The sequence below is a fragment of the Nonomuraea sp. NPDC051298 genome (assembly GCF_055586305.1).
Map to the genome: position 1 here is coordinate 1 of NZ_JBVJIM010000032.1, position 56,337 is coordinate 56,337.

Below are 56,337 nucleotides of genomic sequence, written 5' to 3' on the forward strand. Positions count from 1 at the left end.
CTACTGAGACGCCGTGCTCCTCGGGCGTCTCAGTAGAACTGTCACAACCGAGGTGGATGAGCCTCTCTGTGTCGCATCAATTGAGACGGGACAACCGTCCACCCGGCCGCGACCTTGCGCCACCGCTGCCGCTCGCCAGGCACTCTTCAAATCGTCTTGCGACCATTCTCCTCCACTGCCGGCCGTCATGATCTCGGGGATTTGTCGGCAATTCGGTGGGGCCAGAACCACGGCTGCGCCCGCCGCGTCCAAGATCTCATGGGGCATACCAGACGGCGAGGGATGGGCATCGTCATGGCAGCGGTCCTGCTGCTGGTCGTCTATGGCTGTTGCGTGCCGTGGGTGGCCCCGCTGCCTGCGCCCGCCAAGGCGGTCATGTCGGTCGAGGAGATCGCCGACCGGCTGAGAGGGCACCTGGATGCGGACAGCACTGTGGACTGGTACCGCGCCGGGTCGCTTCAGGGATCCTTTTTGTCGCAGTGCCGGCAGGAGGGAGGTGTGCGGAAACGGTCGTCGCTGCAGGGCGTGCCCGCCTACAGCGCGGAGTTGAAAGTGGCGGAACTGCCGGTGTCGCTGTCGGTGAGGTTCTGGCTCACTTCGCCCGGACAGGCGAACGGCCTGTTGGCGGCCGCTCGTCACGCGGCCGAGGTGTGCTCGCGCGACTCCGCCGACAGTAGCGTCGGCGCGTATGCCCGTGGCGGCTGGCGCGGCACCCTGCTGGCGACCGCCGGGCCGCACAGCTCCGACAGCGGCGACTGGGCCGTCGACGGTGTCGTCGTGGCCGCCCGCGGCTCCCTTCTGGCCGAGGTCTCGTGGTACTGGCCCACCGAGTACGGCGAAGGCCCGGACGCGGTCAGGGTGTCGCAAGGCGCCGCCGCCGTGGCGTCCGTGTTGGCCGCCGTTGGCGGCGGTCCGGAGGGGCAGGGCCCTGGGTCGACGGGGAGGACGGCCGCTCTGGCCGCCGCGCTGCCTCCGCCTTCGGCGTATGGGAAGAGCGTGACACTCTGGGACGGTGTGGGAGATCCCGACCTTACGTGCACGATCTCGCTGGATCGCAAGCACATGCCCTCTGCCGTGCCGGTACTCGCACGTACGCTCACGGGCCGGGTCACCGTGCGTGAAGTGGTGGCCGTCCTGCCGGACGAGGAGACGGCCGAGAGGGCGCGTCGTCTGCTGGTCACGCCGGAAGACGAGCTGAAGAGCTATGACGGGAGCATCTTCGTCGTACCGTGCAACAAGCAGGAGGACGGCCAGTACGTCAGGGTCCCGTACACGATCGAGCCTTTTACCCGCGGCCCTTGGACCGGAGAGCTGGCCAGCCTCGCCGTGCGTCGCTCCGGCCTGCCACCCGGCCCCACCTCCCGCGACTCTGTCGCGCACGTCGAGGTGGTCGTGCGGCGTGGGACCACGGTCGCTCACCTGACTTGGCAGGGCCCTGCGGGCAAGGATCTGGCGGCGGCAGTGCGCGAAGGTCGCGAGGCCGTCGCTCGCACCCTCGACCTCCTGTCCTGACCCTGTGACGAAGCGCGGGGATCCGCTTGTCGAGTACGTCGGCGCTGGAGCCCAGCGTCTCGTCTGCCGGATCGGCGCGCTCGATCTCGCGGGGCGGAGCAGTTGCGTCGGATCGCGGATCTCGTTCCGCTTGTCCGCAGACCGTGAGGGTGACGGCGAAGGCGAATCTGAGTACGTGTACTCAGGTTTCGTTCTGGTGGTCTTCGTAGGCTTCGATCATGTTGATGGGGCTGGTGACAGCGGTGATGGTGGCGGTGGTGGCCGGTGTGTGGCTGTGGCGGGCTGCTCCCCGGGTGCGCGGCAACGATCGCTGGGAGCTGGTGGCCGCTGAGCGGTCGGTCACGTACGGCAAGGTCGTCGCGACCGGTGAGCGTGAGGCGTGGGCCTTCGGCTGGGACATCCTCGGTGTTGCCGCCTGGGTCCCGGTGGCTGACGGGCCGCACCGGCCCACGGCCTTCCACTGGGACGGTGATCGCTGGAGGAAGAGTGACTTCCCTGTTGAGCTGGGGGATGTCGGCTCGGTGGCCGCGTCGGGTCCGTCCGATGTGTGGGTTCTGGCGGGCGGCTCCGTCGTGCGCTGGGACGGGCGTTCCTGGACGGTCGTGCGGAAGACGCCCGCGTCGGCGCTCGCCGTCGTCGCCGACGACGTGTGGGTGTTCGGTGACCGTAAGGCGTGGCGTTTCGACGGTGTCACCTGGTCGGAGCAGGAGGTGCCCTTCAGCGCTTTCCGGGTCGGCGCGCGTTCGGGTTCCGACATCTGGGTGCTCGACGGGGCCGGGCCTGGGGTGTTCCACTTCGACGGGGTGGGGTGGGCTCGCGTTGATCTGGCTGGGGTGTTGCCGAAGGCCCCGCCTCCGTCCGATGATTCGCCGCCCGATCCGGGGGGTCTGCGGCTGACCGCGGTCACCGCCGATCCGTCCGGGGTGTGGATCACTGGGGAGATCGGGGTGTCGTCGTTCCTGGTCTTCCAGACGGGTTCGGGCTGGCGGGCTGAGGACACCTCTGTGAAGGCCGGTCGTATGCTCCGTGGGCTGGCGCCGGTGCCTGATGGTGCGGGCGGTCACTGGTTCGCCGGTTCGTCCGACGCTTATGGCGATGATTCGGCTCTCGCGCACCGGGATTCCTCGGGCCGCTGGTCGAAGGTTCCGTCCGGTGGCGAACTGACCTCGTTGTCGGCTGTTGCCGGTGGCCCGCTGCTGGCCACGGGGCTGTTCGGCAAGGCTGGGGGTGTCTTCCGCGGTCTTGTGTGAGTGCCTGGTTCCGGGGTTCGCGGGTTGACGGATGGTTTGACGTTCTGTGGATTCGCTGTCCTTGGTGTGGTGCGTGGTTTTAGGGTGGGAGTTCTGCTATCGCGCCGCGAGAGGAGCAGCACGTGGGGAATCAGTCGGTGTTATGTCCGGTGTGTCAGGGGGTTCTGCCCGCTTCGGGTAAGGAGTCGTACACGCCGCTTCGGGGGCGGCTGATCGTGACGAACGGGTACTGCGAGGGCGGGTGCGCCGAGGCGGCCGAGCAGCAGGCCCGGCGTCAGGCGCAGGTGCAGGAGCAGCGGCGGATGGCTCGGTCGCAGGCCCCCTCCCCTGCTCCCGTTCCGATGCCGGGGCCCGCGACGGGGCCGGTGCCGGTGGTGGGTGCGGGGCGTGCGCCGTTGCGGGTGGCGCGCTGACGTCCTGGTGATGTTGACGGGGGTGGCCCGCGCAGGGGTGCGGGTCAGTGGTGGCCGTCGGTGGTGTGCCAGTAGTCGCGGGTCTGTACGGCGAGCCCGTCGGGGTCGAAGCGGGCGAAGACGCAGCCGGCGAGGGTGACGGCGCGGCCGTTGTCGTGGGCGTGGACCCGGAACTCGATGGCCGCCTGGTCGCCGTCGACGATGGGGGCGGCGAAGGTGACCTGGGGGTTGGTCTCGCCGGTGAAGGACCAGGTGATGTAGTCGGCGATGGCCTGCCTGCCCTGGTGTGAGGGGCGGAAGGGCATGCTGGTGTGGACGGCGTCGTCGCGGTAGAGGGCGGTGATGGCGGTGGTGTCGTGTCGGGTCCAGCCGTGCTGCCAGGTGTCGGCGAAGCGCTGGGCGGCTGCTCGGGTGTCCATGGGGTCCATTGTGGGGCCGGCTTCTGCCCGTCGGGGGGTGAACGGGCGCGGGCCTGCCCCTGGTGGGCTTATCGGGTGGTGGTGTAGGGGTGGGTGGCGGTGACGGCGGTGAGGGGCAGGGGGCCGTACAGGTGGGGGAAGCCGTTCTCGACGCGGATGTCGAGGCCGGTGGGGTCGATGTCGAGGATGAGCAGGGGCTGGGTGAGGTGGTGGTAGAAGGCGGTGTGGACGCCGTGGAGCTGGGCGAGGTCGCGGCTGCAGTGGATGAAGCCCTCTTGTTCGAGGGTGCGGCCGAGGGTGGAGACGCGGTACTCCCCCGCTTGCTGCGCGGCTTCCCAGTCGGTGCGCAGGGCGAGGTGGTGGATGGGGGCGGGGGCGGTCACGGGGTCCACTCGGTTTCGAGGATGGCGTAGATGGTTTCGCTGGTCCATTCGCCCTTGACGTACTCGTTGTCGACGAGGGTGGCCTCGCGGCGCATGCCGAGTTTCTCCAGGACGCGGGCGGAGGCGGTGTTGCGGTTGTCGAGGCGGCCGGTGATGCGGTGGAGGCCGAGCCCGGTGAAGCCGAGGGCGAGCATGGCGCGGGCGGCCTCGGTGGCGTAGCCGTGGCCGTGGTGGTCGGGGTGGAGGATGTAGCCGATCTCGCCTTGGCGGTTGTCGCGGTTGGTCCAGATGAGCAGGCAGTTGCCGATGAGCCGGCCGGTGGTGGCGAGGGTGACGGCCAGGTCGATGGCGTCGCCTTCTTCGGCGATGGCGGTGCGGGTGGTCTTCTTGTCGAGGAAGGTGCGGCTGGCGTCGCGGTCGCGGGTGCCCCAGTAGAGGTAGCGGGTGACGTCGGGGAGGGATTCGTAGGCGTTGACGGCGTCGAGGTCGTCGTGGGTGTAGGGGCGGAGGTGGAGGCGGGGGGTGATGATCGGGTAGCTGGGTTTGAGCACGGGGGCAGTGTAGGGAGTGGTCAGGTGGGTGGCAACGCGTTTTGCAGCGCGAGGGTGAGCAGGGCGCGGGCCTCGTCGAGGGGGCGTCGTTCGACGAGGTGCTCGAGCCAGAGGGCGCAGACGGTGGTGTAGAGCAGGCGCAGGCGGGGGTCGGTCTGCGGGAGGTGGAGGGTGTCGGCGAGGATGCGCAGGCAGCCGTCGCTCCAGCGGCGGGCGATGTGCTGGAGTACGGGGTCGCGGCCGGCGTGGACGTACAGCTCCCAGAGGCCGAGCTGGCGGGTGTGGTCGGCGGCGGCCACCTGGTCGATGAGGGCGGCGGGGCCGTGGCGGGTGATCCAGGCGCGGATGGTGGCGAGTTCGGTTTCGACGAGCTGGGCAAAGGCTTCGGCGAGGAGCTGGTCGCGTGAGGTGAAGTAGTAGGTGGTGGCGGCCAGGGGCAGGCGGGCGCGGTGGGCGACGGCTCGGTGGGTGACGGCGGCGAATCCGCCCTGGGTGAGCAGGTCGACGGCGGCGTTGAGGAGGGTGGCGCGGCGGTGCCTGCTGCGGGCCTGGGCGGGGGCGGCGCGGGGGTGTGCGGGGGGCTCGTGGTGTGGGTTCAGGTGTGGGTTCAATGGCCACCTGCGAGGTTGAGGACGACGACGCCGCCGATGATGAGCAGGATACCGCCGATCTTGAGGGGGGTGAGGGTCTCTCCCATGAAGGCGGCGCCGATGAGGGCGATGGCGGCGGTGCCCGCGCCTGACCAGACGGCGTAGGCGGTGCCCACGTCGAGCTGGAGTTTGAGTACCTGGGCGAGCAGGGCGAAGGAGGTGATGTAGCCGGCGGCGACGACGATGCTCCAGCCGAGGTGGGTGAAGCCGTTGCTGAGTTTGAGCGCGGAGGTGGCGAGGACTTCTGAGGCGATGGCGAGGGCGAGCAGGAGCCAGGCCATGGGGGTTCTCCCTGACTGGAAGTGGTACGGTCGTCCGGATTTTAGGGGGTTCTTCTCCCCGGCCGGATGGGCGGGGTGGCGGGAACTGCTTGAAAACCCAGTCGAATACGTGTTCCACTGGGGGGTGTGGGTTGGGACGCGCTTCCGCTTGTTGACGCCGCCGACGACCGCCCGCTGATCGAGCGGCGCGCGGTGGTGCGCGGCGATTTCTTCGAGCTGCAGGGCCCGCACGGTGATCGAGCGGGTGCCGCAGGCCGCGGGCGTCGCCCAGCAGTGGGCCGTCTCCCCCTACCGTGGCTGCGCCCATGCCTGCCGCGGCTGCGGCGCCCGGGCCGGGCATCGGCGTCTGGGGCTGGACGCGGGGCGTGATTTCGACACGCGGGTCGTGGTGCGCCCGAACGTGGTGGAGCGGCTGCGGGCCGAGCTGTCCCGCTGGGACGGCCAGGAGCTGGCGGTGGGCGTCGGCGGCGACTGCTACCAGCGGGCCGAGGAGACCTATCGGCTGATGCCCGGGGTGATCGGCGCGCTGGCCGACGCGGGCACGCCGTTCACGGTGTACACCAAGAGCGCGCTGGTGTTGCGGGACGCGCCGCTGCTGGCGCGGCCGGGGGCGCGGGTGGCGGTGTCGATCGCGTTCGTCGACGAGCGGATCCGGCGGGCGGTGGAGCCGGGGGCGCCGTCGGCGCAGGCGCGGCTGGAGCTGGTGTCGGCGCTGGTGGAGGCGGGTGTGGAGTGCCGGGTGCTGATGGCGCCGGTGCTGCCGTTGCTCAGTGACGCCGCCGATCAACTCGCGGCGACGGTGCGGCGGATCGCTTCCGCGGGGGTGGGGGCGGTGGAGCCGGTGGTGCTGCGGCTGCCGCCGGGGACGCGGGAGTGGTACGTGGAGTGGCTGGAGCGGGCGCATCCGCAGCTCGTGGGCCGCTACGAGGAGCTGTACGACCGGGCGGGGCTGCCGTCGCCCGGGTATGAGGGGCGCATCACGGGGCAGATCGAGCAGTTGTGCCGGGTGTACGGGATGGAGTGCGGGGCGCCGGCGGCCGGGCGGGGTGAGCCGCGGGCGGCGCAGCTCGCGCTGGTGTGACGGGTACGTCCCACCCGCTGTAGGTACCGGTATGGGGATATCCCCGGTTGTCGTGGGTGGCGTGGTGTGCGCAGGCTGAAAGTACACCGTCAACCTTGGGGGGAGGACCGACGTGGGAACCACCAGCCGGCCGGGGCACCGCGGGCCGTTCCGGCGTGCGCTGCGGCTGCCGTCGTGGAACACGTTCCTGGCCCTGGCCAGTCACCTTGCCGCCCGTGCCGGATGGACCGGCCGCGATCGGGCCGTGTCGTGGGTGCTGACGCGGCACCCGTCCGCGGTGCTGAGCGCCCGCGGGCTGATCGCGTCCCGGCTGTCGCACTGGGGGCTGAACGAGCACGCCGACACCGCCGCGCTGCTCGCGGCCGAACTCGTCGGAGACGCCGTACGCCGCGGCGCGGGCACCGTCCGGCTCACGATCGGGCTGGAGGACGGGCTGCTGCGCGGCGAGGTCGAGGGCGGCAATATCGACCGCAGTGTCGTCCACAGCGCCGACCACACTGCCGTTCAGGGGGCCGTCCAGAGGGCCGGCCGGGGCGGCGGCCCCGGGCGTGGCGCCGATCGCGGGATCGACAACAACCTCGGCTCCGACCTCGACAGTGATTCCAGCAGTGACTTCTTCAGTGACTTCGGCGGCGGCCCGGGCAGGGGCAAGGCCCGGGAGGGTGGCCGTCGGACGCAGGCGCGGCCGTGCCCGCCGCTGCTGGAGAGCCTGGCCTGCTGCTGGGGTGTGGCCGGTCAGGTGACCTGGTTCGAGTTGCCCACCGGTGGCCACGCGGACGTCCATCGCGAGCGCACGCGAGGCGCCGCCGGATGACTTGACCGGCCTGAGCCGTCTCAGCCGCCGGGTGAGTGCGCGGGAGGCGGCGGGGTCAGCGCCGCTCTCCTCTCGTCACCCGCCCGTCGGCGCACCCGTCGGCGTCGCACCCGTCCGCGCCGCGGGCGGCCGGTCGGCGTGCCCCGTTCACGTGCCCGCCGTCACCGCCCGGAGCGCTGCCCGGAGAGCCGCCCAAGGAGCTGTCCGCAGGGACGTCCGCAGGGACGTCGGTGGCCCGCTCGTCGCGGGCGTGGTCCCCCACCCACACCGCGATCTGCGCCCGCGAGTTGAACCCCAGCTTGGCCAGGATGTGCTCGATGTGTCCCTCGGCCGTCCGCCGCGCGATCACCAGGGCCGCCGCGATCTCCTTGTTCGTCAGCCCGCGCGCCACGAGCCCGGCGATCTCGTGTTCGCGCCGGGTCAGCACCGCGGCGCCGTCCCCGTCGCCGGGGCGCGTGCGCGAAGCCCGTACGCCGCCGGGGTCCTCCCCCAGCGCGTACGCCAGCGCCTCCCGCGGGCCGAGCGCGGCCCCGCGCCGCAGCGCCGTCTCGTAGGCCGCCTCCCCCAGCGCCTCCCGCGTACGTTCCCGGCACTCCTCGTGGTATCCGGCCAGATGCCCGAACCCCGACAGGGGCGCCCCCACCGCGCCCCACACCCCGCGCAGCACCCCCAGCAGGCGCGCGGCCCGCTGGAAGTCGCCGCGGGTGGCGGCGATCCACGCCAGTACCTCGATGGTGACGCCCGCCCCCAGCAGGTCGTCCAGCGACCGGTCGAAGGACAGGCTGCCGCGTTCCAGCTCGGTGGCGCGCGCCAGGTCTCCCTGCCGCCACATCTCCACCCCGAGCGCCGTCATCATGTAGGCCCGGTGCCAGCCCTCCCCGTGGGCGTCGCACAGCTCCAGGCACTCCTGTCCCGCCCGCACCGCCTCGTGCGAGCGGCCCAGGAACGAGTACGCCATCGACAGCCGGATCAGCGTCAGAGCGGCCGCCGCGGGGTCGCCGGTGCCGCGGTGGCGCTCCAGCGCCTGCCGGTACAGGTCGATCGCCTCCGGCGCCCGTCCCGCGCACATGGCGGCCATGCCGCGAAACAGCGCCACGTACCCGAGGATCGACGCGTCGCCCAGCCGCCGCCCGATCCGCTCGCTCTCCCGCAGCAGGCGGGTGGCGGCGGGCAGGTCGGCCTGGATGATCGCCAGCCAGGCCGCCGCCCACAGCGCCCGGCCGCGCAGCGGGGCCGGGTCGCGGGCGGGGCCGGGCACAGGGCCGGACACAGGGCTGGGCACGGTGGCCAGGGCTCGCTCCAGCCAGCCGCGCCCCTCACCCGGGTAATAACCGGTGATCCAGTGATACAGCAGATCCGTGGCCATGCTCAGGCTCTCCGCGGACGTCTCCCGCGACGCCAGCCCCGACTCCAGGGCGGTGCGCAGGTTGGCGTGCTCGGCCTGCAGGCGCCGCAGCCACCGAACCTGATCCGGACCGAACAGTTCCGCCCGAGCCCGGGCGGCCAGGTCGCGGTAATAACCTCGATGCCGCTCGCGCAGCGCAGCCCGCTCCCCCGGACCGGCCAGGCGCTCGGCCCCGTAGGCGCGCAGGGTCTCCAGCATCTGGTAGCGGACGCCGTCCGGATGGTCCTCGCGTATCAGCACGCACTTGTCCACCAGGGCGATCACCAGGTCCACGACGTCCTGGCGGGCGATCCCGTCGCCGGAGCAGACCGCCTCGGCCGCCTCCAGGTCCATCCCCCCGGCGAACACCGACGCGCGCTGCCACAGCAGCCTTTCCTCGTGTGAGCATAGGGCGTAACTCCAGTCGATCAGCGCCCGCAGCGTCTGGTGGCGGGGCAGCACGGCCCGCCTCCCGGCGCTGAGCAGGCGGAAACGGTCATCGAGGCGGTCCAGCAGTTGGTGGGCCGACAGTGCGCGCAGCCGTACCGCGGCCAGTTCGATCGCCAGGGGCAGGCCGTCGAGGCGGCGTACGATGTGGCACACCACCTCGCGGTTGTCGTCGGTGACGGCGAAGCCCGGGTGGGCGGCGCGGCCGCGTTCGGCGAACAGGCGCACCGACTCGCTCTGCAGGAAGCCGTCCAGTGAGGACGTGCGCGCGGTGCGGCAGTCGGGCAGGTTCAGCGGCGGCACCGGCAGTGACTGCTCTCCGGCGATGCCCAGCGCCTGCCTGCTGGTGGCCAGGATGCGCAGTTCGGGGGCCCGGCGCAGCAGGGTGTCGGCCAGGACGGCGCAGGCGTCCAGCAGGTGCTCGCAGTTGTCGAGGATGATCAGGACCTGTTTGTCGCGCAGGTGGCCGGTCAGCGCGGTCAGCGGCGGCCCGGCGCCGTCGCGGATCTCCAGCGCCTCGGCCACGGCGTCGGCCAGCACGTCGGGGCAGTCGAGGGCGCCGAGTTCGACCAGCCAGACGCCGTCGCGGAAGGCGCGGCGCACCTCCTGGCCGACGCGTACGGCCAGGCGGGTCTTGCCCACGCCGCCGGTGCCGGTCAGCGTCACCGCCCTGGACGCGCCCAGCAGTCGCCGGACCTCGGTCACCTCGTGCCGACGTCCGACGAAACTCGTCACCTCCGCCGGGAGGCCGCCCAGGCGGCCGCGGGAGGTGTGGGTCGTCACCGCTGTCATGGTGCCTCTTGGACGAGGTGCGCCGCCGTGCCACCGTGGCATGCCGGGCACCCGTCGTGCACCCAGGTTATGTCGCGTCCGGCCGGTGAGGATGCCCTGGTCAAGAAGCCACAGGAAGTTTTGACCATGCCATGGGGCGGGGGCGGGCCCGGCTTGGCACAGGCGGCTCGTCACCCCGGGGTTTGTCACCCGCGGCCCGGCGCACGGGACTCGTCACACGGGCTTTGTCACACAGGGCTCGTCACACAGGGCCGCGTGCCGAGGGTGGCCGGTCATGCGGGGAGCCCGGCACGGCGGGCGGGCCGTGCCGGGCTCGGGGAGGGGGAGCTCGGGGCGCACGACCGGGTCAGTCCGGGGGCGGGTCGTGCGCACCCCTTCAGCGTGCCCTCTCCCCCGCCCCGGGCAGGAGGGCGAAAATCCCCGCAGGGGTACCTGCTTTTCCCCCGGGTCAGGCCGGGAGGCCGCCGGCGGGGCGGACGGGCTGGCGCAGCACGGTGCGCGGGGACGGGTCGTCCAGCGGGGTCAGGTACACCTCGTGGTGCGGCCCGTTGGGCACCAGCGCCCGCTCGGCCATGAACGCCTCCATCAGCGCCAGCGACCGGTGCTCCTCGCTGAACGGCCCCTCGTGCAGCACCTCCACGCACTCCCCCTCGGTGAAGGACGTCACGCGTACCCGGTCGACGGCGGCCCCGGACGGCCGCGCCGCCTCGCGGGCGCGTTCCACCGCTCCGGGCGCGGGCGGCTGGGCGAGCGGCAGCAGGACGTGCCAGCGCCACCGCTCGCGCGGGACCTCCAGCGGGGGCCCGTCGTCCTCCACCCACCACAGCCCCTCCAGCGGCGCCGGGGGGCCGCCCATCGCCGAGGCCACCGTGTACAGGGCCCGGATCGCGCCGGTGTGCTCGTCGCCGCCCGGCGCGCCCGCCCCCGTCACGCTCAGGCACGTCACCGGCCCGTACGTGGCCAGCACAGGACTCATGTTCGCTCCTCCAAACCGATCATCACGTGTGTCACCAGTTCCTCCGGGCAGGTCACGGCCGGGTCGGACACGTACACCTCCCGGATCGGTCCCCGTGCCGTCTGCCGCCGCTCCGCGCACCAGGCCAGCACGGCGTGCACGGTCAGCGCCATCTGGTCGTAGGGGCCCACGTGGGTGGCGCGGGCGAACCGCCCGCCGGGCAGCACGTCCACCTCGCCCACCGCCTGCCGCGCCGTCTCCCCACCCGTCCGCGGCGGTTCAAGGGCGACCGCGACGTCGACCACCTCCTCCAGGTCGATCGGGAACAGCCCGACCAGCCGCACCGGGCCGGGGTCCGGGCCGGGGCCGGTGCGGGCGGCTGTGAGCCGCGCCACCGCGGCCGAGGTGGCCCTGGCGATGTCCTCGGTGCCCGCGGCGCACTCGCGCACCAGCACGACCCGCCGCGCCGGCTCCCGCACCACGCGTACGGGCGGAGCGGGCAGCCCGTGGGCCATCACCCGCTCCAGGACGCCGAGCGTGCGCCGCCTGCGGGCCAGCTCCTCCTCCAGCCCGTCGCGCACCCCCGCCAGCGCCGCCGCCGAACCGGCCAGCACCTGCCCGACCACGTCCAGCGGCACGTCCAGCGAGCGCAGCAGCCCGATCGACAGGGCCTGCCGCGCCTGCGAGGGCCGGTAGTAGCGGTAGCCGCTCTCCTCGTCCACGTACGCCGGCCGCAGCAGCCCCAGCTCGTCGTAGCGCCGCAACTGCTTCACGCTCAGGCGGCCCAGCCGGGCGAAGCGGCCGATCGGCAGCAGTTCCTCCTGCAGGGGCTCCTCGTCCATGGGCACCAGCATGGGCCCTCCCCCCGGGGGAGAGTCCACCCGGTTTGCCCCTCACCCCGCGGGACAGGGCAAGGTGGAGGCCATGAGCTTCTCCGTGGGCCAGGTCGCCCGGCTGGCGGGCGTCACCGTGCGCGCCCTGCACCACTACGACGAGATCGGGCTGCTCACCCCCGGTGAGCGCAGCCACGCGGGCTACCGCCGTTACACCGACGCCGACCTGCTGCGCCTGCAGCAGATCCTGCTCTACCGGGAGCTGGGCTTCCCCCTGGACGAGATCGCGGTCATCCTCGACGAGCCCTCCTGCGACGAACTCGCCCATCTGCGCCGCCAGCACGAGCTGCTCAGCCGCAAGGCCGAGCGCCTGGGCGAGGTCATCGCCGCCGTCGAGCGCGCGATGCGGGCCCGCGCCGCCGGCGTCACGCTGACCCCCGCCGAGCGGTTCGAGGTCTTCGGGGGCTTCCGTCCCGAGGACCACGACGCCGAGGTCGAACGCCGCTGGGGCCACGGTCCGGCCCACGCCGAGAGCCGCCGCCGGGTCGCCGCCCACACCAAGGCCGACTGGCTGCGGCTCAAGGCGGAGGTGGGCGCGCTCGACGAGGAGCTGGTGGCCGCGTTCAGGTCCGGGCTGCCCGCCGAGAGCCCGCACGCGATGGATCTGGCCGAGCGTCACCGCGGCCACATCACCCGCTGGTTCTACGACTGCGGCCACGACCTGCACGCGTGCCTGGGCGACCTGTACGTCGAAGACTTCCGTTTCACGGCCGTCTTCGACGCGCTCGCCCCCGGCCTGGCCGGTTACCTGCGGGCCGCGATCCACGCCAACGCCCGCCGCGCGGCGTCCTGACCCGCGCACATTCCCTTGCAGGCATATAGCCCGCGCGGTATATTCGCGGGCATGACGCCCTTCGACGTCCTCGCCGAGCCCGCGCGGCGCCACATCCTCGACCTCCTCCTGCAACGCCCCCACCAGGTCAACGAGCTCACCCACCACCTCGGCCTCACCCAGCCCGCCACCAGCAAGCACCTGCGCACCCTGCGCCAGGCCGGCCTCGTCACCGTCCGCAAGGACGCCCAGCGCCGCTGGTACGAGCTGCGCCCCCAGCCGCTGGCCGAGGTCGACGCCTGGCTCACCCCCTACCGCAGGCTCTGGAACACCGCCCTCGACCGCCTCGAACACCACCTCGACGCCATGGAGGACCACACCCCATGAACGAAGCCCTCACCCTGCACCCCGACGGCCGCACCACGCTGCGCCTGCAACGCCGCCTGCCCCATCCGCCGGAGAAGGTCTGGGCCGCCATCACCCGGCCCGAGCACCTGGCGGCCTGGTTCCCCGCCGAGGTCACCATCGACGGCGACCGCATCGGCTACGGCTTCGGCCCCGACGGCCGCGTCACCGCCAGCGACCCGCCCCGCACCTTCACCCACACCTGGGGGGAGGACGTGCTGAGCTGGCAGCTCACCCCCGACGGCGAGGGCACCCTGCTCACCTTTTCCCACACCTTCGCCGACCGGCACGGCGCGGCCAGCTTCGCCGCCGGCTGGCACACCTGCATCCAGGAGCTGCTCGCCCACCTCGACGGCCGCGCCCCCGCCCGGCCCGCCGAGCCCGGCCCGGCCTCGTCCGCCCGCCTGCACGAGGACTACATCGCGATCCTCGGCCTGCCGTCGGCCACCGTCCACGACGGCGGCGTCCGCGTCGAACGCCAGCTCGTCCGCCCCGCCGACGACGTCTGGAACCTCCTCGGCGGGCCGGGCGCCACCCTCGGGGCCCCGCCGCCGGCCGCCTTCACCGTCCCCGGCGTGCCGGCCGGGCCCGTCGTCCGCGCCGAGACCGCCAAGCTCCTGGAGTACGACACGCCGTCCGGGACCGTCCGCTGGGAGCTGGCCCAGGGCACCGGGCAGGGCGCGCGGCTCACCGTCACCCACACGGGAGACCCCGCCGCCCTGCACGCCTGGCGGGTCCGCATCGAGGACCTGGCGGCCTCCCTCCTCGACTGAGGGTGTCGGGGTGAAGGGCGAGACCGATGTGTCCGAATTCTCGCCCTTTACACCGTAGATCACAAAGGAGGGATTTCAGGCGGTGAGGCTCAGGGCCGCCGCCGTCACCGCCCGCGCCCGGCCCGGCGTCACCAGCAGGTCCGTCGAGTCCGAGAGCTGATCCACGCACCCCACCGGCGGCAGCCCCCTGATCGCCGGGTCCCCCACCGACGACATCAGCGCCTGGGCGAACCGGTCCCCGCCGATCACCCGGAACGGCCGGTCGTGGAAGCCCCGCACGCCCTCGTCCAGGCGTTCGGCCAGCCCCATCCGGTTCTGCAGCGCCGCCAGCCGCCCGTAGGCCGCCGCCAGCCCCTCCTCCCGCTCCCGCCACGACCGCGCCGCCACCGCCGAGCCCAGCGACTCGGCCAGCTCCGCCGACCCCGGCATCCGCGCCAGCGCGCTGCCCAGCCATTTCGCGTACGGCGGATAGCGCCGCCGCAGCAGCAGCGCCAGCCGCATCACCTCCCGCGCCAGCCGCGCCCCCACCACGGCCGAGCCCAGTTCGTCGCCCACCTCGCCGCACCGGCCGGGGAACGGCTCCTCCTGCGCGATCCGCCGCCACTGGCAGGCCAGCACGTAACGCCACACGTCCTGCGGATACCAGCGCAACGCCGCCCGGGCCGCCTCCAGCCCCGCCTCCCCCAGCCCGTCGTGGAACACCTCGCCGCCGGTCACCTCGGCCAGGCTCTGCCACGGCGCCGCCAGCCAGTCCAGCAGCGACACCCCGGCCCGCGGATCGAAGCCCAGCCGCGCCACCAGCCACTCGCCCAGCTCCGCCACCTCCACCCCGGGCCGCACCCGCCCGTGGTAGCCGAACACCGTCGGCAGCCCGCCGAAGCGGTCCGGCAGCCCCGCCACCACCTTCGCCTCCACCTCGGCCACCCGCCCGGCCGCCACGAACAGCAGCACCCGCGGCCCCCAGTCATGGTCGGCCGAACGCGCCGTGTCGAACTCCAGCACCTCCGACCCCGGCCCGATCAGCGCCGCACCGTGCGCCACCCCTGACACCAGCGGCGCCACCACCTCGCCATAGAACGCGCGGGACAACTCAATACCAGGTACAAAATCGGACATCACCCCATCAACTCTGCACCAGGCCCTCCCGAACCTCACCCGAATTTCCCCCGCCCCGGACGGTCCGGCCGTTCTGTCACCGTGACGGGGCGATCAGGGGTTCATGCGGGGCCGGAGGGTGCGCCGGACGGCGACGCCGCCCAGTGCGAGGGCGGGGAGGAGCAGGATTCCCGCCTCGGTCCACTGGAACCGCCAGAACCTGTTCGCGGGGTGGAACTCGGTGACCTGCCGGTAGCCGTGGCCGAAGGAGCACCTGGCGTACTCCTCGGTCGTCTCGTCTGTCCCGCAGGGGCCGGCGAGCGCGAGTGCTCTCTCCTGAGAGGTGAACTTCGCGCCGCTCGCGTCGATCCAGTAGCCGTTCACGTACAGGGAGTCCTCCTGTACGGGGTCGTCCATGGCCTCGGCCTGCACGACGCGTTCCGGCGTCGCGTAGAGGGGCGGCGCCTTGAGGAGTCCGAAGAACGCCAGCGCGCACACCGCCATGGTCACCGCCATCGCCGGCAGAGTCCGCCGCAACAGCGCGCCGGCGGCCATGCCGAGCACGAACGCGGCCAGCCACCACGCCGCGGGAACGATGCCGACGAGCCGGAACCATCTCAGGTCGAAGCGGTCGACGTCGAAGGGCGCGACGTCGAAGGCGGCCAGCCACGGGCCCACGACGCCGGCCAGCGCCAGCCCGCCGAGCGTGACCGCGCCGCCGAGCCCGGCGATCTTGGCGGCCAGCCAGCGCCGCCGGGTCACCGACTGGGTCCAGGCCAGTTGGTGCGTGCCCTGCTCGAACTCCCTGGCCAGGAGCGGAGCGCCCCAGAAGGCGCCGATCATCGCCGGGGCCAGCAGCGTGAGCCAGCCGAGGAGTTCGCCCACCGCCCGTATGCGGTCGTTCATCTCCACGCGGTAGGCGCTGCACGCGGGCGTGTCCGCCACGCAGTCGGCCGCCGGAGCGTTCCGGGCGGCGAAGTCGGCCGCGCCCAGGCCGTTGACGAGCAGGACCGCGCCGAGGACGGCCAGCAGCGCCGCGGTGACGAGCACCTGCGTGCGGTGCTGCCGCCAGGTAAGCCACAACACTTCCAGGTCTCCTCAGCGGTCAGAGATGGTCAGGGTCGGACGGGGCAGTGAGGTGGTGTCGGGGCGGCGCAGGTAGGCCAGCACCAGCTCCTCCAGGCTCACTCCGGACGCGCTCCATCGCGGGTCGTGCGACGGAGTTCCGTGGCCGGCGCGGACCAGCAGGTCGGCCTGCCGTTCGCTGCGGCTGTCGCTGATCACCGGCATCCGGGCCGCCAGCCCGTCGGCGAGTGCGGCCGGGCCGGACAGCATCCGGTGGGTGGCGAGCAGTTCGTCGACCTCGCCGCTGATCTGGACCTGGCCGCCGTTGAGCACCACCAGCCAGTCGCAGGCATTGGTCAGGTCGGCCACCACGTGGGAGGACAGCACGACGGTGAGCTGGGTCTCGGCCACCGCCGCCATCAGGGAGCGCATGACGTCGTGCCGGGCCACGGGGTCGAGGTTGGCCAGCGGCTCGTCCATGACCAGCAGGTCCGGCCGCTTGGCCACGGCGACGGTCAGCGCGACCTGTGCCTGCTGGCCTCCGGAGAGGCTGCCCGCCTTGCGGTTCAGCGGGATGTCCAGCTCCGCGAGCCGTTGCCGGGCGAGGGCGTCGTCCCATCCCGGGTTGAGACGGTGCCCGAAGCGGAGCATCTCGGCGACGGTGAAGCCGTGGTAGAGGGGTTTGTCCTGGGCCAGGAACGCCACCCGGGCGAGGGCCGCCGCCCGCTGCCCGACCGGCTCGCCGAAGACCCGTACGCCGCCCCGGGTGGGGGCGATCAGCCCGGCGACCAGGCGCAGGAACGTGGACTTGCCCGCGCCGTTCGGTCCGACGAGCGCGACCACCCGGCCGGCGGGGACGGACAGCGTGCAGTCGTGCAACGCCCACGTGCCCCGATACCGCTTGGCGAGCCTCACGGCCTCCAGCGCCGCCGGGCCCTGCGCGGGGGCGGTGAGCCCGCCGAACATCTCCGCCGTCATCCCTGCCGTGCGATCCCCCGTCATGCGATCCCCTCCTGAGGGGAGTCGGCGAGCACCGAGGCGAACAGCGCCTCCATGTCCCCTTGGTCGAGCCCCGCTTCACGGCAGCCGCGCACCCACCGGGCGAGGTCGCGGCGGAACCGGGTGTGATCGGCCGTGGACCCGCCGCCCAGCGACTGCCGCACGAACGTGCCCAGCCCGGGCCGGCCGACGACGAGGCCCTCGTGTTCCAGTTCGCGGTAGGCCTTGGCCACCGTGTTCGGGTTGATCGCGAGGTCGCTGACGACCTCTTTGATCGTCGGCAGCCGATCGCCCGGCATGAGCGCGCCGAGCCGCAAGGCGTGTTTGACCTGATGCACCAGTTGCAGGTACGTCGCCACACCAGAGGTCGGGTCGAGGCGAAGCCTGATCACCATAAATACCCTTTTCCTATTAGATTAGTAAAAGGGTATTAACGCCGGCGATCTTCGTCAATCTGACGGATATCTCCAGCCGAGGCCGCCGCACTGAAGGAATCCTGAGCAGAATGAGCAGAACTCTGGACCTCCCGGATGCCGAGGGCGAGAATCCGATCAACCGAGGATCCGGAGACGCCCGGGCGTTCGCTGTCCGCGCGTAGTCCCTGCTCAGAACGGGCGGAGGTGCGCATGCGCGACGCCACAGGGCCGGCCAGGGCGGCGTCACCCCACCGCCCGGACCGCGCCCAGCCATCCGTCTCCGCCGCCGAACACCTGGACGACGCCCGCGCGTACGGCGAGGCGCCGAGCACAGAGCAGAACGCCCAGAACACCGCCCAGAACAGCGCGCAGCACACAGCGCGGCACACCGCGTGACACAGCCCCCTGCCCCATAGATCCCCCGCAACGTACGCCCCGATTCGCCGCACCCCCACCACCTGGGAGAGGTTCTCATGGACCTACCGGACGAGTTAGACCTGCCCGAATCCCGCTGGAATCGATTTCCGACCGCTGCGGAGACCGCCGCGGAGCCCGATCTGCCCGACCCCTCCTGGAACCGGTTCCAGGAACCCAAGCCCCCCTCCCCCTGGCCGCGCAGGCTCGCCGCCGCGCTGTCGGTCGCCCTGGTCGTGCCGCTGACCTACGCCATGCCCGCCCAGGCCGCCTCCCGCCCCGCGCCCTCCACCCAGCAGGAGACCCCGGTCCCCGGCGCCAGGGTGCCCGTCCAGCCGGCCGCGGCCGACCCCGCGCAGAAGCAGGCGTGGCAGGCTCCGCCCCAGGTCACCTGGCCCCGGCCGCAGAAGGCCGAGCTGGGCGGCGCCACCGCCAGGACCCTCGCGGCCGGCTTCCCCGTCCGCCTGGCCCCGCAACAGGCCAAGACTGCGGCTGCCGCCGAGCCGGAGCCGGTCACGGTGGAGTTGCTCGACACCGACCGGCTCGGCCTGGCCATGCGCGTCTCACCCGGCCAGGGCGTCGCCGCGGCCGCGGCCAAGACCGAGCGCAAGACCCGCCTGGAGATCGATTACTCCGGCTTCAGGCACGCCTACGGCGGCGACTACGGCGCCCGCCTGCGCCTGGTCAAACTGGCCGAATGTGGCCTGAAGGCGGCCACCGCCACCGCGGCCTGCCCGCAACCCGAGCCGGTCACCAGCCGCAACGACCCCAAGAACGGCACGCTGACCGCCGAGGTCACCACCGGCGCCGTCTACGCGGTCACCGCCGCCGCCTCCGGCCAGTCCGGCGACCACTCCGCCACCTCGCTGGCCCCCTCCTCCGACTGGAGCGTGGGCGCCCAGACCGGCGACTTCACCTGGAGCTACGAGCTGCGCAGCCCGCCGGCGCTGGGCGGCGACGAGCCCGAGCTGTCACTCGGCTACTCCTCCCAGAGCGTGGACGGCCGCACCGCCTCCACCAACAACCAGGCGTCCTGGGCCGGTGAGGGCTTCGAGCTGAACCCCAGCGGCTACGTCGAGCGCAAGTACAAATCGTGCATGATCGACGGCAAGAAGACCGGCGACCTGTGCTGGGACCAGGACAACGCGACCCTGTCCCTCGGCAACTCGGCCGTCGAACTCGTCAAGGACGCCACCACCAAGCAGTGGCGGCCCAAGCGCGACGACGGCACCCGCATCGAGGCGCTGACCGGCGCGACGAACGGCGACAACAACGGCGAGTACTGGCGGGTCACCACCCCCGACGGCAGCCAGTACACCTTCGGCCTGAACCGGCTGCCCGGCTGGGCCACAGGCAAGGCGGAGACCAAGTCCGTGCAGGCCGTGCCGGTGTTCGGCAACAACAGCGGTGAACCCTGCTACAACAGCACCCCGGCCAACGCCTGGTGCCAGCAGGCGTACCGGTGGAACCTGGACCTGGCCGTCGACACCCACGGCAACGCCACCACCTACTGGTACACCCAGGAGACCAACTACTACGGCCGCAACATGAAGCCCGAACTGGGCACCGTGTACGACCGCGGCGCCTACCTGACCCGCATCGACTACGGCTACCTCAGCGGCGAACTGTTCACCAAGGCCCCCGCCACCCGGGTGGTGTTCGACGTCGCCGAGCGATGCCTGCCCAGCGGCACCGTCACCTGCGCGGCCGCCGAGCTGAAGAAGGAGACCGCCAGCCACTGGCCGGACGTGCCGTTCGACCAGATCTGCGACTCGGGCGTCAAATGCACCGACCGCCTGGCGCCGACCTTCTTCACCCGCAAGCGCCTGACCAAGGTCACCACCCAGCTCGGCAACGGCGCCGGCCAGTACACCCCCGTCGACTCCTGGACCCTGACCCACCAGTTCCCCGCCACCGGCGACGGCATGAGCCCCGCCCTGTGGCTCGCCTCGATCCAGCAGACCGGCCACGTCGGCGGCACCCTCACCCTGCCGAAGACCACCTTCAAGGGAGTGCAGCTCCCCAACCGGGTCGACGCCACCGAAGGCCGCGCACCGCTGGTCAAGTGGCGCGTCCAGGCCGTCGACAACGGCACCGGCGGCGAACTGCGCGTCAACTACAAGGCGGCCGACTGCCAGCCCGGGGCCCTGCCCGCGGCCGACAAGAACACCAGGCTGTGCTTCCCGCAGCGCTGGTCACCCCCCGACGAGGCCGAGGTCACCGACTGGTTCCACAAGTACGTCGTCGCCCAGACCGTCGAGGTCGACCGCGTCGCGGCCTCCCCCAACGTGGTCACCGACTACGAGTACCTCGGCGGCGCCGCCTGGCGCTACGCCGACAACATCCTGGTCAAGCCCGAGCACCGCACCTGGTCCGACTTCCGCGGCTTCGGCCGGGTACGCGTGCGCGAGGGCGACGGCCAGGACACCAAGCGGACCCTCACCGAGACCCGCTACTTCCGCGGCATGCACGGCGACAAGCTGGCCGACGGCTCCAAGCGCAGCGCCCAGGTCGAGGACACCGAGGGCGTCAAGCTCGACGACCTCGACCAGTACTCCGGCTTCGAACGCGAGGAGATCACCTACGACGGCGACGGCGGAGCCCTCCTCACCGCGACCACCGAACAGCCCTGGTCGCTGAAGACCGCCGAGTCCACCCAGGGCGGCGTCACCAAGACCGCGCACATGGTCGACGCGAAGTCCATGGTCACCCGCACCGCCCTGAGCGGCGGCACGTGGCGGCGCACCGGCGAGGAGCGCACGTACGACGCCAAGGGCCTGCTCACCCAGATCGAGGAGCGAGGCGACCTGGCGAGCACCGGCGACGACCAGTGCACCCGCTACACTTACGCCCGCAACGACACGAGCTGGATGCTCGACTACACCAGCCGCATCCAGAAGGTCGCCGCGCCCTGCGGCACGGCGGTGTCCACGCTGGCCGCCGAGGAGATCATCTCCGACGAGAAGGTCGGCTACGACGGCAAGGCGTTCGGCCAGGCGCCGACCAAGGGTGACGTCACCTCCGTCCACCACCTCGTCTCCGCCGACGGCGCCACGATCACCGACAGCACCCACACCTACGACGCCTACGGCCGCGAGACCAGCGAGACCGACGCGGTCGGCACCCGATCCACCACCGCCTACAGCCCGGCGGCGGGCGCCCCGGCCACCGAGATCGTCCAGACCAACCAGCTCGGCCACACCGAGCGGACCCTGCTCAGCCCGGCCTGGGGCGAGCCGATCGCCGAGGTCGACGCCGCCGGCCGCCGCATCGACCTGGACTACGACGCGCTCGGCCGGGTGACCAAGGTCTGGCAGCCCGACCGCAGCAAGGCGGCGGGCCAGTCGCCCAGCACCGAGTACTCCTACCTCATGCGGGCCGACGGCCCCAGCGCCGTCACCACCAAGACGCTCAACGCCGACGGCACCTACACCAGCAGCCACGAACTGTACGACGGCCTGATGCGCGAACGCCAGACCCAGGAACCCGCGCCCAAGGACGCGCAGGCGACGGACCCGGCACTGCGCGACGGCCGCACCGTCACCGACACGATCTACAACTCCCAGGGCCAGCAGAGCAAGTCGAACACCGGCTACTTCGCCACCGGCACGCCCGCGACCGACCTGCTCGGCGTGGCCGACGCCGACGTGCCCACCCAGGTCGTGTCCGCGTTCGACGGCTCGGGAGACGTCAACGCCCAGGTGCTCAAGGCCAAGGGCGTGGAGAAGTACCGGGTCAGCACCACGCAGGAGGGCGACCGGGTCCACGTGACACCGCCGCCCGGCGGCACCGCCACCACCCGCATCGGCGACGCCGAGGACCGGCTCATCGAACTGCGCCAGTACAAGGGCGCCACCCCGACCGGCGCGTACGAGTCCACCAAATACACCTACGACCACGCCGGACGCCTGTCCACCGTGACCGACCCCGCCGGGAACGTGTGGCGGCACCACTACGACCTGCGCGGCCGGGAGATCAAGACCGAGGACCCGGACAAGGGCGTCACCACCATGACGTACAACGACGCCGACGAGCTGGTCTCCACGACCGACGCCCGCGGCAAGACGTTGTCCTACGGTTACGACCAGCTCGGCCGCAAGACCGAACTGCGCGAAGGCTCGGCCACCGGGCCGCTGCTGGCCGAGTGGAAGTACGACGCCCTGGCCAAGGGCCACATGAACGCCAGCATCCGCTACGTGGACGGACAGGCGTACAAGGCCGAGATCAACGCCATCGACGCCGACTACCGCACCCTGCGCCAGACCGTCACCATCCCCGAGCGGGAGGGCAAACTCGCCGGCTCCTACCAGCTCAACACCCGCTACACCCTCGACGACCAGGTCCAGTCCGTCAGCTTCCCCGCCGCCGGCGGGCTGGCCGAGGAACAGGTCGTCTACACCTACGACGAGCTGAGCCAACCGGCGAAGGTCACCGGCCTGTCGACGTACGTGACCGCCACCCGCTACTCCAAGCTCGGCGAGACCCTCCAGTACGAGCTGGGCACCGGCAGCAGGAAGACCTGGCTCACCTACACCCACGACGAGTCCACCCGCAGGCTGACCGGCATGCGGCTGGACCGGGAGAACGCCGGCGCCGCCGACCTGGACGTCAGCTACTCCTACGACGCCGTCGGCAACATCACCAAGATCGCCGACCAGGCGAGCCAGGACACGCAGTGCTTCACCTACGACCACCTGCGCCGCATGACCTCCGCCTGGACCGCGACCGACGACTGCGCCACCGGCACCCCGCAGCCGGGCAAGATCGGCGGCGTGGCCCCGTACGCGGTCAGCTACGCCTACGACCCCACCGGCAACCGGACCAAGGAGACCAAGCACGCCTTCGGCAGCGCGGGCGAACAGGTCCGTGACTACACCTACCCCGCCCCCGGCAGCAAGCAGCCGCACGCCCTGCAGGCCGTCGGCGCCGACCTGTTCGAGTACGACGCCGCCGGCAACACCACCAGGCGCAAGGTCGGCGCCTCCGACCAGAGCCTCGTCTGGGACGCCGAAGGCAACCTGGAGTCGGTCACCGAGGCAGGAAAGACCACCTCGTTCGTCTACAGCGCGGACGGCGACCGCCTCATCCGCAAGACCACGGCCGACACCACCCTCTACATCGACGACCTGGAACTGCGCCTCGACCACGCCAAGGACGTCGTCGAGCAGACCCGCTACTACACCGTCAACGAGCAGCCCATCGCCGTACGCACCCCCGACAACCAGGTCTACTTCCTGGCCAACGACCACCAGGGCACAGCACAGGCCGCGGTGAACGCCGCCACCGGCGACGTGGCGATGCGCAGGCTCACCCCGTTCGGCGAGAACCGGGGCTCGCCACCGGCGTTCTGGCCCGGACAGCGCGCCTTCGTCGGCGGCACCGAGGATCCGACCACCGGGCTCGTCCACCTCGGCGCCCGCGAGTACGACCCCAAGCTCGGCCGCTTCCTCTCCGTCGACCCCGTCATCGAGGAGACCGAGCCGCAGCAGCTCAACGCCTACGCCTACGCCAACAACAGCCCCGTCACCATGACCGACCCCGACGGGCAGCTCTTCTGGTTCGCCGCGGCCATCGCGGCGCGCATCGCGGCCCAGATCATCGCCAGGAGGCTCGCCATGGCGGCCGCCCGGCGGGCCGCCATCGCGGCGGCGCGGGCCGCGGCCAGGCGGGCGGCCATCGCGGCGGCCCGGCGGCGGGCCGCGGCCGAGGCCAGAAGGCGCGCGGCGGAGGCGGCCAGGAAGAAGGCGGCGGCAGAGGCGCGCAAGCGGGCCGCCGCCGCGGCCAGGAAACGCCTCCAGGCCGAGGCCAGGCGCAAGGCGCAGGAAAGGGCCAGGAAGGCGGCCACGGCCAGGGCCCAGCGGCGGGCCGCCGCCGCGGCCAGACGAGAGGCCAAACGCAAGGCCGCCGACGCGCGGGCGGCCAGGCGGGCCGCACAGGCCGCCAGGGCGCGCAACAAGCGGGCCGGCCGGCTCCCCAGCGGGATCCAGCGGGCACGGCAGCGCCCGGCGGCCCGGCCGACCAGCCACCGCGCCACACAGCGGCAGACCCCGCCCCGGGACAGCCGGCAGCCGACGCAGCCACGGCCCGGACAGGTCTACCGCAACGACGGCAGCATCCAGCCGACCCAGTCCTACACCGTCTGGCGCGACGGCAGGCTGTACCCGGACGGGCCACCGCCCCAGATCCGGGCCAGCGGTTCCGGGCAGGGCGAGAAGCAGCTCTTCAGGCCGGAGAAGATCGAACCGGAGAGCACCCGGGCGGGCACGGTCGCCGAGGCCGGGGCCAGGGTCACCCGGTGGATCGACAAGAGCGGCCTGGACGACTTCTTCGGCCTGCTCTTCTGACCCCCGCCCCCTGAACCCGGTCCCCTGAACCCCTCCGGCCCCGGCCCCCACCTCCTGGGGGGCCGGGCGCCGGAGGGCCCGACCCGGCCCCCTTCACCCCGAGGGCCCCAACCCCGCCCGCTTTCACCGGCCCCCGCGCCGGATGGACGAGAACCACCCCGGCTCTTTCCTGGGCCGGGAGCCTCGAAGATTCACTGCCCCAGAAGACCGGTCCCGGGCCTTCTGGGGCACATCGCCGTCTCCACCGACCCGCCGCCTCCACCGGCAGGCCCGCCGCCGGACGGCGGCTACGGCCAGGAACCCACCTCCGCCGCGCCGCCGAGGAAGACGATGCCGTCGATCAGGCCGAGCTGGGACGGGTCCAGCGGGAAGTAGGCGTGGTCGGACGAGACGCGCGGGCTCGCCCCGGCGACGGCCGCGGCCAGGTGGCGGGCGTCGACGAGACAGCGGTCGAAGGGCAGCGCGGACAGGATGCCCTCCACGGTGTCCGGGGACGGGACGTCGCCGCCGACCGTGCCGAACGCCGAGGCCAGGTGGGCGTACCGGTCGCCCAGGTGCGCCGCGGCGAGCGCCCCCGCGCCCCACCACCGCAACGTCAGCTCGCCGAACGACATCGTGCTCGGCTGCCGCTGCAGGTGCAGGTTGTGCGCGAAGACCAGGGCCGGGCCGTGCCCGGCGACCGCACGCAGGTTCGCGGCCATCATCGCGTCCCGCAGGGCCGACAGCCGGCCCCACCGGTCCGGGGACGCGTCGGCCATCCCGTGGTGGTAGCGGAGCAGGCCGACCGCGGTGCGCGCGTACAGGTCCGCGCGTTCCCTGTCGCGCGGGCTCAGCCGCGGCGTCTGCGTGCCGAGCAGCGCCACCAGGTCGTCGGCGACCAGCCGCAGCCGCTCGGCGTCGGCGGACCGGCCGATCGACTGTGACGGGTCCATGGCGGTGGCCTCGTTCGACCACCGCTCGTCCGGGCCCAGCAACGCGTCGAGGGCCTGCGAGGTGCAGGGGAGCGGGCCGTCGAGAAGGGCGTGCAGGGCGGTGAGCGCCTGGCGCGGGCTGGCCGCCCAATACTCCATGGGGCCGTCGAACCCGAAGAACCGCAGCTTCTCGTCATGCTCGGCGTTGTACGCGCGCATCCAGCGCACGAGGTCGCGGTTGGCCGCGAACGCGCCGAAGCCGTGGCTGAAACCGCGTTCCATGACGTCGTCGAGCGTGCCCGCGCCCGTCGTGACGTAGTCGTCCACGACCAGGCCCATGAGACAGTCGCTCTCGATCGCGAACGACCGGAAGCCCTCGTGCTCGACCAGATGCCGGAAGATCTCGTTGCGCGCCTCGCCCAGCTCCCCCACGAAGTGCCTGGCCTCGCCCAGGCCGAGCAGCAGGGGCCTGGCGGGCAGCGACCGCAGGAACGCCGATACGGCCGCGCCGTCGAGCGGACGGGCTGTGTCCTTGATGTCCATGCCTTCAACGGTATCGTTGAACTTTCGGTGGAAACTTGGGCCAGGAAATCCCGGGTGATGCCAGGATGAACCTTCAATCGGCGTGGCAGCGGCCCGAGTCTCGGCACCACTCAAGCTCAAATGCCGTCTCCTCACACGGTAAATTGAACGTCCAGCGGAAGGAGAGCAGGAGATGAGCGGTTCGCCCGAGGACGGGAAGGAAGGAGCGGGCAAGGTCCCCGCGGTGGGGCGGGCGGTGGCGGTGCTCGCCGACCTCGCCGCCCACGGCCCCGCACCCCTGGCCGCGCTCTCCCGCCGGGTCGGCGTCCCCAAGAGCACCCTGCTCGGCATCTGCCAGGCCCTCGTCGAAGAACGCCTCCTCCAGCAGGACCAGCACGGCCGCTACACGCTGGGCCTGGCACTCGCCGAACTGGCCTCCGCCCAGATGCGCAACCCGCCCGGCATCCGCCTGCTCGGCGTGGCCGTACCCGACACCGCCAACCCCTTCTACGCCGTCGAACTGCGCACACTCCGCCACCAGTGCGACCTGACCGGCATCGGCATGATCGCCATGGACGCCGGACAGGACGCCCGCACCCAGGCCGGGCAGATCGGCGAACTGGTCAGGGCGGGCGTCGACGCGATCATCCTGGACGCCGTCCACTCCACCCACGTGCGAGGCGCGGTACGCGCCGCCCGCGACGCGGGCATCCCGGTCGTCGCCGTCAACGCCGGGGCCGAAGGCGCCGACGCCTGCGTCACCACCGACAACGTCCAGGCCGGGCAGTTGGCCGGGCAATACCTGGCCACCCTCCTCCACGGCCCGGCGGAGATCGCCATCATCGACGGCCGGCCCGTGACGGCCACCGCCGACCGGGTGGCGGGATTCATGTCCGTGCTGCGCGAACACCCCGCGATCCGCGTCGTCGCACGCGAGCGCGGCGACCACACCCCGCGCACCGGCGCCCTCATCGCCGCGAAACTCCTCGACGGCCACCCCCGGCTGGCCGGCTTCTTCGGCATCAACGACCCCACCTCGCAAGGCATCCTCGCCGCCCAGGCCGCCCGCGGCCGATCCCTGCCCGTGGTGAGCGTGGACGGCTCCGCCGCCGCCACCACGGCCATCGCCACCGGCGGCCCCCTCAAGGCCACCGCCGCCCAGGACCCCGCCCGCCTGGCCGACCTCGCACTCCGGCTGGCCGGCCGCATACGCGCGGGCGAGCCCCTCACCACCCGCGTACGACTCCTGCCCACCACACTCATCACCGCCGCGAACGCCGGCGACTACGATCCATGGGGATGAAGGCGACCACCGGCACCCCGCAACCGGGCGGCTCACCCGCCGTGCACAAGGCGGCCAGGATCCTGTTCGAGCTGGCCGCCCACCCCGAGCCGACCAGCCCGGCCGAGCTCAGCCGGCGCCTGGCGATACCCAAGAGCTCACTCGCCGACCTCTGCGCCACCCTGGTGGAGACCGGGATGCTCGTACGCGACGTCGAAGGCAGGATGCGGCTCGGGCCGAGACTCCCCCTGATCGCCAGAGGGCTGACGGGCGGCACCGCACTGCTGGAGGCGTTCCACCGCGCGGTCCCCGCGGCCACCGCCCTGGCCGGGCGCACGGTGGTGCTGGCCGTGCTGTCCGGGCTCGACGCCGCCTATCTCGCGGTCCGCCCCGGCGACACCCCCCTGCCCCTCACCCTCAAGGAGGGCATCCGCCTGCCCGCCTGGTCCACCGGCACCGGGCAGGCACTGCTCGCCACCCTGCCGGACGCCATGATCGAGGACCTGCACCGCGGCGAGGTCCCGGCCGCACCCGGCGACCAGCGCTTCGACCTCGCCCGCCTCATGACGGCCATCGCCACGGCGCGCGCCCACGGCTACGCCACCGCCACCGACATCAACACCGGCACCGGCACCGGCACCGGGCAACCGCACCTGGCCGACACCGCCGCCATCGTGCACGGCCCGCACGGGCCACTGGCGGCGGTCGGCTCCGTGACGCGCCCGCCCTCACCCGGCGAGAGCGCCCCGGCCGACGCCGACGCCGTACAGGCACTGGCGTACCGCATGTCGGAAGCCGTCCGCCGCACTCCCGGACAGCGGCACACCCCCCACGACCCCGCCTGACGCCGGGCCCCTGCCAAGGCGCGGATGGTTTGACACCCCAAGAACCAGCGCCCTACCGTGTTCACATATCCGGAGCCTACTCCGATATTCAGAACAGCCCCTGCCCATGCCGAAAGGAACACCCTCATGCGCATCTTCCTGACCGGGGCGACCGGATACCTCGGCGGCTCCCTCGCCATCCGCCTCGCCCAAGCCGGCCACCACGTACGCGGCCTCACCCGCACCCCCGAAACCATCGAACCCCTCCGAGCACTCGGCCTCGACCCCGTCCTCGGCACACTCGACACCGGCCACCTCCTCGCCACAGAGGCCGCAACCGCCGACGCCGTCATCAACGCCGCCGACAGCGACCACGCCGCAGCGGTCGCCGCCATGCTCCCCGCCCTGGCCGGCACCGGAAAACCCTTCCTGCACACCAGCGGCTCCAGCATCGTCGGCCAACCCTCGGCCGGCCGACGCCAAGACCACACCTACACCGAAGCCGACATCCTGCCCGACAGCCCCTGGACCCCCGCCCCAGACAAAGCCGCCCGAGTCGCGATCGACCGCCACGTACTCGCCGCCGCCCACACCGGCGTCCGCTCAGCAGTGGTGTGCAACACGATGGTCTACGGCACCGGCACCGGCCTCAACCCCGACAGCGTCCAGATCCCCCGCCTCATCCAGCAGGCCCGAACCCGCGGCGCCGCCGTCCACATCGGCCCAGGAGACAACATCTGGTCCACCGTCCACCTCGACGACACCTGCGACCTCTACCTGGCCGCCCTCGACGCCGCCACACCCGGCTCGTTCTACTTCGCCGAGAACGGCGAATCCTCCTTCAAAGACCTCACCACCGCCATCGCCGACACCCTGCACCTCCCCGGACCCACCCCCCTCGACATCGACACCGCCATCGACCTCTGGGGACACGAAGTCGCCATCTACGCCCTCGGCTCCAACAGCCGCGTACGCGGCCTAACCGCCCGCACCGACCTCGGCTGGAAACCCCGCCACACCTCCGCCACCGACTGGATCCGCCACACCCTCCACCCCTGAACCCACCTCACCCCGGAGAACCACCCCAACGCCCCCCGGAAACCCCACACCCCAACACCCGCCGCCGCCGATAACCAAGCCGCTCATACACCCCGATCGCCGCCCCGTTCGAGTCGTCCACCATCAACGCCGCCCGGCCATGCACCGCCACCAACTCCCGCGACACCCACCCGCACACCCGCCCCGCCAACCCCCGGCCACGAAACCCCGCCCTCGTCGCCACCCCCGCCACCAACCCCACCGAAGGCGCCGACCACGCATCGGCCGCCACCGCCGCCAGCACCCCCTCCACCCGCACCCCCGCCCACCGGCTCACCCCCACCGCCCCCGGCACCGCGTACGACTGCGGCGCATCCACCGCCAGCAACCCCGCCACCTCCCCCTCCTCCACCGGCCCCAGCCACCCCACACCAGCACCCACACCGGCCCCCGCCACCAGATCCCCCGCCGACAGGCTCATCCACGAGAACTCCGCGCTCTCCACCACCCCCTCCAGCTTCGCCGCCACCGCACGCACCAACCCCAACTCCCCCAACGGCCGATACGACGCCCCCAACTCCCCCAACGCGAACCCCACCAACTCCACCGCACACGACACACCACCCCACACCGCCAGCCGGTCACCCCGCGACACCCCCGGGCAACCCGCCACCACCGCATCCCCCAGCGCCCAGGCCCGCGCACCCCCACGCAGGCCCTGACCCGCCCACATCACCAGATCGTCGTCCCCGCACGCCGCCCGTAACTCACCGGCCGTACGCAACTCCCTGATCACAAGATCGCCCCAGGCCGATACGCCGCCGCCTCCGGATGCGCCGCCACGACCTCACCCACCGCCTGCGACACCGCCTCCACCTGATCAGCCGCCGCCCCCGTGAACGACACCCGATCCGCCAGCAACCCCTCCAACCCCGCCCGATCCAACGGGAACCGCTCATCCGCCGCCAGCAGATCCAGCAACTCGTTCGCCGCCCCACGCGAACGCATCGCCAGCGCCGCAGCCACCGCATGCTCCTTGATCACCTCATGCGCCTGCTCCCGCCCCATCCCGGCCCGCACCGCCGCCATCAACATCTTCGTCGTCGCCAGGAACGGCAGATAACGCCCCAGCTCAGCCGCGATCACCGCCGGGAACGCCCCGAACTCGTCCAGCACCGTCAACATCGTCTCCACCAACCCGTCGAAGGCGAAGAACGCATCCGGCAACGCCACCCGGCGCACCACCGAACACGACACATCCCCCTCATTCCACTGATCACCCGCCAGCTCACCCACCATCGACGCGTAACCACGCAACACCACGGCCAGACCGTTCACCCGCTCACACGAGCGCGTGTTCATCTTGTGCGGCATCGCCGAGGAGCCCACCTGCCCCTCCTTGAACCCCTCCGTCACCAGCTCGTGCCCCGCCATCAACCGGATCGTCCTGGCCAGCGACGACGGCGCCGCCGCCAACTGCACCAGCGCCGTCACCACCTCGAAGTCCAGCGACCGCGGATACACCTGCCCCACACTCGTGAACCGGTGCTCGAACCCCAGATGAACCGCCACCCGCCGCTCCAGCTCCGCCAGCCTGCCCCGATCACCACCCAGCAGATCGAGCATGTCCTGAGCCGTGCCCACCGGCCCCTTGATCCCCCGCAACGGGTAACGCCCGACCAACTCCTCCAGCCGCCGATACGCCACCAGCAACTCATCGGCCGCCGACGCGAACCGCTTGCCCAGCGTCGTCGCCTGCGCCGCCACATTGTGCGAACGCCCCGCCATCACCGTCGCCTCGTGCGCCTCCGCCAGCGTCGCCAGCCGCGCCAGCAACGCCACCACCCGATCACGCACCAGCAGCAGACTGTCGCGGATCTGCAACTGCTCGACGTTCTCGGTCAGATCACGCGAGGTCATGCCCTTGTGCACCTGCTCATGACCGGCCAGCGCGTTGAACTCCTCGATCCTGGCCTTCACATCGTGCCGGGTCACCCGCTCCCGCTCGGCGATCGAGGCCAGATCGACCCGCTCCACCACCTTGCCGTAGTCGGCGATCGCCCCATCGGGCACCGCCACCCCCAGCTCGGCCTGCGCCCGCAACACCGCCAGCCACAACCGCCGCTCAGCGACGATCTTGTACTCGGGGGACCACAGACGGGCCAGCTCCGGCGAGGCGTAGCGGCCGGCCAGGACATTGGGGATACGCGGCTTGGAAGTCACGTTGGACAAGTGTATTCACACCAGCCCCGCCGCCCAGCACGCAGACCCCGCCCGTCGTCGCGAGGCTTTTGATCGAGGGTACGGTTGTGCGCACCGACCCACGGCCTTTACAAAGTAGATCAACAAGACCGGAACGCCCCGGCGGGCCTGGCCCGCCGGGGCGTCGTCACGGAAAGAGGGTCACGGAAACGGGGTCACACCGGCTGACCGGCCAGATCCTCCTTGCCCGCCCCAGTGCCGGACTCCGGGCCGGACTCAGCGCCGCCCTGCTCCGCCCGCGACCCGGACGGCGCCGCGTGCCGCGGCCCCCGGTCCCGCTTGCGGGTCACCACCACGTACAGCGTCGGCACCAGCACCAGCGTCAGCAGCGTCGAGGAGATCAGGCCGCCGATCACCACGATGGCCAGCGGCTGCGAGATGAACCCGCCGGAACCCGTCACCCCCAGCGCCATCGGCGTCAGCGCGCAGATCGTGGCCACCGCGGTCATCAGGATCGGACGCAGCCGGCGCCGGCCGCCCTCGATCACCGCGTCCACCACGCTCATGCCCTGATCCCGGTACTGGTTGATCAGGTCGATCAGCACGATCGCGTTCGTCACCACGATGCCGATCAGCATCAGCATGCCGATCAGCGCCGGCACGCCCAGCGCCGTGTCCGTCGCCACCAGCAGCCCGATCGCGCCCGTCGCCGCGAACGGGATCGACACCAGCAGGATCACCGGCTGGATGAAGCTGCGGAACGTCGCCACCATGATCAGGAACACGATCGCGATCGCCGCCAGCATCGCCATCCCCAGGTCGCTGAACGCGTCCGCCTGGTCGGCCGACACGCCGCCGACCTCGTACGACGCCCCCGCGCCCAGCGACAGCCCGTCCAGCTTCGCCGTCAGGTCCTGCGTCACCGCGCCCAGGTTCCCCGCGTCGGCGGCCTTGGCCGACACCGTCGCGGAACGCTCGCCGTCGATCCTGGTCACCTGCGTCGGCCCGGCCACCTCACGCACGTCGGCCACCGACGACAGCTTCACCAGCCCACCGGCCGTGGGGAGCTTGAGGTCCTCGATCGCCTTCACGTCGTCCGGCGCGTCCGCGCCGCGCAGCACCAGGTCGCTCGACCGGCCGTCCAGCGTCACCTGGCCCAGCGGCGCGCCGCGGAACGCCTGCGCCACCGCCTGCCCGACCTGCGCGTCCGACAGGCCGCGCTCGGCCGCCTTCTCCCTGTCCACCACGACCTCGACCCGCGGCGCGCTCGTCTCCAGGTTCGACGACAGGTCACGCAGACCCGGAACCTCGCCCATCGCGGTCTTCACCGCGTCGGTCGCCGTACGCAGCGTCTCGGTGTCCGGCGCCCGCACGATCACGTCGATGGTGTCGGAGGCGAAACCGCCCCCGCCCGCACCGCCGACGGTCACCTCGCCCACGTCCGACAGGCCCGCGACCCGCTCACGCAGCTCCCGCTCGACCCGAGCGGTGTCGGTGCCGTCGGCCAGCGTGACCGAGTACGACGCCCGGTCCGCGCCGCCGCCCGCGCCGCCCATCATCGAGTTGCCGCCGCCCACGTTCACCTGGTACGACTCCACGCCGTCCAGATCCTCCAGCACGCCCTCGACCCGCTCGGCCGCCTTGTCGGTGGTCACCAGATCCGTGCCCACCGGCATCCGCTGCGTCAACGACAGCGTGTTCTGCCCCGAGGAGTCCAGGAAGTTCGTCTGCAGCCCGCCCGCCAGGCCCATCGTCCCGACGAACACCGCCACCCCGATCAGGATGGTCACCAGCTTGAACCGCGTCGCGAACCGCAGCACCGGCAGGTACGCCCGCTGCAACGGCGAGCGCAGCTCCTTGGCCTCGGCCTCCTCACGCTGCTTGCGCGCCTGCTCCGGCGTCAGCTCCGGCGCCTTGAGGAACCAGAACGCCAGCACCGGCACCACCGTCAGCGACACCACCAGCGAGGCCAGCAACGCCACCGCCACCGTGATCGCGAACGGGCTGAACAGCTCACCCACCATGCCACCGACCACCGCGATCGGCGCGAACACCGCCACCGTCGTCAGCGTCGAGGCCGTCACCGCGCCCGACACCTCGCGCACCGCGGTCAGGATCGCCTGCAGCTTCGCCTCGCCGTAGGCCAGATGTCGCTTGATGTTCTCCAGCACCACGATCGAGTCGTCGACCACCCGGCCCACCGCGATCGTCAGCGCGCCCAGCGTCAGCATGTTGAGCGAGTAGTCGCCCGCCCACAGCACGATCAGCGCGATCACCACCGACAGCGGGATCGACACCGCCGTCACCAGCGTCGAACGCACCGACAGCAGGAACACCAGGATGACCAGCACTGCGAACGCCAGGCCCAGCAGCCCCTCCGTGGTCAGGCTCTCGATCGACTGCTCCACGAACGGCGCCTGGTCGAACACCACCGACACCGCCGTGTCCGACGAGTCGCCCAGCGCCTTGGTCAGGTCGGGCAGCCTCTCCCGGATGTCGTGCGAGATCGACACCGCGTTCCCGTCGGGCACCATCGTCACCGACACGCCCAGGCTCGTCTTGCCGTCCGTACGGGTGATCGTCGTCGAGTCGGCCAGCCCGCGCGTGATCTCCGCCACGTCGCCCAGCTTCACCGGCTTGAGCGGCTTGGGCTGCGCCGCCTGTGCCGCCTGGGCCTGGGCGGCGGCCTGGCTCGGCTGGCCGGTCGGCGGGCGGCCCTGCTGGGGCTGCGCCTGGGCCTGCGGCTGCGGCTGCGTGGGCGTCAGATACAGGTCCTTCAGCTTGGCCACCGAGTCGACCCGCGTCCCCACCTGCACGGTCAGCGACTGCCCGTCGGAGGTCAGCGTCCCGGCCGGGATCGGCGTGCCGTTCGCCTTCAGCACGTCCGGGATCTGCGCCGCCGACACCCCCGCCCGCGTCATCTTCCCGGAGTCCGGCTTGATCGTCACGACCTCGTCGCGGGTGCCCGTGACCGACGCCTCCCGTACGCCGTCCACGCTCTGCAGCTCCGGCACCACGATGCGGCGCAGCTTGTCGGCCATCGCCCGCTCGTCGCCGCCGTCGCCCACCGCCAGCACCAGCACCGGCAGGTCGTCGGTGTTACCCGCCACCACCTGCGGATCCACGCCGTCCGGCAGCGTCACCCCGTTGACGGCCTGCTGCATCTTGTTCAGCGAGCCCTCGATGTCAGTGCCGTACTCGAAGGCCACCTGGATCTGCGCCAGGCCCTCCTTCGACGTCGACGTCATCTGCTCCATCCCGGCCAGACCCTTGAAGGAGTCCTCAAGCGGGGCCGTGACCTGGTCCTCCACGATCTCCGGCGACGCGCCGGGATACGCGGCGATCACGAAAGCGCCGGGAAACGACAAAGACGGCAGCAACTGCTGCTTCAACTGCGGGATCGTGAACAGGCCGAACGCGCTGAGCACGAGCGACATCAATATCACCAGGCTGCGGTTGACCAGACTCAACCGGGCGAATGCGGACATAGGCTCCCCCTCTAAGAGTTCGCCCCAGACTAACACTTCGCCTTGTGCGAATATTTAGAGGAGTCAAGCTTTCCTGATAACCTTCTCAGGAAGCGAGAGGTGAGCGTGAGCAACGAACGCGAAGACCTGATCCAGCGGATCACCGAGACACAGCGGAGCCTCGGGCGAATGTTCGCCCAGCAACACTCCCCGCTGTTCGACTCCAACCTCACCATGAGGCAGCTCAAAGTCATCGTGATCCTGGCCCTGAACGGCTCCGCCTCCGGCCAGGACCTCGCTCACAGCCTCGGCGTCGGCCTCGGCACCGTCACCGGCATCGTCGACCGGCTCGTCGCCCACGGCCTCGTCAGCCGCCACGAGGACCCGCACGACCGCCGCGTGCGCCGCGTCGAGCTCACCCCCTCCGGGACCCGGCTCATCGAGGACATCAACAACGTCGGCAGCGAACACTACCGCCGCATCATGGACCACCTCGACACCGACACCCTGCGCGCCCTCGACCGGGTCACCCGCACCATCCGCACCGTCGCCGAGAAACTCTCCGCCACCGGCGAATGACCAGGCAGGCACCGGCGAATGACCGGGCAGGCCACCGGCGAACGCCGAGTCCCGGCACCGGTTGCCGCCCTCTCCCGACCGGACAGGCCATTCTCCCGACCGGACAGGCCACCGGCGCTCCCCGCCGGTGACCACCTGGTCCGCTCGCACCCTCCCCCGGCGCGCAACCGATCGGCGCCCTTTACGTTGTAGATTTCTCCGCGGGCTCCCGGACGGCCAGGCGGGACAGGACCGGCGGCAGCACGCCCTCGTACACGACCGTCAGCCGCCGCGTCGCCCGCGTCACCGCCACGTACAGGTCCTGGCCGCCCAACGGCGACTGCCCCAGGATGCCCGCCGGGTCCACCACCACGACCGCGTCGAACTCCAGCCCCTTGGACTGACCCACCGTCAGCACCACCACCGGCGCGTCCAGGTCACCCTCGGGGAACACGCCCGACACCCGCGCGTGCAACGCGTCCGGCGTCACCACGCCCACCCGGCCCTCCCCCGCCGCAGCGCCGATCTCGGCCAGCTCCGCCGCCACCAGCTCCGGCAGCCCCACCGCCCACTGCGCCGCCGCCAGGCGCACCGCCCGGGGCTCGGCCTCACCCTCACGCACCGACACCGGCGGAACCTGCTCCGGCGCGAACGCCGCCAGCACGTCGGCGGCCACCCGCATGATCTCCACCGGCGTGCGGTAATTGACCTCCAGCCGCTCCACCCGCCAACGCCCCTCCACATACGGGTCCAGCACCTCGCCCCACGAGCGCGCCCCCGCCGCCGACCCCGTCTGGGCCAGATCGCCCACCACCGTCAGCGACCTGGCAGGCACCCGGCGCATCACCATCCGCCAGGCCATCGGCGACAGCTCCTGCGCCTCGTCCACGATCACGTGACCATAGGCCCAGCCGCGATCGGCCACCGCCCGGTCGGCCGTGGTCAGCTCGGCGCCGCCGTCGGCATGCCGCCCGGCCAGCACGTCGGCCCGCTCGAAGACGCCCGCCTCGGCCACGCCCGTCGACACGAGCACCTCCGACGCGTACAGCTCCTGCTCGGCCTGCTCCGCCCCCGCCAGCCGGGCCGCCACCCGCCGCGCCGAGTCGTCCTCGCCCAGCAACTCGGCCGCCTCGTCCAGCAGCGGCACGTCGCTCACCGTCCACTCCGCCCCCGGCGAACGGACCAGCTCCCGCCACTCCAGCCCGGACGGCGCCGCCGCCGCCGCCAGCTCCTCCGGGGACGCCAGCAACCCGGCCACGAACCGCTGCGGCGTCAGCTCCGGCCACAGCCCGTCCACCGCCCGCCGCACCACCGGCTCCTCCCACAGCCGGCGCGAGGCCAGCTCGAGGTCCAGCTCGTCCAGATCGCCCTCCAGGCCCAGCGGCTCACTCAGCTCCGGCTCACCCTCGACCTGCAGGTCCTCGATGTGCAACGACTCCTCCAGCGCCCGCGCCTCGGCCCTGGCCAGCTCTTTCAGCAGCTCGGTGACATAAAGCTTGCGCGCCATGTTGTGCGGCAGCCGCACCGCCCGCGCCCGCTCACGCAACCGCGCGCACGTCTCGTGCGGCACCCGCGCCCGCAGCCCGCCCAGCTCCACCACCAGCTCGCCCTCCGGCACCCGCTGACGCCCGCGCAGCGCCTCGGCCAGCAGCCCGGCCATCCGCACGTCGCCCTTGACCACCGCCGCCGCCGGAGCCTCCGCCGCCCGCGCCCGCACCCCCGGGAACATCTCCCCGACCGTGGTCATCACCACCTGCGTCTCCCCCAGCGCCGGCAGCACCTGGCCGATGTAGCGCAGGAACATCGGATTGGGCCCCACCACCAGCACCCCGCGCCGCTCCAGCGTGTCGCGGTGGGTGTAGAGCAGGTACGCCGCCCGGTGCAGCGCCGCCACCGTCTTGCCGGTGCCCGGCCCGCCCTGCACCACCAGCGCCCCCTGCCACGAGGCCCGGATCACCCGGTCCTGCTCGCTCTGGATGGTGGCCACCACGTCGCCCATCCGGCCCGTACGCCCCCGGCGCAACGCCGCCAGCAGCGCCGCCTCGCCCACCAGCGTGCGCCGGTCCCCCTCGCTCATCCCCTCCAGGTCGAACACCTCGTCGTCGATGCCGACCACCACCCGGTCCCTCAGGTGCAGATGCCGCCGTCGCAGCAGCCCGCCCGGATCGGCCGCCGTGGCCACGTAGAACGGCCGCGCCGCCGGAGCCCGCCAGTCGATCAGCACCGACTCGTGCTCCTCGTCGCGCAGCCCGATCCGCCCGATGTAGGTGCGCTGCCCCGCGCCCGCGTCGAGCCGGCCGAAGCACAGGCCGCGCTCGACCGCGTTCAACTGCGCCAGCCGCCGCGCCTGCTCCGACGCCAGCGCCTCACGTTCGACCATCGCCTGGCGCGAGCCCGTGCCGCCCCTGGCGTACACCTCGCGCAACGCCACCCGCGCCCGCTCCCTCGCGATGTCGAGGCGGTCGTACAGCCAGGACACAGTGCGCTGCTCGGCGTCAAGGGCTTGCGCGAGACCATCTTGACGATTAGTCATTCGCTGGTATACTCCTAACGGGAAGTGTGTGAAAGCTTGATGTGATGGATGTTCGAGCTTAACTCCGCGCCCCCTCGCGCGCAAACGTTTCCTCGCGCGCCCACTCTCCGGCCGCTCCTCGCACCCGCGCCACGGCCTCGCCGCGATCGGGGCCCGCCAGCCCCTGCTCCCGCCGGGCGGAGGCCGGGTGCTAGCTTGACCGTCCATGTCGAACTACCTGCGGGAGCTGTTCTCCCTCCACGGCCGGCGCGCGCTCGTGACCGGCGGCAGCTCCGGCATCGGGTACGCCATGGCCGAGGCCATCGGACGCGCCGGAGCTGAGGTCGTGATCGTGGCCCGCAGGGAGAGCGAACTGGACAAGGCCACCACCCGGCTGCGCGAGAACGGCGTCACCGCCTCCTGGATCAGCGCCGACCTCGGCGAGCGCGACGACGTCCAGCGCGTCTGCGACGACTCCGGCGACATCGACATCCTCGTCAACGACGCCGCCAACAACATCCGCAAACCCATGGCCGACCTCACCCTCGACGACTACGAGCACACCCTCGCCGTCAACCTCACCGCCCCCTACCTGCTCGGCCGGCACCACGGGCCGAAAATGGCCGGGCGCGGCTGGGGACGCATCATCAACGTCGGCTCCCAGCAGTCGATCAGCGCCTTCGGCAACAGCGGCGTCTACGGGGCCGCCAAGGCCGCGCTCGCCGGGCTGACCCGCTCCCAGGCCGAGGCGTGGTCGGCCGCCGGGGTGTGCGTCAACACGATCATCCCCGGCTTCGTGCTCACCCCGCTCACCGAGCCCGCCCAGGCCGTGCCCGGCCGCGTCGAGGAACTGGCCGCCCGCCACATGACAGGCCGCAACGGACTGCCCGGGGACTTCGCGGGCGCGGCCGTCTTCCTCGCCGGCGACGCCTGCGCCTTCGTCACCGGCCAGATGCTCTTCGTCGACGGCGGCTTCTCCGTGCACTGACCTCGGGGCACTGACCTCGGGGCGCGCACCGGCCCCGCGCCTTTACGTTGTAGATCACTCGCGCCGGAAGTGCCGCACGCCCACCCCCTCGTGCCAGGACTCAATCACGAGCTCGTCGCCGTCGACCCTGGTCCACGCGACCTCGCGCACCTCGATCCGGAACAGGTGCGAGCCGTTGCCGGGCAGTTGGAACGCAGCCAGCACCGCCTCGTCGGTGACCTCCACCGCCCGGCCCGCCAGCTTCAGATCGCCCTCCCACGCGGACGGGTCGGACGCCTCGGGGTCGCGGGAGGTCACGTGGATCGCCATGCGCGGGTCGCGCCGCAGGTCGGCGGCCTTGACCGCGCGCGCCATCGACCCCGTCCACAGCTCCCCGTCACGGAAGCTCGTCTCGACCCCGCTCACTCGGGGCGAACCGTCCTTGCGCAGCGTCGCCAGGACCTTGTGGGTGTAGGCGTCCATCAGCCGCCGCGCGACCTTCGCCAGGTCGGGCGCCTGCCGCTCGAACTCTTCCCAAGAAGCCATGCCGCCATCATGCACTCCGCCACCGACGAAATCGCCGCGGCGGCGCTCGTGACAGTGCCCGTGAACAGTGCCCGTGAACAGCGTTCGTGACAGCGTTCGTGACCGCCGGTTTACCGACGTCAGCGCACCTCTCGACGGTCGGCGGCGCATCGGCGCCCGCCCATGGGGCAGGTGCCCGCCAGGTGGGCGCGCGGTGGGCGCGTGGCGCACCGCCGGGCACCGGCCGCCGAGGTCCCGCGCGGCCGGTGGGCGGAGGTTACGCTGGCCCCGCGGCGCCCACGGCACCCGTGGGGCGGGTGAGGGGGACGCGATGATACGCACCTGGCTGAGCGAGCGCTTCGGGCTGGAGGTCCCGCTGGTCGCGGCCCCGATGGCGGGGGTCGGCGACGGGCGGCTGGCGGCGGCCGTCTCCGCGGCGGGGGCGCTCGGCATGTTCGGGCCGCCTCCCACCGCCACCGCCGCGTGGATCGCCCAGCAGGCCGGTGTCGCCGCGGCGGGCGGGCGGCCGTACGGGATCGGGCTGATGGCCTGGGCGCTGCGCGACAACCCCGCCCAGCTCGACGCGGTGCTCGAGGCCCGGCCCGCCCTGGTGTCGGTGAGCTTCGGCGACTTCGCCCCCTACGTCGAGCCGCTGCGCCGCGCCGGGATCACCGTCGCCGTCCAGGCGGGCACCACCCAGGAGGCCCGCCAGGCCGAACGCGCCGGCGCGGACGTCGTGGTCGCCCGCGGCGGCGAGGGCGGCGGGCACGGCCGCGACGAGGTGGCCACGCTGCCGCTGCTGCAGGGCGTGCTGGCCGCGGTGAACGTCCCGGTGCTGGCCGCGGGCGGGCTGGGCGGCGCCCGCGGGCTGGCCGCCGTGCTCGCGGCGGGCGCGGAGGGCGGCTGGGCGGGCACGGCGTTCCTGGGCTGCGCCGAGACCACGCTGCCGCAGGCGGCGCGGCGGCGGGTCCTGGCCGCCGACGAGACGGACACCGCCTACGGCCGGGTCTTCGACGTCGCCCAGCGCCTGGCCTGGCCGCCGGAGTTCGGCGGGCGGGCGCTGCGCAACCCCTTCCTCGAACGCTGGCGCGGCCACGAGGAGGAACTGGCCGCGGACGAGACGGCGCGGGCCGAGCTGGCCGCCGCCCGGGAGGCGGGCGACTTCGACACCGCCTACGTCTACGCCGGTCAGGCGGTGGGCCTGGTGGAACGCGAGCGCACGGCGGCCGACGTGGTGGCCGAGTTCGCCGGGGCGGGCAAGCTGCTGAGCCGCTTCGGCCCGGGAACGTGACGCCGCCGCCTCGGGGACGTGAGGCCCCCACCTCGGGGACGTGAGGCCGCCGTCGAGCACCGGGACGTGACGCCGCCCCTCCACGCCGAGACGTGACGCCGCCCCTCCACGCCGGGAAATGCCGCCGCTTCTCCACGCCGCCCTTCCACGCCGGGAGATCCCGCCGCTTCTCCACGCCGCTCCTCCACACCAGGAGGTGCCACCCCACGCCGGGAAATGCCACCAGGACATTGCCGCCGGGACGTGCCGCGGGCTCAGCGCAGGCGGTGGTCCAGGGCGGGGGTGAGGTCGGCGCTGGTCAGGATCAGGGCGACGACGAAGTCGACCAGGTGCTCGCGGCCGGTCTCCACGTCGCCACGGAACCAGGCGGCCAGCAGCTCCCACAGGCCGCCCACGACGGTCAGCGCGGTCAGCTCCAGATCCTCGTCACCGAGCGGCGGCTCGTCGAACACCTCGTGGACCTGCGCGATGAAGATGCCCGCCAGCTCGCCGGTGATCCCGCGCCGCCGCTCCTGGAGCAGCGGGCTGGCGGGGAACTCGTGGGCCAGGATCCGGGCCCGGCGCGGGTCGGCGGCCAGGAAGTCGACCAGGGCGCCCACCACGGCCCTGGTCCGCGCCCGCGGGCGGAGCGGGGCCGCCCGCGCCACGGCCTCGATCATCTCGGTGGCCTGCGCGGCCTGGTCGTCGACGACGGCCAGCAGCAGCGTGTCGAGGTCGGCGAAGCTCTCGTAGAAGTAGCGGTCGTTCAGCCCGGCGCGGGCGCACACCCCCCGTACGGTGGCCGCCGACCACCCCTGCGTGCCCAGCACGTCGAGCCCGGCCGCCAGCAGCGCGGCCCGGCGCCGGGCCCGGCGCTGCTCGGCGGGCACTCCCCGGTAGGGGCGCACCGGAGGTCGATGGGGCGTCACAGCACCCGATTCTGCCCCAGCCCTTGATCGAACAGACCTCACGGCCCCCCGATTTCCCCGTCCCCCTTGACGGGCCCGGCAATTCTGGTGATGGTGAACGCCAAGTTTGCGCATCACGAGCCCCCCGTGCGGAGAGGCGTGGATCATGACCACGGAGCAGCCCGTGCACCTCACCCCGGCCGACATCGACTTCGGCGACCTGCGCTTCTGGGCCCGGCCCCCGGCCGAGCGCGCGCGGGCGTTCGCGATGTTGCACGCCGAGCCGCACCCGAGGCTCTTCCGCCTGCCCAAGATCCCCTTCCTGCGCCCCGACCCCGGGGCCTGGGCCCTGGTACGCCACGCCGACGTGGCCGAGGCCAGCCGCCACCCCGAGGTGTTCAGCAGCGAGCCCAGCGCCACCAGCCCGACCGACCTGCCCCGGTGGATGGACGGCTACTTCAACTCCCTCATCGACATGGACGACCCGCGACACGCCAAGATCCGCCGCATCGTCTCGCGCGCGTTCACCCCCAAGACGCTGGCCAAGGCCGAGCAGGACGTCGGCCGCCGCGCCGCCCGCATCGTGGACGAGCTGATCGAGCACGGCCCCGGCGACTTCGTCACCCAGGTGGCGATGCGGCTGCCGGTCGAGGTGATCTGCGACATGCTCGGCATCCCGCCCGAGGAGCACGCCCGCGTCGTACGCCTGACCAACGTCGTCATCGGCTACACCGACCCCGAGTACGTCGGCTCCCCCGTCGACTACACCGGCGGCGGGGCCAGGGTCGGCCGCCTGCGGACGGCCCGCCTGCTCGGCACCGTGACGACGGCGGGCTGGCGGCTGCACCGGCTGGCCGCCCAACTGGGCAGGCAGCGCCGCGCCGCCCCGACGGGCGACCTGACCTCCGCCCTGGTCAACGCCAACGTCGACGGGGAACGGCTGACCCCGCGCGAGTTCGGCGCGTTCTTCCTGCTGCTGGTGGTGGCCGGGAACGAGACCACCCGCACCGCGATCGCGCACGGGCTGAAGCTGTTCACCGACCACCCCGGCCAGCGGGAGCTGCTGCTGTCGGACTTCGACGGCCGCATCGGCGGCGCGGTCGAGGAGATCGTCCGCCACAGCTCGCCCGTCATGTTCATGCGCCGCAACCTCACCCGCGACTACGAGCTGAACGGCCACCGCTTCCTGGCCGGCGACCGGGTCACCCTCTGGTACGCCGCCGCCAACCGGGACGAGAGCGTCTTCGCCGACCCGGACGCGTTCGACATCACCCGCTCCCCCAACCCGCATCTCGGCTTCGGCGGGCCGGGGCCGCACTTCTGCCTGGGCGCCAACCTGGCCCGGAGGGAGATCGCGGTGATGTTCCGGGAGTTGTTCACCCGGGTGCCCGACATCAGGGCCGGGGAGCCGCAGCGGCTGCTGTCGAGCTTCATGAACGGCTACAAGCGGCTGCCCTGCACGTTCGGGCGAGACGGCTGAGCGGCGGGCCGCCGGGGACCGTCATCGCGCCCGCCGAGGACGGCGGCGCGGGGACGGGGGCCGGGAGGCGGAGGCGGGCGTGGGATACTGCGGAGATGGCGCGGATCGTCTTCATCGGGGTCGGTGACGTGGAGCTGACGCGCCGCGTGGTCTCCGCCCTCGTGCTCGCCCCCACGCTGCGCGGCGAGCTGGAGATCGTGCTGCACGACGACGACCCCGGCAGGCTCGCCACCGCCGAGACGCTCGTGCGCGCGCTGGACGCCGAGGCGGGCGCGCACGCGAAGGTCCGGGGCGTCTTCGACCGGCGGCAGGCTCTCAAGGGCGCCGACTTCGTGGTCAGCCACCTCGACGTGGGCGGGTTCGAGGCCACCCTGCGCGACTTCGAGATCCCCCACCGCTACGGGCTGCGCCAGACCATCGGCGACACCATCGGCATCGGCGGCGTCTTCCGCGGCCTGCGCACGATCCCCGTGCTGGTCGAGCTGGCCGCCGAGATGGCCGGCGCGTGCCCCGACGCGTGGCTGCTGAGCTGCACCGACCCGATGGCCATGACGGGATGGGCGGTCCACGAGGCGACCGGGTTCGAGCGGTTCGCGGGGTTGTGCCACTCGGTGTGCGACACGCACGCGTACCTGGCCGACCTGGTGGGGCGCGACGAGGACGAGGTGAGCTTCCTCAGCGCCGGGCTCAACCACCAGTCGTTCGTGCTGCGCTTCGAGGCCGGCGGCCGTTCGCTCTACCCCGAGCTGGACGCGGTGATCGAGGCCGATCCGCAGCTCAGGCGGCACGTGCGCGCCGACCTCTACCGCAGGTTCGGCTACTACCCCACCCAGTCGAGCGAGCACGCCGCCGAGTACGTCCCGTGGATCATGCGCCACCCCGAGGAGACCAGCAGGCTGGGCGTGCCGGTCGAGGACCTGCGCCGCGTCGGCAAGAGCCTGCACCTGTACGAGGAGACGCGCCGCGCGCTGTCCGCCGGCCATCCGCTGCTCATCCGGTGGCAGCACCAGGAGCCCGCCGCGTCGGCGATCCTGGCCATGCTGACCGGCGAGGAGAAGGAGATCTACGTCAACGTGGCCAACCGCGGCCTGATCGCCAACCTGCCCGAGGGATGCTGCGTGGAGGTGCCCGCCATGGTCGGCGCCGGCGGGGTGCGTCCGCGGCCGGTCGGCGACCTGCCCGTCCAGCTCGCCGCGCTCAACCGGACGTTCCTCAACGTGGTCGAGCTGACCGTGCGGGCGGCGCTCGACGGCGAGCGGGCGCACATCCACCACGCGGCGATGCTCGACCCGAACACCGCCGCCACGCTGCCGCTGCCCGCGATCGAGGCGCTCTGCGACGAGCTGATCGAGGCGCACGGCGACCTGCTGCCGCCGGCGGTCCGCGCATGATGGAGTCGATGCCGACCGAGGTGCGCCGCGAGCGCATGCTGGCCCTGCTGACCGAGCAGGAGTTCGCGCGGGTCGCGGAGCTGGCCGAGGCGTTCGGGGTGTCGAGCGTGACCGTCCGCGCCGACCTCGACGCGCTGGAGGAGCAGGGCAAGGTCCGCCGGGTGCGCGGCGGCGCCGTGGCGGCCGGGCCCGCGCCGCGCGTCGAGCCGTCGTTCGAGCTGTCGCTGGGCACGGCGGCGGTGGAGAAGTCGCTCATCGCCAAGGTCGCGGCGCGGCTGGTCGGGCCGGGCGAGAGCGTGCTCATGGGCGCGGGCACGACGACGTCCTACGTGGCCAGGGAGCTGGTGGCGCGGCCCGATCTGAGCGAGGTGACGGTGTTCACCAACGGGCTGCGCACGGCGCTGGAGCTGGAGCCGGCGCTGCCTCGCATCTCGGTCGTGGTGACCGGCGGCAGCCTGCGCCGCCAGCAGCACTCGCTGGTCGACCCGCTGGGCGGCAAGCTGCTGGAGGGCATCCGCGCCCACACCGCCATCCTCGGCTGCGGCGGGGTCGACGCGGCGGCCGGGGTGACCAACGTGAGCCTGCCCGACGCGGAGATGAAGCAGCGCATGCTGCGGGCGGCGGCCAGGAGGATCCTGGTCGCCGACGCGTCCAAGCTGGGGGTGGTGGAGATGGCGCCGATCTGCCCGGTCGGGGAGATCGACCTGCTGATCACGGGCGAGTCGGCCGACCCCGAGTGCCTGGCCGCCCTGCGCGACAAGGGCCTGGAGGTCGAGATCGCCCGCTGACCCCGCCCCCGCCTCAAGCGTGGCGCAGGGCCTCCGGCAGGAGGTCGCCGTGGGCGCGGGTCAGGTCGTCGGCCATGCGCCAGATGTCCTCGAGCGGCAGCGAGGCCGCCGTGTTCGGGTCGACCATCAGGGCGTGCCTGACGTGGCGGGGGTCGCCTTCGAGCGCGGCACGTACAGTCAGCTCATTGACGTTGACATAAGCCCTGTTCAGAGCCGCGCACTGCGGGGGCAGCGCGCCGATCGCGGTCGGCCGGACGCCGGTCGCGTCCACCGCGCAGGGCACCTCCACGACGCAGCCGTGCGGCAGGTTCGAGATGAGCCCGTCGTTGACGACGTTGCCGTAGACGACGCGGGGCGTGCCGGTGACGATGCTGTGGATGATCTGCGGGGCGTACTCGTCGGTGCCGGCGATGTCCAGCTCGCCGCCGTTCCGTACGAGGTCGCGGGTGCGGCGGTACTCGGCCAGGTTGTCCTCGCTGATGCGCACGTACTCGCCCACGGGGATGCGCAGCCGGTCGATCTCGCGGTCGTGACGCATCAGCCAGGGCACGTACTCGGCCGAGTGCTCGCTGGTCTCCGTCGGGTAGTAGCCCAGCCGCCGGTACAGGTCGATGCGCACGCGCCGCCGCAGCTCGGGGTCGTCGACGTCGAGGCGCGGGTAGAGGTCCTCGCCGTCGCGTTCGAAGCGCAGGACCCACGCCTGGTGGTTGACTCCTGCCGCCACGTAGGAGACCTCCTCGTACGGCACCGACACCAGCTCGGCCAGCCCTCGCATCGTCCAGTAGACCGAGTGGCACAGGCCCACCACGTTCCTGACCTTGCCCGACAGGTACCAGACGTTCATCGCCATGGGGTTGGTGTAGTTGAGCAGCAGCGCGTCGGGGCAGACGGCGGAGATGTCCGCCGCCAGCGCGTCGAGCAGCGGGAACGTGCGCAGCGCCCGGAACACGCCGCCTGCGCCGATGGTGTCGGCGATCGTCTGCCGCAGCCCGTACCTGGCGGGGATCTCGAAGTCGGTGACGGTGGCGTCGTGGCCGCCGACCTGCACCATGTTGATCACGAAGTCGGCGCCGTCGAGCGCCTCGCGCCGGTCGAGGTGGGAGGTGACGACGGCGGCGTGGCCCGTGATGCGGCGGGCGACCGCCTCGGCGACCCGCAGGCGTTCGGGGTCGATGTCGTGCAGCGCGATGCGCAGGCCGCGCAGTTCGGGGAAGGCGACCAGGTCGGCGAGCAGGCCCTGGGTGAAGACCACGCTTCCCGCCCCGACGAACACGATCTTCTTCATGAGGTTGCTTCCTCCCAGGTGGGCTGGGCCGCGGTGCCCCCCGCGGCGCGGGTGGACAGAGTGCCGCAGGCGACGGCCACGGCCATGGCGCGCCGCAGCGGCAGGCCGCGCAGCAGCGCGGCGAGCAGTCCGGCGTTGAAGCTGTCCCCGGCTCCGACGGCGTCGACGACGGTGGCGGGGCGGGCGGGCGTCTCGACGAGCGCGCCGTCGGCGAAGGCGAGCGCGCCGCGCTCGCCGCGTTTGACGACGGGGAGCGTGCCGTGGGCGGCCAGCTCCCGCACGGCCTGTTCGAGCCCGCCGTCGGGCGATCCGTCCCCCGGCGCGGCCTGCCCCCGCTCGGGGGCGGCTGTGAGGGCGCGGGCGATGGACAGGGCCTCGGCCTCGTTCGGCAGGAGCACGTCGGTGAGCGGCAGCACCTCCGCCAGCCCGGCCCAGCGGCCGGCCGGGTCGTCGTTGGTGTCGAGCGAGGTGGACGCGCCCGCCGCCCTGGCCAGCCCGAACAGCCCGGCCAGCCCGGCGGCCAGCACCGGCTGCAGGAAGTACGACGAGACGTGGACGTGCGCGGCCCGCTCGATCAGCGCCGGCGGAACGTCGTCCGCGGCGAGCCGGTCGAGGCAGCCGGGCGCGGTGAGGATGGCCCGGTCGTCGCCGTCCACCAGCACCACGGTCATGGCGGTGGGCACGTCGGCGCCGACGACGCAGGCGGAGACGTCCACCCCGCCGGAGCGCAGGGCGTCCAGGACGAAGGCCCCGGCGGGGTCGTCCCCCACCCGCCCGACGAACGCGGTGCGCAGGCCCAGGCGGGCGGCGCCGTACGCGGTGATCGCGCCGGAGCCGCCGAGCACCAGGCCCGCCGCGGGGACGAGCTGCTCGCGCTGGCCGAACTCGGGATGGCGAGGCGCACCCGTCACGATCACGTCGGGGTTGGCGTCGCCGACGACGAGAAGGTCGAAGGTCGTTCTGGACACCACGGCACAGTCCCAGGAGTTGTGAAGACTTGTCAACCCTTGCGATTTTTCGAAGGTATTGACAAGTCTTCGAAAGTAACCATGATGGGCTCCAACATTCCGGGAGGAGCATCCACAGTGCGAAGAAGAACCGCGGTGGCCCTGGCCGCGGCGATCATCCTGGCGGCCGCGGGCTGCGGGGGATCGGCGCACGAGGGCGCCAAGACGGTGGACCCGCAGGCGAAGGTGAAGCTCACCTGGTGGACGGGCCAGACCGCAGACGCTCAGAAGATCCTCGAGGGCCTGGCGGCCACGTTCACCCGGCAACACCCCAACGTGACGATCGGCCTCTCCACGGGGGCGCCCACGGCCGACGACCTGCTGCAGAAGCTGTCCGCGGGCTTCGCCAGCGGCGTCTATCCCGACATCTCCTACTCCTACGGAAGCTGGGCGTCGCAGCTCCAGGAGTCGGGCAAGACCCTCGACCTCACCGAGAAGGTCGAGGACCCGGCCGTGAAGTGGGCGGAGTTCCCGGCCTCGGCGCGCACCACCGCGACACCGAACGGCCAGGTCATCGGCTTCCCCGCGCTCGTGGACAACCTCGCGCTGCTGTACAACAAGTCGGTCTTCGACGCCAGGAAGGTGCCGTACCCGACCGACGAGTGGACCTGGGACGACTTCAGGGCCGCGGCCAAGAGGCTCACCGACCCGGCGGAGAAGATCTACGGGACCGCGTACCCGGTGAGCGCCTCGGAGGACACCACCTGGCGCTTCTGGCCGCTGCTGTGGCAGCGCGGCGGCTCGATCCTGTCGCAGGACGGGACGAAGCCCGCGTTCAACTCCCAGGCGGGCGTGGACGCGCTGGAGTTCCTGCGGGCCATGGCGGTGGACGACAAGAGCGTCTACCTCGACCAGACCGACGAACGCTACGCGCCGCTGTTCGCCGACGGCCGGATCGGCATGATCATCTCCGGCCCGTGGACGCTGTACGACCCCCTGAAGCTCAAGAAGACCGACTACGGCGTGGCCCTCCTGCCCGGCACGAACGGCGACCACCAGACGGTCTCCGGGCCCGACCTGTGGACGCTGCTCGACAACGGCGACGCCAACCGGGCCTACTGGTCGTTCGAGCTGATGAAGTGGCTCACCTCGGCCGAGGGCGACGCCCAGTGGAACCTGCGCCAGGGCAACCTGCCCCTGCGCGCGTCGGAGACGTCCCTGCCCGAGTACAAGAAGTACATCGACGAGTACCCGGGCGCGGACAAGCTGGTGGCCAACCTGGCCAACGCCAAGCAGGCCAGGCCCACGGTCAGCGGCTACGTGGAGCTGTCCAGGTTCGTCGGCGAGGGCATCGCCAAGGCGCTGCAGGGCGCGGCCACGCCCAAGCAGGCGCTGGACGAGGCGGCGGCCAAGTCGGCCACGGCGCTGGCCGGAGGCTGAGCATGACGCTGCTGTTCGCCGGGCGCCGCCCGGCCGCCCCGCCCGCCACGGCGGCGTCCGGCCGGCTGCGGTGGTGGAGCCGTACGCTGACCGGCTGGGGCTTCGCCGGCCCGGCCACCGCCCTCGTGGTCGGCCTGTCGATCTTCCCGGCGGTGTGGGCGTTCCTCATCTCCCGCCAGAAGTGGAACGGCATCGCCCCCGCCAAGCCCGTCGGCTGGCTGAACTACCAGCTCATGGCCCAGGATCCGGACCTGATCGCGGCGGTGCGGCACACGCTGGTGTTCACGGTGCTGTTCGTGCCGTCGTCGATCTTCCTCGGGATGCTCGTCGCGGTCGCGCTGAACCGGCCGATCAAGCTGGTCGGCTTCTACCGGACGTGCATCTTCATCCCGTTCGTCGCCTCGGCGGCGGCCACCGGCATCCTGGCGAGCTTCGTCTTCAACCCCCAGTACGGCGCCGCCAACAGCGTGCTGCGCGTCCTCGGCCTGCCGCAGCAGCAGTTCCTGGAGAGCCAGTCGCAGGCGCTCACGGTGATCTGCCTGATCGCGCTCTGGGGGCAGGTCGGCTTCACCGTGGTCGTCTACCTCGCCGCCCTCCAGGACATCCCCAAGGACGTGGTCGAGGCCGCCCGCATGGACGGCGCCGGCCGATGGCAGGTGTTCCGGCACGTCACGCTGCCCCAGCTCGGCCCCGTCACCGTCTTCACCTCCATCTGGCAGACGATCACCGCCCTGCAGCTCTTCGACCTGGTCTTCACCACCACCAGGGGCGGGCCGCTGGGCGCGACCCAGACCGTCGTCTACTACGTCTACACCCAGGCGTTCAAGCTCACCCGCTTCGGCTACGGCTCGGCCGTCGCCTACGGGCTGTTCGCCGTCACCCTGCTCATCACCGTCGCGATGATCCTCCACTCCCGGCGCGGCAAGATCGGGGCCTTCTGATGAGACGCCTGCCGTTCAGCCCGTGGCACCTGCTGCTGATGCCGCTGGCGCTGCTGTTCGCGCTGCCGCTGGTGCAGATGGTGCTCACCGCGTTCATGCCGGACGGCGACATCAACCGCTTCCCGCCCCGGTTCCTCCCGAGCCGGCTGCAGCTCGACGGGTTCGTCGGCCTGTTCAGCGAGTCGTCGGCGCTGCGCTGGCTGGCGAACACGGTGATCGTGGCCGCGATCGCGGTCGGCTCGCACCTGGTGCTGTGCTCCATGGCCGGGTACGGCTTCGCCCGGCTGAAGTTCTTCGGCAAACAGGCCGGATTCCTGGTCATCCTGGCCACGATCATGATCCCGACCCAGCTCCTGATGATCCCCACGTACGTGATGTTCAGCCGGCTCGGCCTCGTCGACACCCTGGCGGCGGCGTTCGTGCCGTGGCTGGCGTCGGCGTTCGGGATCTTCCTCATGCGGCAGTTCTTCCTGTCGCTGCCGGGCGAGCTGGAGGACGCGGCCCGCATCGACGGCTGCACGGCGTTCGGCGTGTTCTGGCGGGTGGTGCTGCCGCTGGCCAGGCCCGCGCTGGCCACGCTCACCGTGTTCACGCTGCTGGGCTCGTGGAACGACCTGATCTGGCCGCTCATCGCGATCAGCGACGACAGCCTGTACACGATCCAGCTCGGCCTGGCCACCTTCCAGGGCACCAGGCACACGCAGTGGTCGCTGCTCATGGCGGGCAACGTGGTGGCCACACTGCCGCTGATCATCGGCTTCGTGGCGGCGCAGCGGCAGTTCGTGGCGACGATGACGTTCACGGGCCTCAAGGGCTGAACGGGCCTCAAGGGCCGGACGGCCCTCCTGCTCGGGGGCAGGAGGGCACGCCCACCGCGTCGGCTCAGGCCCGCGCGGCGGGGTCGCCCAGCGCCACCGGCGCGGGCCGCTCGCAGGTGCTCTCCACGTCGACCGCCCGTCCGGCGTGCGCGGCGGCCAGCAGGGACTCCATGACGTCGAGCACGTGGTACGCCAGCGTCCCGCCCGCCCGGGGCTCCGGCGCCGACAGGAAGTCGATCAGCCCCACGCCGCGCCCCGCGTCGCCGTGACCGGCCGACACCGGCAGCTCCAGCGCGCCCTCCGCACCCAGCCGCGACAGCAGCACCGGCCCGTCGAAGCGGTTGGGGTCGGGGACGACGAGCGAGCCCCGCTCCCCGTGCACCTCGAGGTGCGGGGCCCGGGTCGCCACCCCGTCGAAGCTCATCACCAGCGTGGACAGCACGCCCGACTCGTGCACGAGCACGCCCGTGACGTGGGTGTCGACGGTGACGGGCACCTCTTCCCCCTGGCGCGGGCCCGAGCCGATCACGCGGGTGGCCCGCGTCCTGGCCGCCGCGCCGACGACCGTGCCGACCGGGCCCAGCATGGTCACCAGGCTGCTGAGGTAGTAGGGGCCCATGTCGAGCAGGGGGCCGCCGCCCGGCGCGTAGTAGAAGCCGGGGTCGGGATGCCAGCGCTCGTGGCCGGGCGTCATCATCGTGGCCGTGGCGGCGACCGGCCTGCCGATGAGCCCGTCGTCGATCGCCGCCCTGGCGGTCTGGATGCCGGTGCCGAGGACGGTGTCGGGAGCGCACCCGACCCGTACGCCCGCCGCGCGGGCCGCCGCCAGCACCCGCCGCGCGTCCGCGCCGGTCGCCGCCAGCGGCTTCTCGCAGTAGACGTCCTTGCCCGCCTCGATGGCCAGCAGGGCGATCCCGGCGTGCGCGGCCGGGACGGTGAGGTTCAGCACGACCTGCACCCGCGCGTCGGCCATCAGCGCCGCCACGTCCATCACCTCGACCCCCGGGTACGGCCGCGCCGCCTCCCGCGCCCGCTCCCGGTCGAGGTCGGCCACCGCCACGAGCCGCACCTGCGGCAGCCGCTCGATGGTCCGCAGGTACTGGCCCGAGATGGCCCCGCAGCCCACGATGCCGACGTTCAGCGACTCGCCCACAACATCCCCCTCTCGATGATCGTCCGGACGCTGTCGTGCTCCAGGACGTCCAGGCTGTGGCCGGGGGTGGCGACGAAGACCCGTCCCTTGCCCCAGCGGCGGGTCCAGATCGCGGGCGAGGTCACCTCCCGGTGCCAGGGGTCCCACGGGCGGACCCGCTGGGTCGTGGTCGCCAGCACGTCGTTGTAGTCGTCGGCCAGCACCCAGTACTGCTCGGTGACGAGGTCGAAGTCGCCGATCCCCCGGGTGATGGGGTGGTGGGCCGCCTCGGGCAGCATCGTGACCGTGTACGGGACGAAGCCGTGCCGCTCGGTGCCCGCGTCGGCGTCGTCGGGGTGCTTGCCGGGGTGGCAGGCGAACTGGCCGCCGACGAGGTGCAGGTAGTCGGAGGAGGCGCGGAAGGAGTCGGCGATGCCGCCGTGCCAGCCCGCCAGCCCTGTGCCCGCCTCGACGGCCGCGCGCAGGCCCTTGACCTGGGCGGGCTCGATGACGCCCATCGTGTGGCACTGCACGACGAGGTCGACCTGGGCCATGAGGCCGGCATCGGCGTAGGGCTCGGGGCCGTCGGCCAGTCGCACGTCGAAGCCGTTCTTCTCGAGGAAGGGTACGAAGAGGTCGGTGGCCGCGACCGGGACGTGCCCCTCCCAGCCGCCCCGCACCACCAGGACCGTACGTTTGTGCTCGCCCGCCATTCATTCGCCAATCGCTCGATGGACCACGAACAGGCCGTGCGCCGCGAAACCGCACACTTCGCCAATTGTGTCCGAGTTCACCGACAATCTCCCGCCTGCCCGCCACCCGTCCCACATGACGGACGGCCAGGCGCGGGTCCCCCCCGTTCCGGCCCCAGCGGGGCTCTAGCGGGGCCTTCCAGAATGGCCGCGGCGATCACATCGGCCGATCGCCCCCGCGAGACAACGGCCCGACACAGGGAGGAACCATGTCCGACAAGCTTGGCAGGCGCCCAGGCGCAGGCAGGCGGGTGGCGCTGGCGGCGGCGGCCGGGGCGCTGACGCTGACCGCCGTCACCGGACTGGCCGGCTCGGCCAGCGGCGACACCTACGGCCCCTCTCCGGTCGGCACGTGGGCCGCCGTGGTCACGCTGCCGTCCACGGGGCAGAGCGAGCGGGTGCTGTTCGCCTTCCGTGCCGACGGCAGCCTCACCGTGAACGACGGCCGGCGGACCGGCCTCGGCTCCTGGCGGCCGACGGCGACCGGGTTCAAGTACCACTTCCGCCACTACACGGTCAACGCCCAGGGCGCGCTTGAGTGGGAGCTGCGCAACGTCACCGAGGGGCAGGTCACCTCGGCGGACGTGTTCACGGCCACGGGGACCGGCACGGCCGTGGACCCCAACGGCAACGTGCTGGGCTCGTTCCCGAACAACGTCGAGGCGAAGAGGTACAGCCTCCAGGCGCCGTGACGGCCGCATGACACCCCAAGAGGCGGCGGCACGCGATGGCGTGCCGCCCTCTCCGCGTGCGCGCGGACCGCCCTCGCGCCGCCGCACGGCCGGGATCCCGGGCGGCCTCGGCGTACCCCACCTATTTGTGGGTACTTGCCGCCGTGGCCGGGGCGGGCCCAGGCTGGGTGGTGGCGGCCGGAGGGGCCGCCCGCGACAGCCGGTGACGGGGAGGCGGGCCGAACAGTGGGTCAGGCGGACGAACGCGACTCGGCCAGCAGCTCCAGCCGCCGGTGCCCCCAGTCGGACAACGGCTCCAGCGCCCGTGACAGGTCGCGGCCGAACTCCGTCAGGGAGTATTCCGTCTTCAGCGGCCGCACGTCGTACACCTCCCGGTGGACCAGTCCGTCGCCCTCCATCTCGCGCAGCGTCTGAGTCAGCACCTTCTCGGTGAGCCCCGGCAGCAGCCGGAGCAGCTCGCCGGGACGTTGCGGCCCGGATTCCAGGTACCAGAGCAGGACCGTCTTCCACTTGCCGTCGATGACGGCGATCGCGGCGGTCACCCCGCACACGTTCGGGTCCTGGGCACGGCTGCGTGTCAACGTCATCCCATCCTTCGCCGAGAAACCATCGAGGAGTTCGCATGCCCTCGCACATCCGACAGTCTGCCGTCACCGTGCTCGGCCTGGGTCCCATGGGGCGGGCCCTGGCGGGCGCCTTCCTGGACGCGGGCCTGGCCGTCACGGTCTGGAACCGGACGCCCGGCCGGGACCTGGAGCTCGCCGGGCGCGGCGCGAGCAGCGCGCCCTCGCCCGAGGCGGCGGTCGCCGCGAGCCCGCTGACCGTGCTCTGCGTGGTGAACTACGACGCCGCCGACGCGATCGTGCGGCGCGACGCGGTCGCCGCCGCGCTCAAGGGGCGCACGCTGGTGAACCTGAGCGCCGACACCCCCGGCAGGGCCCGCGACACGGCGGCCTGGGCGGCCGGGCACGGCGTGGGCTACCTGGACGGCGCCATCATGACGCCGACCGTCACCATCGGGACGCCCGCCGCCGTGTTCCTGCACAGCGGCCCCGCCGACCTCTACGACGAGCACCGGCCCGTGCTGGAGGCGCTCGGCGGCGCCCACACCCACCTGGGCTCCGACATCGGCCGGGCGGCCTCGTACGACGTCGCCCTGCTGGACCTCTTCTGGACGGCGATGGCGGGCTACGCCCACGCGCTGGCCGTGGCGCGGGCGGAGGGCGTCAGCGCGCGGGAGCTGGCGCCGTTCGCCAAGAACATCGCCGCGATCCTGCCCGCGATCATCGAGTCCAGCGTCGCCGAGGTGGAGGCCGGGACGTTCTCCGGCGACGGCAACCCGATGACCTCCGCGGCGTCGAGCATGCGCCACATCGTGCAGGCCGCCGAGGCGCACGGCATCGACTCGGGAGTGATGCGGGCGGCCGAGGGCCTCGTGCGCCGCGCCATCGGCCGCGGGCACGGCGCCGACGGGTTCCTGCGGGTGACCGACCTGCTGAACCCCGTCTCAGCGAACGGCTGAGGGCGGCAGCGGGATCGCCGGGAACGGGTTGTCGGGCAGCAGCACGACCCGGCGCGGGTCGCCGGGCCGCCCGGCCGCGTGCAGGTGCAGCAGCGCCGAGCCGATGCCCGCCGCGCCCACCATGTAGCCGGTGTCGGCGGTGACCTCCCCGGGCCGCAGCCGCCGGTACGCCTGGTACCAGCGGTAGCCCCGGCCGTTGTGGTCGGTGGCCCGGCCGATCAGGTCGGCGGCGAGCGCGCGGGCGTAGTCGAGGTGGGCCTGGTCGCCGGTCGCCGCCCACAGGCCGACGAACAGCTCGATCACGCCCGCCGCGCCGCAGCACTGGCAGGCGACGTTCCAGTAGCCCTCGGTACGGCGGCGCGGCGCCCCGCTGCGGACGATGCCCCTGGCCAGCCGGAGCACCCACTCCAGGTCGGCCGGGTCGCCGCCCACCCGGTACAGCTCGTAGAACATCCTGGCCACGCCCGCCGAGCCGGAGCAGAAGCCGAGGTAGTGCAGGCCGCGCGCGTGCGGCACATGGTGCGGGACGACCGCGCAGGCCCCGGTCACGAGACTGACCTCGCGGACGAACGCCGCGCCGCTGCGCGCGGCCTGCAGGAACCGGTCGGCGCCGGTGACCCCGTACAGGCGGGCGAGCAGGAACGCGGTGCCGGAGGTGCCGGCCAGGAAGCCGGGCGTGACGGCGTCCACCGGCAGGTCGGCGCAGTCGCCGAAGCGGTGCCCCGGCACGGGCAGCCGGGCGATGCGCAGGCCCGCCTCGACGGCCGCCTCCTCGTACGCGGGAACGCCCAGGTGCGTGGCGGCCCGCAGCAGCCCGAGGATGATCCCGCCCTCGCCGCGCTGCGCCGGGTCGCGTGACCACCGCGGGCCCTCGTCGCCCCCCGCCTCGCGCCCGCGCCGGACGATCAGGTCGGCGATGGCGGCGGCCTCGGCCTCGAAGTTCCCGTCGCCGAGCGCCCAGCCCGCCTCCATGAGCGCGACCATGACGCCGGTGAGCCCGTGGTAGAGCGTGAGGTCGTCCTGCTCGCGCCAGGTGGCGGCGAGCCTGCGGGCCCCCGCCCTGGCGTCCTCCAGGTACGCCTCGTGGCCGGTGGCGGCGGCCAGCTCCAGGAAGAACAGGACGATGCCCGCGGCACCCGAGTAAAGTGACCAGGGCTCCGGGGTGACCGCCGACGCACCGCGCGAGTCGGGGTTGGCCCGCCACCACCGGCCGTGCTCGTCGTCGGCCCCGGCCGACCTGACCCAGCGGGCGGCCAGGATGGCGGCGGTCAGCGGGGAGTCTGCGCGGGCCGTCGCCGCGCGGATCTCGTCCAGGCTCATGACCTCATTTTCCCATAAGTTCAGTAGGAAGAGTAGGAATGTGGGGTGGAAGGGGCCCCAGCTCTTCCCGTCCGGTCAGCCCTTCCGCGTGTGCTCGTCCGGGGTGACGCCGAGGGCGCGCAGCAGCTCGGTCCGCACCTCGGCGTGCCCGGCACCGCCGCCGCGCCGCTGCTCGGTCGCGATCCTGCCGTGGTCGAGCACGAGCACGCGGTCGGCCAGCGCGATCGCCTCGTCCACGTCATGCGTCACCAGGAGCACGGCTGGGCGGTGCTGCTCGTACAGGCGGCGCAGCAGGGCGTGCATCTTGAGCCTGGTCAGCGCGTCGAGGGCGCCGAAGGGCTCGTCGGCCAGGAGCAGGCGCGGCTCGCGCACCAGGGAGCGGGCCAGCGCCACCCGCTGCTGCTCGCCCCCGGACAGCTCGTTCGGCCAGGCCCGTTCGCGCCCGGCCAGGCCGACCTCGGCCAGGCTGTCGCGGCCCTTCGCCGAGGCCCCCGACAGGCCCAGCACGACGTTGGGCAGCACCCGCTGCCAGGGCAGCAGCCGGGCGTCCTGGAAGACCACCGACACCTGGTCGGGCACCTCGACCGTGCCCTCGCCCGCCACGTCGCCGTCCAGCCCGGCCAGGGCGCGCAGCAGTGTGCTCTTGCCCGAGCCGCTGCGCCCCAGCAGCGCCGCGAACTCGCCGGGGGCCAGCTCCAGGTCCAGGCCGTCGAGCACCTTGCGGTCGCCGTAGAG

The 56,337-nt window shown here is 72.5% G+C and carries 50 protein-coding genes and 1 pseudogene (1 of these 51 only partly in view); 24 read left to right on the forward strand and 27 right to left on the reverse strand.

Features of this window, described 5'->3' with window-relative positions; genetic code table 11:
- Positions 1 to 282 precede the first annotated feature (282 nt).
- The 3 genes from ACZ6S0_RS46920 (at position 283) to ACZ6S0_RS46930 (ending at position 3,175) form a co-directional block, all read left to right on the forward strand.
- Positions 283 to 1,512, forward strand: a complete 1,230-nt coding sequence (locus ACZ6S0_RS46920) for a hypothetical protein (RefSeq protein ID WP_465926502.1) — start codon at positions 283 to 285, stop codon at positions 1,510 to 1,512.
- 242 nt (positions 1,513 to 1,754) lie between these two features.
- Positions 1,755 to 2,762, forward strand: coding sequence for a hypothetical protein (locus ACZ6S0_RS46925; protein ID WP_465926504.1), 1,008 nt, complete (start codon positions 1,755 to 1,757; stop codon positions 2,760 to 2,762).
- 215 nt (positions 2,763 to 2,977) lie between these two features.
- On the forward strand, positions 2,978 to 3,175 hold the full coding sequence (locus ACZ6S0_RS46930; protein WP_465926506.1) for a hypothetical protein: 198 nt from the start codon (positions 2,978 to 2,980) through the stop codon (positions 3,173 to 3,175).
- A gap of 44 nt (positions 3,176 to 3,219) precedes the next feature.
- Here ACZ6S0_RS46930 and ACZ6S0_RS46935 read toward each other — a convergent pair whose 3' ends face one another.
- The 5 genes from ACZ6S0_RS46935 to ACZ6S0_RS46955 form a co-directional block, all read right to left on the reverse strand.
- Positions 3,220 to 3,594 (reverse strand): nuclear transport factor 2 family protein, encoded by a 375-nt coding sequence (locus ACZ6S0_RS46935; RefSeq protein WP_465926508.1) that lies wholly within the window; start codon positions 3,592 to 3,594, stop codon positions 3,220 to 3,222.
- 68 nt (positions 3,595 to 3,662) lie between these two features.
- On the reverse strand, positions 3,663 to 3,977 hold the full coding sequence (locus ACZ6S0_RS46940; protein ID WP_465926510.1) for a DUF952 domain-containing protein: 315 nt from the start codon (positions 3,975 to 3,977) through the stop codon (positions 3,663 to 3,665).
- Complete coding sequence (locus tag ACZ6S0_RS46945) at positions 3,974 to 4,528, reverse strand: GNAT family N-acetyltransferase (protein ID WP_465926512.1); 555 nt, start codon at positions 4,526 to 4,528, stop codon at positions 3,974 to 3,976. The genes ACZ6S0_RS46940 and ACZ6S0_RS46945 overlap by 4 nt, the downstream gene beginning before the upstream one ends.
- A gap of 20 nt (positions 4,529 to 4,548) precedes the next feature.
- On the reverse strand, positions 4,549 to 5,139 hold the full coding sequence (locus ACZ6S0_RS46950; protein ID WP_465926514.1) for a TetR/AcrR family transcriptional regulator: 591 nt from the start codon (positions 5,137 to 5,139) through the stop codon (positions 4,549 to 4,551).
- Positions 5,136 to 5,459: a DMT family transporter gene (locus ACZ6S0_RS46955; protein ID WP_465926516.1), complete on the reverse strand. Its 324-nt coding sequence runs from the start codon at positions 5,457 to 5,459 to the stop codon at positions 5,136 to 5,138. Before ACZ6S0_RS46955 ends, ACZ6S0_RS46950 begins: the two co-directional genes overlap by 4 nt.
- Before the next feature lie 232 nt (positions 5,460 to 5,691).
- Here ACZ6S0_RS46955 and ACZ6S0_RS46960 point away from each other — a divergent pair, with 232 nt between their 5' ends.
- Entirely contained in the window at positions 5,692 to 6,540 is an 849-nt protein-coding gene (locus ACZ6S0_RS46960; RefSeq protein ID WP_465926518.1) for a radical SAM protein, read from the forward strand.
- 112 nt (positions 6,541 to 6,652) lie between these two features.
- Positions 6,653 to 7,354, forward strand: a complete 702-nt coding sequence (locus tag ACZ6S0_RS46965; protein ID WP_465926520.1) for a hypothetical protein — start codon at positions 6,653 to 6,655, stop codon at positions 7,352 to 7,354.
- Positions 7,355 to 7,409: 55 nt separating this feature from the next.
- On the opposite strand, the gene ACZ6S0_RS46970 is transcribed toward ACZ6S0_RS46965, so the two are convergent.
- From ACZ6S0_RS46970 to ACZ6S0_RS46980, 3 genes are all read right to left on the reverse strand, one after another.
- Positions 7,410 to 9,977, reverse strand: coding sequence for an ATP-binding protein (locus tag ACZ6S0_RS46970; protein ID WP_465926522.1), 2,568 nt, complete (start codon positions 9,975 to 9,977; stop codon positions 7,410 to 7,412).
- Positions 9,978 to 10,425: 448 nt separating this feature from the next.
- Positions 10,426 to 10,953 (reverse strand): hypothetical protein, encoded by a 528-nt coding sequence (locus ACZ6S0_RS46975; RefSeq protein WP_465926524.1) that lies wholly within the window; start codon positions 10,951 to 10,953, stop codon positions 10,426 to 10,428.
- Positions 10,950 to 11,786: a MerR family transcriptional regulator gene (locus ACZ6S0_RS46980; RefSeq protein WP_465926526.1), complete on the reverse strand. Its 837-nt coding sequence runs from the start codon at positions 11,784 to 11,786 to the stop codon at positions 10,950 to 10,952. The genes ACZ6S0_RS46975 and ACZ6S0_RS46980 overlap by 4 nt, the downstream gene beginning before the upstream one ends.
- A gap of 70 nt (positions 11,787 to 11,856) precedes the next feature.
- Between ACZ6S0_RS46980 and ACZ6S0_RS46985 the strand changes: the two genes are divergently transcribed.
- The 3 genes from ACZ6S0_RS46985 to ACZ6S0_RS46995 are packed head-to-tail and all read left to right on the forward strand — an operon-like array spanning position 11,857 to position 13,775.
- Entirely contained in the window at positions 11,857 to 12,618 is a 762-nt protein-coding gene (locus ACZ6S0_RS46985; protein WP_465926528.1) for a MerR family transcriptional regulator, read from the forward strand.
- A gap of 51 nt (positions 12,619 to 12,669) precedes the next feature.
- Complete coding sequence (locus ACZ6S0_RS46990) at positions 12,670 to 12,984, forward strand: ArsR/SmtB family transcription factor (protein WP_465926530.1); 315 nt, start codon at positions 12,670 to 12,672, stop codon at positions 12,982 to 12,984.
- Positions 12,981 to 13,775 carry an SRPBCC family protein gene (locus tag ACZ6S0_RS46995; protein WP_465926533.1) on the forward strand — a complete coding sequence of 265 codons (795 nt, stop codon included), beginning with the start codon at positions 12,981 to 12,983 and terminating at the stop codon, positions 13,773 to 13,775. The genes ACZ6S0_RS46990 and ACZ6S0_RS46995 overlap by 4 nt, the downstream gene beginning before the upstream one ends.
- 75 nt (positions 13,776 to 13,850) lie before the next feature.
- Here the strand turns inward: ACZ6S0_RS46995 and ACZ6S0_RS47000 are convergent, their stop codons facing one another.
- The 4 genes from ACZ6S0_RS47000 to ACZ6S0_RS47015 form a co-directional block, all read right to left on the reverse strand.
- Positions 13,851 to 14,864: a DUF4037 domain-containing protein gene (locus ACZ6S0_RS47000; RefSeq protein WP_465926534.1), complete on the reverse strand. Its 1,014-nt coding sequence runs from the start codon at positions 14,862 to 14,864 to the stop codon at positions 13,851 to 13,853.
- A 120-nt stretch (positions 14,865 to 14,984) separates the two neighbouring features.
- Positions 14,985 to 15,956 carry an ABC transporter permease gene (locus tag ACZ6S0_RS47005; RefSeq protein WP_465926535.1) on the reverse strand — a complete coding sequence of 324 codons (972 nt, stop codon included), beginning with the start codon at positions 15,954 to 15,956 and terminating at the stop codon, positions 14,985 to 14,987.
- A gap of 12 nt (positions 15,957 to 15,968) precedes the next feature.
- On the reverse strand, positions 15,969 to 16,937 hold the full coding sequence (locus tag ACZ6S0_RS47010) for an ABC transporter ATP-binding protein (protein WP_465926536.1): 969 nt from the start codon (positions 16,935 to 16,937) through the stop codon (positions 15,969 to 15,971).
- Positions 16,934 to 17,329: a GntR family transcriptional regulator gene (locus ACZ6S0_RS47015; protein ID WP_465926538.1), complete on the reverse strand. Its 396-nt coding sequence runs from the start codon at positions 17,327 to 17,329 to the stop codon at positions 16,934 to 16,936. The genes ACZ6S0_RS47010 and ACZ6S0_RS47015 overlap by 4 nt, the downstream gene beginning before the upstream one ends.
- Positions 17,330 to 17,560: 231 nt before the next feature.
- Here ACZ6S0_RS47015 and ACZ6S0_RS47020 point away from each other — a divergent pair, with 231 nt between their 5' ends.
- Positions 17,561 to 17,746, forward strand: coding sequence for a hypothetical protein (locus tag ACZ6S0_RS47020; protein ID WP_465926540.1), 186 nt, complete (start codon positions 17,561 to 17,563; stop codon positions 17,744 to 17,746).
- 77 nt (positions 17,747 to 17,823) lie between these two features.
- Positions 17,824 to 24,108, forward strand: a complete 6,285-nt coding sequence (locus ACZ6S0_RS47025) for an RHS repeat domain-containing protein (protein WP_465926542.1) — start codon at positions 17,824 to 17,826, stop codon at positions 24,106 to 24,108.
- Between the two features lie 287 nt (positions 24,109 to 24,395).
- Here the strand turns inward: ACZ6S0_RS47025 and ACZ6S0_RS47030 are convergent, their stop codons facing one another.
- Positions 24,396 to 25,562: an erythromycin esterase family protein gene (locus ACZ6S0_RS47030; RefSeq protein ID WP_465926545.1), complete on the reverse strand. Its 1,167-nt coding sequence runs from the start codon at positions 25,560 to 25,562 to the stop codon at positions 24,396 to 24,398.
- 172 nt (positions 25,563 to 25,734) lie between these two features.
- Between ACZ6S0_RS47030 and ACZ6S0_RS47035 the strand changes: the two genes are divergently transcribed.
- The 3 genes from ACZ6S0_RS47035 to ACZ6S0_RS47045 all read left to right on the forward strand — a co-directional run bounded on the left by ACZ6S0_RS47035 (position 25,735) and on the right by ACZ6S0_RS47045 (position 28,706).
- Positions 25,735 to 26,844 carry a substrate-binding domain-containing protein gene (locus ACZ6S0_RS47035; RefSeq protein WP_465926547.1) on the forward strand — a complete coding sequence of 370 codons (1,110 nt, stop codon included), beginning with the start codon at positions 25,735 to 25,737 and terminating at the stop codon, positions 26,842 to 26,844.
- On the forward strand, positions 26,841 to 27,668 hold the full coding sequence (locus ACZ6S0_RS47040) for an IclR family transcriptional regulator (protein WP_465926549.1): 828 nt from the start codon (positions 26,841 to 26,843) through the stop codon (positions 27,666 to 27,668). Before ACZ6S0_RS47035 ends, ACZ6S0_RS47040 begins: the two co-directional genes overlap by 4 nt.
- A gap of 126 nt (positions 27,669 to 27,794) precedes the next feature.
- On the forward strand, positions 27,795 to 28,706 hold the full coding sequence (locus tag ACZ6S0_RS47045; protein ID WP_465926551.1) for an NAD-dependent epimerase/dehydratase family protein: 912 nt from the start codon (positions 27,795 to 27,797) through the stop codon (positions 28,704 to 28,706).
- A 7-nt stretch (positions 28,707 to 28,713) separates the two neighbouring features.
- Here the strand turns inward: ACZ6S0_RS47045 and ACZ6S0_RS47050 are convergent, their stop codons facing one another.
- From ACZ6S0_RS47050 to ACZ6S0_RS47060, 3 genes are all read right to left on the reverse strand, one after another.
- Complete coding sequence (locus ACZ6S0_RS47050; RefSeq protein WP_465926553.1) at positions 28,714 to 29,481, reverse strand: GNAT family N-acetyltransferase; 768 nt, start codon at positions 29,479 to 29,481, stop codon at positions 28,714 to 28,716.
- Positions 29,478 to 30,908: an adenylosuccinate lyase gene (gene purB / locus ACZ6S0_RS47055; protein ID WP_465926555.1), complete on the reverse strand. Its 1,431-nt coding sequence runs from the start codon at positions 30,906 to 30,908 to the stop codon at positions 29,478 to 29,480. The genes ACZ6S0_RS47050 and purB overlap by 4 nt, the downstream gene beginning before the upstream one ends.
- 194 nt (positions 30,909 to 31,102) lie before the next feature.
- Positions 31,103 to 34,375, reverse strand: coding sequence for an efflux RND transporter permease subunit (locus ACZ6S0_RS47060; RefSeq protein WP_465926557.1), 3,273 nt, complete (start codon positions 34,373 to 34,375; stop codon positions 31,103 to 31,105).
- 99 nt (positions 34,376 to 34,474) lie between these two features.
- Here ACZ6S0_RS47060 and ACZ6S0_RS47065 point away from each other — a divergent pair, with 99 nt between their 5' ends.
- Complete coding sequence (locus tag ACZ6S0_RS47065; RefSeq protein WP_465926559.1) at positions 34,475 to 34,933, forward strand: MarR family winged helix-turn-helix transcriptional regulator; 459 nt, start codon at positions 34,475 to 34,477, stop codon at positions 34,931 to 34,933.
- A gap of 181 nt (positions 34,934 to 35,114) precedes the next feature.
- On the opposite strand, the gene ACZ6S0_RS47070 is transcribed toward ACZ6S0_RS47065, so the two are convergent.
- Positions 35,115 to 37,382 (reverse strand): HelD family protein, encoded by a 2,268-nt coding sequence (locus tag ACZ6S0_RS47070; RefSeq protein ID WP_465926657.1) that lies wholly within the window; start codon positions 37,380 to 37,382, stop codon positions 35,115 to 35,117.
- Positions 37,346 to 37,429, reverse strand: a pseudogene (locus tag ACZ6S0_RS47075) (hypothetical protein); the annotation flags it as partial. The gene ACZ6S0_RS47070 and the pseudogene ACZ6S0_RS47075, both read right to left, overlap by 37 nt.
- A 221-nt stretch (positions 37,430 to 37,650) precedes the next feature.
- On the opposite strand from ACZ6S0_RS47075, the gene ACZ6S0_RS47080 reads away from it, so the two are divergent.
- Positions 37,651 to 38,412, forward strand: coding sequence for an SDR family NAD(P)-dependent oxidoreductase (locus ACZ6S0_RS47080; RefSeq protein ID WP_465926562.1), 762 nt, complete (start codon positions 37,651 to 37,653; stop codon positions 38,410 to 38,412).
- 54 nt (positions 38,413 to 38,466) lie between these two features.
- On the opposite strand, the gene ACZ6S0_RS47085 is transcribed toward ACZ6S0_RS47080, so the two are convergent.
- Positions 38,467 to 38,937 carry a pyridoxamine 5'-phosphate oxidase family protein gene (locus tag ACZ6S0_RS47085; RefSeq protein ID WP_465926564.1) on the reverse strand — a complete coding sequence of 157 codons (471 nt, stop codon included), beginning with the start codon at positions 38,935 to 38,937 and terminating at the stop codon, positions 38,467 to 38,469.
- Between the two features lie 310 nt (positions 38,938 to 39,247).
- On the opposite strand from ACZ6S0_RS47085, the gene ACZ6S0_RS47090 reads away from it, so the two are divergent.
- A complete protein-coding gene (locus tag ACZ6S0_RS47090) occupies positions 39,248 to 40,207 on the forward strand; it encodes an NAD(P)H-dependent flavin oxidoreductase (protein WP_465926566.1) in 960 nt (319 codons plus the stop codon).
- A 254-nt stretch (positions 40,208 to 40,461) separates the two neighbouring features.
- Here ACZ6S0_RS47090 and ACZ6S0_RS47095 read toward each other — a convergent pair whose 3' ends face one another.
- Positions 40,462 to 41,115 (reverse strand): TetR/AcrR family transcriptional regulator, encoded by a 654-nt coding sequence (locus tag ACZ6S0_RS47095; protein ID WP_465926568.1) that lies wholly within the window; start codon positions 41,113 to 41,115, stop codon positions 40,462 to 40,464.
- Between the two features lie 145 nt (positions 41,116 to 41,260).
- Between ACZ6S0_RS47095 and ACZ6S0_RS47100 the strand changes: the two genes are divergently transcribed.
- The 3 genes from ACZ6S0_RS47100 (at position 41,261) to ACZ6S0_RS47110 (ending at position 44,753) form a co-directional block, all read left to right on the forward strand.
- Positions 41,261 to 42,574, forward strand: a complete 1,314-nt coding sequence (locus ACZ6S0_RS47100; protein WP_465926570.1) for a cytochrome P450 — start codon at positions 41,261 to 41,263, stop codon at positions 42,572 to 42,574.
- 95 nt (positions 42,575 to 42,669) lie between these two features.
- Positions 42,670 to 43,965, forward strand: a complete 1,296-nt coding sequence (locus ACZ6S0_RS47105) for a family 4 glycosyl hydrolase (RefSeq protein WP_465926572.1) — start codon at positions 42,670 to 42,672, stop codon at positions 43,963 to 43,965.
- 8 nt (positions 43,966 to 43,973) lie between these two features.
- Entirely contained in the window at positions 43,974 to 44,753 is a 780-nt protein-coding gene (locus tag ACZ6S0_RS47110; protein WP_465926574.1) for a DeoR/GlpR family DNA-binding transcription regulator, read from the forward strand.
- Between the two features lie 13 nt (positions 44,754 to 44,766).
- Here ACZ6S0_RS47110 and melA read toward each other — a convergent pair whose 3' ends face one another.
- Both melA and ACZ6S0_RS47120 read right to left on the reverse strand, forming a co-directional pair.
- Positions 44,767 to 46,038, reverse strand: a complete 1,272-nt coding sequence (gene melA, locus ACZ6S0_RS47115) for an alpha-galactosidase (RefSeq protein WP_465926576.1) — start codon at positions 46,036 to 46,038, stop codon at positions 44,767 to 44,769.
- Positions 46,035 to 47,006, reverse strand: coding sequence for a carbohydrate kinase family protein (locus tag ACZ6S0_RS47120; RefSeq protein ID WP_465926578.1), 972 nt, complete (start codon positions 47,004 to 47,006; stop codon positions 46,035 to 46,037). The genes melA and ACZ6S0_RS47120 overlap by 4 nt, the downstream gene beginning before the upstream one ends.
- A gap of 117 nt (positions 47,007 to 47,123) precedes the next feature.
- Between ACZ6S0_RS47120 and ACZ6S0_RS47125 the strand changes: the two genes are divergently transcribed.
- From ACZ6S0_RS47125 to ACZ6S0_RS47135, 3 genes are read left to right on the forward strand one after another with little or no spacing between them, the layout of a single operon-like run.
- On the forward strand, positions 47,124 to 48,425 hold the full coding sequence (locus ACZ6S0_RS47125; protein ID WP_465926580.1) for an ABC transporter substrate-binding protein: 1,302 nt from the start codon (positions 47,124 to 47,126) through the stop codon (positions 48,423 to 48,425).
- Between the two features lie 2 nt (positions 48,426 to 48,427).
- Entirely contained in the window at positions 48,428 to 49,366 is a 939-nt protein-coding gene (locus ACZ6S0_RS47130; RefSeq protein WP_465926582.1) for a carbohydrate ABC transporter permease, read from the forward strand.
- Entirely contained in the window at positions 49,366 to 50,184 is an 819-nt protein-coding gene (locus ACZ6S0_RS47135) for a carbohydrate ABC transporter permease (RefSeq protein ID WP_465926585.1), read from the forward strand. Before ACZ6S0_RS47130 ends, ACZ6S0_RS47135 begins: the two co-directional genes overlap by 1 nt.
- Positions 50,185 to 50,248: 64 nt before the next feature.
- Here ACZ6S0_RS47135 and ACZ6S0_RS47140 read toward each other — a convergent pair whose 3' ends face one another.
- Positions 50,249 to 51,337, reverse strand: coding sequence for a Gfo/Idh/MocA family protein (locus ACZ6S0_RS47140; RefSeq protein WP_465926587.1), 1,089 nt, complete (start codon positions 51,335 to 51,337; stop codon positions 50,249 to 50,251).
- Complete coding sequence (locus tag ACZ6S0_RS47145; RefSeq protein ID WP_465926589.1) at positions 51,322 to 52,029, reverse strand: ThuA domain-containing protein; 708 nt, start codon at positions 52,027 to 52,029, stop codon at positions 51,322 to 51,324. Before ACZ6S0_RS47145 ends, ACZ6S0_RS47140 begins: the two co-directional genes overlap by 16 nt.
- A 248-nt stretch (positions 52,030 to 52,277) precedes the next feature.
- On the opposite strand from ACZ6S0_RS47145, the gene ACZ6S0_RS47150 reads away from it, so the two are divergent.
- Complete coding sequence (locus ACZ6S0_RS47150; RefSeq protein WP_465926591.1) at positions 52,278 to 52,760, forward strand: hypothetical protein; 483 nt, start codon at positions 52,278 to 52,280, stop codon at positions 52,758 to 52,760.
- Between the two features lie 230 nt (positions 52,761 to 52,990).
- Here the strand turns inward: ACZ6S0_RS47150 and ACZ6S0_RS47155 are convergent, their stop codons facing one another.
- Positions 52,991 to 53,347 carry a winged helix-turn-helix transcriptional regulator gene (locus ACZ6S0_RS47155; protein WP_465926593.1) on the reverse strand — a complete coding sequence of 119 codons (357 nt, stop codon included), beginning with the start codon at positions 53,345 to 53,347 and terminating at the stop codon, positions 52,991 to 52,993.
- Between the two features lie 35 nt (positions 53,348 to 53,382).
- Between ACZ6S0_RS47155 and ACZ6S0_RS47160 the strand changes: the two genes are divergently transcribed.
- Positions 53,383 to 54,282, forward strand: a complete 900-nt coding sequence (locus tag ACZ6S0_RS47160) for an NAD(P)-dependent oxidoreductase (RefSeq protein WP_465926595.1) — start codon at positions 53,383 to 53,385, stop codon at positions 54,280 to 54,282.
- Here ACZ6S0_RS47160 and ACZ6S0_RS47165 read toward each other — a convergent pair.
- Together ACZ6S0_RS47165 and ACZ6S0_RS47170 are read right to left on the reverse strand one after the other, a co-directional pair.
- Complete coding sequence (locus ACZ6S0_RS47165; protein WP_465926597.1) at positions 54,268 to 55,602, reverse strand: lanthionine synthetase LanC family protein; 1,335 nt, start codon at positions 55,600 to 55,602, stop codon at positions 54,268 to 54,270. The genes ACZ6S0_RS47160 and ACZ6S0_RS47165 overlap by 15 nt on opposite strands.
- Positions 55,603 to 55,677: 75 nt before the next feature.
- Positions 55,678 to 56,337, reverse strand: partial view of an ABC transporter ATP-binding protein gene (locus ACZ6S0_RS47170; protein ID WP_465926599.1) — the 3' portion only. 48 nt of this gene lie beyond the right edge of the window; 660 of the gene's 708 nt are visible here — the last part of the coding sequence; the start codon falls outside the window, past its right edge; its stop codon occupies positions 55,678 to 55,680.

Bases quoted from the DNA above. Each gene is read 5' to 3' on its own strand.
- ACZ6S0_RS46920 (WP_465926502.1), top strand. From the start codon at position 283: ATGGGCATCGTCATGGCAGCGGTCCTGCTGCTGGTCGTCTATGGCTGT.
- ACZ6S0_RS46935 (WP_465926508.1), bottom strand. From the start codon at position 3,594: ATGGACACCCGAGCAGCCGCCCAGCGCTTCGCCGACACCTGGCAGCAC.
- ACZ6S0_RS46955 (WP_465926516.1), bottom strand. From the start codon at position 5,459: ATGGCCTGGCTCCTGCTCGCCCTCGCCATCGCCTCAGAAGTCCTCGCC.
- ACZ6S0_RS46970 (WP_465926522.1), bottom strand. From the start codon at position 9,977: ATGACAGCGGTGACGACCCACACCTCCCGCGGCCGCCTGGGCGGCCTC.
- ACZ6S0_RS46975 (WP_465926524.1), bottom strand. From the start codon at position 10,953: ATGAGTCCTGTGCTGGCCACGTACGGGCCGGTGACGTGCCTGAGCGTG.
- ACZ6S0_RS46980 (WP_465926526.1), bottom strand. From the start codon at position 11,786: ATGCTGGTGCCCATGGACGAGGAGCCCCTGCAGGAGGAACTGCTGCCG.
- ACZ6S0_RS46985 (WP_465926528.1), top strand. From the start codon at position 11,857: ATGAGCTTCTCCGTGGGCCAGGTCGCCCGGCTGGCGGGCGTCACCGTG.
- ACZ6S0_RS46990 (WP_465926530.1), top strand. From the start codon at position 12,670: ATGACGCCCTTCGACGTCCTCGCCGAGCCCGCGCGGCGCCACATCCTC.
- ACZ6S0_RS46995 (WP_465926533.1), top strand. From the start codon at position 12,981: ATGAACGAAGCCCTCACCCTGCACCCCGACGGCCGCACCACGCTGCGC.
- ACZ6S0_RS47010 (WP_465926536.1), bottom strand. From the start codon at position 16,937: ATGACGGGGGATCGCACGGCAGGGATGACGGCGGAGATGTTCGGCGGG.
- ACZ6S0_RS47015 (WP_465926538.1), bottom strand. From the start codon at position 17,329: ATGGTGATCAGGCTTCGCCTCGACCCGACCTCTGGTGTGGCGACGTAC.
- ACZ6S0_RS47020 (WP_465926540.1), top strand. From the start codon at position 17,561: ATGCGCGACGCCACAGGGCCGGCCAGGGCGGCGTCACCCCACCGCCCG.
- ACZ6S0_RS47025 (WP_465926542.1), top strand. From the start codon at position 17,824: ATGGACCTACCGGACGAGTTAGACCTGCCCGAATCCCGCTGGAATCGA.
- ACZ6S0_RS47030 (WP_465926545.1), bottom strand. From the start codon at position 25,562: ATGGACATCAAGGACACAGCCCGTCCGCTCGACGGCGCGGCCGTATCG.
- ACZ6S0_RS47035 (WP_465926547.1), top strand. From the start codon at position 25,735: ATGAGCGGTTCGCCCGAGGACGGGAAGGAAGGAGCGGGCAAGGTCCCC.
- ACZ6S0_RS47040 (WP_465926549.1), top strand. From the start codon at position 26,841: ATGAAGGCGACCACCGGCACCCCGCAACCGGGCGGCTCACCCGCCGTG.
- ACZ6S0_RS47045 (WP_465926551.1), top strand. From the start codon at position 27,795: ATGCGCATCTTCCTGACCGGGGCGACCGGATACCTCGGCGGCTCCCTC.
- ACZ6S0_RS47060 (WP_465926557.1), bottom strand. From the start codon at position 34,375: ATGTCCGCATTCGCCCGGTTGAGTCTGGTCAACCGCAGCCTGGTGATA.
- ACZ6S0_RS47080 (WP_465926562.1), top strand. From the start codon at position 37,651: ATGTCGAACTACCTGCGGGAGCTGTTCTCCCTCCACGGCCGGCGCGCG.
- ACZ6S0_RS47085 (WP_465926564.1), bottom strand. From the start codon at position 38,937: ATGGCTTCTTGGGAAGAGTTCGAGCGGCAGGCGCCCGACCTGGCGAAG.
- ACZ6S0_RS47090 (WP_465926566.1), top strand. From the start codon at position 39,248: ATGATACGCACCTGGCTGAGCGAGCGCTTCGGGCTGGAGGTCCCGCTG.
- ACZ6S0_RS47100 (WP_465926570.1), top strand. From the start codon at position 41,261: ATGACCACGGAGCAGCCCGTGCACCTCACCCCGGCCGACATCGACTTC.
- ACZ6S0_RS47105 (WP_465926572.1), top strand. From the start codon at position 42,670: ATGGCGCGGATCGTCTTCATCGGGGTCGGTGACGTGGAGCTGACGCGC.
- ACZ6S0_RS47110 (WP_465926574.1), top strand. From the start codon at position 43,974: ATGCCGACCGAGGTGCGCCGCGAGCGCATGCTGGCCCTGCTGACCGAG.
- melA (WP_465926576.1), bottom strand. From the start codon at position 46,038: ATGAAGAAGATCGTGTTCGTCGGGGCGGGAAGCGTGGTCTTCACCCAG.
- ACZ6S0_RS47130 (WP_465926582.1), top strand. From the start codon at position 48,428: ATGACGCTGCTGTTCGCCGGGCGCCGCCCGGCCGCCCCGCCCGCCACG.
- ACZ6S0_RS47135 (WP_465926585.1), top strand. From the start codon at position 49,366: ATGAGACGCCTGCCGTTCAGCCCGTGGCACCTGCTGCTGATGCCGCTG.
- ACZ6S0_RS47145 (WP_465926589.1), bottom strand. From the start codon at position 52,029: ATGGCGGGCGAGCACAAACGTACGGTCCTGGTGGTGCGGGGCGGCTGG.
- ACZ6S0_RS47150 (WP_465926591.1), top strand. From the start codon at position 52,278: ATGTCCGACAAGCTTGGCAGGCGCCCAGGCGCAGGCAGGCGGGTGGCG.
- ACZ6S0_RS47155 (WP_465926593.1), bottom strand. From the start codon at position 53,347: ATGACGTTGACACGCAGCCGTGCCCAGGACCCGAACGTGTGCGGGGTG.
- ACZ6S0_RS47160 (WP_465926595.1), top strand. From the start codon at position 53,383: ATGCCCTCGCACATCCGACAGTCTGCCGTCACCGTGCTCGGCCTGGGT.
- ACZ6S0_RS47165 (WP_465926597.1), bottom strand. From the start codon at position 55,602: ATGAGCCTGGACGAGATCCGCGCGGCGACGGCCCGCGCAGACTCCCCG.